The following is a 56,302-nucleotide window of genomic DNA, read 5'->3' as shown; positions in this document are numbered from 1 at the left end:
CGTAGGGGGGATGGAATGGTTTGCCGCCATTCGGGAACAAATTGAGAATCGGTTGCGTTCAAGGCGCGACGAGTCGGCACAGGACGAGGATGTGGAGGATGATATTTGATGCCGGGGTGTTTTGGACTGGAAGGCGGGACGAATTGCTGATTGTTTCGGGGGGCCGGCAGAGGGATTCGAAATGTGCGGAATAGGCGGTATCATTTCCCGAGGGACCGGCAGCGGGAAGGAACTTTCGTTTCAAGTGGACCGGATGCTGGATGTGATGCCTTGGCGTGGACCGGATGCGCGAGGCGTTTTTGAAGCTCCGGGGGTGGCTTTGGGGCATTTGCGTCTGAGCATTCTTGATCTGTCCGATGCTGCCAACCAGCCTATGTCGGATGAGCATGGCAATGTGCTCGTGTTTAATGGAGAAATATATAATTATCGTGAGTTGCGTGAAGAGCTTGCTGAAGTTCATGAGTTTCGCACGCAAAGCGATACGGAGGTCGTGCTCGCCGCTTGGCACCGCTGGGGGACCGAGTGTACAAAGCAGTTTAATGGCGAGTGGGCTTTTGCCTTATACGACGTTAGAAAAAAAGAATTAATTCTGTCTCGGGACAGATTTGGAATCAAGCCGCTCTATTATTGTCTTGACGGCGGAAGGTTGTGTTTCGCATCTGAGGTCCGAGCTTTGCTGGCGAGTGGCGTTCCGCCTCGGGTTAAGGCGGATCGTCTGCTGCAATGCATCAAATTTTATCAGATTGAGCCGCTGGATAGCACGTTGGTGGATGGTGTGCTTCCCCTTGAGCCAGGGACAAATTTGGTTTTTCCTTTGCGCGAAGAGGCGCTCCGCATCGAGTCATATTATACACCTGCCGATATGCTCACCTCGGCTGTCCCAGAAGATCCCAGACAGGCCGCCGAGGAATTCGGGGCGCTCCTGGCCGATTCCGTGGCGTTGCGCCTACATGCCGATGTCCCGGTTCAGTTGATGCTGTCCGGGGGATTGGATTCCAGTACGTTGGTCGCTCTTGCGGCGAACAAGGAGCGGCAACGGGTAAAGACCCTCTCGTATGTCTGTCCGGGAAGTTCCGCTGACGAGTCATTGTTTTCAAGCCAGGTTGCCGCCTATTGGGATACGGATCATGAGCGGATTGAATTCGGCAACAACGATTTCTTCGATATATTCGACCGGGTGATTGAGGCGCAGGATTGTCCTACACATTCGGCGGATCATGTCGCCCGCTACCTTTTGTATCAGCAGGCCGCAACGCGCTCCAAGGTCATTCTTGAGGGGCAGGGTGGGGACGAGGTTTTCGGCGGCTATCGGGTGCAGTACAATGTCTTTCGTGAACATTACGAAGCGCGGCTCGGTGTACGATTGCTTATGGAAATGCCTCCCAAACCACGCAAGTCGAGTATTCCACGAGTTGAGGAGTTCGGGAAAGACTACTGGAAGCGCTATCGGAAGGTACGCCGCGTCACACAGGAGCTTGGGAGCGGGCATCCATATGTTGATCAGCAGTATATGACCTTGCGCAATAGCCTGCCATCACTGCTGCATACAGGCGATCGATTACAGATGCACCATTCTCTTGAAGGCCGATATCCGTTTTTAGACCATCGGGTTGTTGAGTTTGGGATGTCAATGCCTGTTCACCACAAAATGTGGACGCATGATAAATATATTTTGCGCAGAAATGTTGATGCAAGGAATCTGCTTCCACGTGAGGTGATTTGGAGAAGGGATAAGAAAGGATTTTGCACCCAGCTTCAAAAGTGTTTATTGAGTTCTCCAGAAGCAAAAAAACATATGTATGAAGTGTTCCGGGAAGGCGTGCAACAGTATCCGGATTTTTTTTCACTGAGCGGCTTGGAGAAGTTGCTTGAAGAGCAGTATGTTCACGGAGTAAACAATCTCCAGCGGCTCCTTGCCGTGTATTCCATGCTTCGCTATATGGAGAAGAACAAAGTGCAACTTGCTGATTAAGCTTTTTTACCCGGGAGTGATTGGCGTATGAGCAACCAGGGACATGATCCTGTTTAGGGTGGGCTATGAAGTCAGCAATTGTTCTTGGTGTGCATCCGTTTGCGGTTTCGCATTCCAGAACGGGCATACAACATATGGCGATGGGGCTTGCTGAGCGTGGGGTTTCCGTGGATTATCTCTCGGTTCCCGCTTCGCCGTTCGACCTTATCGGTCAGGCACGGCGGCAGCGGCTGATCAGATATTTGCGGCACGCGGGCAACAGTCCCAATATGCGTCCGGCTTCCGGTCTACATGAATTTACTTTTTTTTCCATGATTCCCATTCACTCCTTGTTTGTCCCACACCAATTCATGCTGCACGGCGTGCACGGGTTGGCCCCTCGTTGGCTCCAGAAAAAAGAGTACGGCTTGTGCCTTCATGATGTTGGACCAACCATGGCATATCTCCCTAAAATAAAGTCTGAAAAAACTGTGCTCCGGCTCAATGACGGGCCGAGAGCCTTTGCGACCTTGCCTATATGCCTGGTCAGGGAGTTGGAAAAGCGCATTTCAGAGGGATGGTATGATGAGATTTGGGCCGTTTCGACACCGCTGGTCGAGCATGTGAATGAAAAACTCCATTCTCCATCACGAGTCCGTCTGATTCCGAATGGTGGGCCTGATCAGTCTTCCGGAATCGCTGGGCCGGCAGCCTTGCATGTAAAGCGGGCCGTTTGCCTGGGGAGTTACTCGGACTGGCTGGATCCGACGTTGGTGCTCAAGGCGGCAGCCCTCCTCCCTGATTGGGAGTTTCATTTTGTCGGCGCCGGGTATGAGCGGTTTGCCGATTCGGACAACGTTCGGTTTCTTGCACCCGTCGATTATGCCGACGTACCAAGGCTCTTGCGGAACTATTCCGTGGGGCTGTTGCCGTATAAGGATGATTCACAGCATATGCGGTATGTCCACCGGCCGCTGAAGTTTTATGAGTATTATGCGTGCGGACTGGGCGTGGCCGCAGCGGATGTCGGCGGCCTGCGCGAAGGGCTTGGAGAGATGGCGAGTTATGGACGCAACCCCGAAGAATTTGCCCAGGCCGTGCTGGAAAGCGTTGGACGAGCAGGAGCGGTCAGCGCGGATGAGAGGCGGCGGTTTCTAGAGCAAAACAGTTGGGCTGCACGGATGGATGCGATGTGGAATGCACTGGAGGCGTTAGGATTCCCCACGCACCATCCGTAAAAAGGCTGCCTGGTTATTTTCCGCACAATGCTCGGCCGAGGCTTTTCGGCTGCGATGCTTCATGGCGGCAATGTCGTGAGCCGAAAGCGATTCGACAGCTTGGGCCATTGCCGCCGCAGTATACGCTTCAGCAACAATGCCGCATTGGTGCCGTTCAATGATGTTTCGGATTTCAGGAGAGGGCCAGGAACAGACAGCGAGCCCTGCCTGGAGAAATTCAAAAAATTTATTGGGCAGGGCGAATTGAAGCGTTGGCGTGCTGGGCGGGAACATGCACAGCCCCATGTCGTAACTGTTGAGGGTGGGGACGATGTCCTCATAGGGAACAGGGGCAAGCAAGGCAATATTTTCGGCCATCCGCGCCTGTCTACGAATCTTGGCGTATGAGCCTTCATCCGTCTTCACCAGCATCAGGTCCAGCCGAAAACGGGGGGACAGCATTCGAGCCATGCTGACCATTGCCTCCAGCTGCCTATGGGCGTTGCAAATGCCGTGGTGAACAATGCGGATTTGTTTTGGTTGGACCTCGGAAGGGGGGAGAGGACTTCGGAATGGAGCGTTGGTGATAACCTTCGGCTGCACGGAGAATTCTTTTTGGTAGAGCGCGGCGATCCCTTCACAAACAGTGGACATGCTGTCCACTGCGGGCAGATATTTTCGGGCGATGTATTCCCATAGCGGTTTGAAAAAAAAGTCGAACAGCCAATGCCCGTCAAAATGCCCGGGTTCGTATTCGTGAACGTCAAGTATCAGGCGGGCATGGGATTCAGCGGCAAGTGTGACAGCAAGGGGAAGGCTGGAAAGATCGTTGGCTACGATCGTTTGAAAGATTCGGCCGTGTAGCTTTCGATAGGCATCCTTTATCGGAGTTTGCGACCAGTAATAGGCTTCAAAGCGACCCAATTTCAGCCTGCTCGCCTGGATCGCCTTAAACGCCAAAGAGTTGGGATGGCCTTGCACCACAATGTGTTCGGGATACACGGCGCTTGGCGGACCGAACCCGGCGGCGGCCACATCGTAGTGGTCCTTCAAGAACACGGCCTGCCGAAGAACACGTGGATCCTTGTGCAGGGGAGAAAACGAAAGGAGAAGGACCGTCGGTCTTTCATTGTTTTGTGTAAAGCGGGACCGCTTGCTCATTGCTTGATTTTCCGGGGCTGGAACCATGGTGTTCAGGAGCGGTACGCGGCGTCATAGACCGTTTCAACGGCCTGTGCGCAGCGTTTGATATGAAAGTGCTCGTCAAAGCGGGTGCGGGCCGCGATGCCCATGGCGGTCCGGGCGGCCGGATCATCCAAAAGGCGATCAAGCGCCTTGGCAAGCGCGTCCGGATCACCGGGCGGTACCACATACCCGGTTTTTCCGTTTTCATTGACCCAGCCGGTACCAGAACCCGGGATCGACGTGCTGACCAGTGGTTTTTGGAGGAACATGGCTTCAAGCAATACCACGCCGAAGGCTTCGGAGCGATGGATGGAGGGAAGACAGAAAATGTCTGCCTGGGCCATACGATTCAGCAGCTTGGCATCGGGGAGATAGCCGCAAAGCCTGACGCGGTTTTCCAGTTTGTTCCGTTGGATTTCTCTTTCCAGCCGAGGGCGGCAGGGACCGTTGCCGATGATCTCCACTTTGGCCTGGGGCAGGGAGCGCGCGGCCCGGATCAGATGTTCAAATCCTTTGTATCGTGCCAGGCGTCCGACCGCCAGAATGGTGGATCCCGGTGAGCCGTTGGGACGGTCCGTTTGAATACGTTGTGGGTCCATCCCCAGAGGAACGACATGACACTTGGAACGAAAAGGGCGCAATGTGGGGCTGAATGCGAGGTACGGGGGAGAGGTCGCAATAATCTTGGCCGCCCGGCGCAGCACGGCTTTTTCAAAAAGCGCGTACACCGGATATCCCAGCCCAAGGATAAGTCCTTGGGCACCACGCACATCGGCATGCCAATGGACCACGAGCGGCACATCGTCCGGAAGCATCCGCTGTGAGAATACCATTGGGTTGGGCAGGTGCAGATGCAGCACGTCGGGACGTGTACGCCGAACGATGCGGCGCAGATTTGGCGCAAAGGCTGGAGAAAGTGGAACGAATCCAAAATGTGCTTGAATTTTACTATGGTGGACAGTAACGTTGTTGAGACAGGAGGTTTGGCTTTCAAGGCCGGGCCGGGGGTGCAGGCAGATCACGGAAACATCATGGCCGTCATGCACCTGTTGCTGTGCAAGATCGGCAACGAAACGTTCCATACCGCCGGGAACGGGGGGGTAATATTTACCGACATGCAGTATTTTCATTTGCTTAAAAGGCAATTCCGTAAAAGATGTTTGTGCATGCTGCCTCGCAACGCACTCGTTCTCTTGCTTTTGCTGACGTTTCTGGGGTGTATGGCTGGCTGTGCAGCCGAAATACGTCGACCGGATGCGCTCGACAGCTTTATTCAAAACTATAGCGCTGATGAGCGTATTTTCCAAGAAGACTATTTCGACCTTCTGACCATCCTGAAAGGACGACAGGGGGAGAGGTTGCGCGTGTATATCGAGGGCGACGGTCTGGCCTGGCTTGATCGGTATACCGTTTCACCCGATCCGACCCCCCGAACCCCGACTGCCCTTGAGCTGGCTTCCAGGGATCCGTTTCCGCTCATTCTTTATCTTGCCCGTCCGTGTCAATATGTACGCGACGTGCATCGTCGCAATTGCCTCCCGCAGTTTTGGACGTCGGCCAGGTTCGCAGAGCCTGTTGTCGCGGATCTGAATACGGTCATAGATCAGGTTGCGGCCCGGACCGGCGCGACGAGCGTGGAGCTTGTGGGCTATTCCGGTGGTGGAGGACTGGCGGTGCTGGTTGCGGCCCGGCGTAACGACGTTGCCGGGATATTGACCTTAGCCGGGAATTTGGACCATCAGGCGTGGACGGATCTGCACGGGGTTTCACCGTTGCGGGATTCGCTGAACCCGAAATGCGTTGCCGCGCAAGTGGCGGACGTGCCGCAGGTCCATGTCGTCGGAAGCGAGGACAGCACCGTGCCAGTGTCGGTTCTCCGAAGTTACATGACCCGGGGAGCCTCTGACGTGACGCAGACTGTCGTCTTGGACGGCGTCGAGCACACGACAGGGTGGATTGACGTATACCCCGCCGTTCTAGAAATGTTTGACCAAGCCTTGACCTTTCCTGTGGATGAGGAGTATAAAAATTAAAATTTTTGTATAAAGCCGTGCAACGTAGAAGAATAAGCTTCTAAACCTGTTTTTATAGCGAGATAAATGCTTCTAGAAGGATATTGGCTGAGGACGTTTGCAAACATGAAGGAAGGATGGAAATCATGAAGAAATTTTTATCGGGAGGGGCTGTCATCTTGCTCCTGCTTGCGACTGCGGGCTTTGCCTGTGCCGCAAACGGGGAGCAGGTCGTCAGCAATGATGTCGTTCGGGCGACATCAACCGTCCAGGCCAACACGGTCGTTGCCCGTGTTGCCAACATCGCCGGCGGCTTCGGAGGAGGCGGCTTCGGTGGTGGTGGCGGCGGAGGTGTCGGCTTCGGCGGCAACCAAGGTGCCAGTCTGGCTCCCAAAGACGGGAAGGCTCCTGCCTTCGCCTTTAATGCGGGTATGACCGATGACGGTCTGTCTGCTGGTGAAGAAGGTGCCCGCTTCGGTGTTTGGGGACTCGGTATGTACACGAGCTTCTCCAACGGCGACGAAGAGACCGAGTACGACGCTGATCTCTACACGGCCATGGTCGGTGGTGACTGGCGTGTGACCGACGACCTGCTCGTCGGTGTGGCGCTTGGCTACGAGTACCTCGATCTCGACAAGAAGTACGGTAACGGTGGAAGCCTTGAAACGGATGGTTCCTACACCATTATGCCGTATCTCGGGTACACCATCATTCCCGGGACCGTCATTGATGCCGCGTTCGGATACACCTCCACGGAGTACGAGGACGACAACGGTATTGCCACTGGCGATTACGATTCGGAGCGCTACGTCTCCAGCATCGGCCTGTCGCAGTACTTCTCCTACGATGCGTGGGATTTCAGCGGTCGTGTCGGCTACCTGTATGTCCACGGCGACCAGTCTGATTACGACCGGAACGGCGCCAACGTCGACAACGCTGATTCCTTCCTGGGTCAGCTGTCCGTCGGAGCCAAGGCTGCCTATAACTTTGAAGGCTGGCAGCCGTATGTTGGTGTGAACTATCTGCTGGACACCGTCACTTCTGCCCGTCCCGTCAATAGTGACTATGACGAGTTTGAAGGCATCGTTGGTGTCAACTGCTTCGCTGTTGATCAGTGGAAGTTCGGTGCGGAGTTCGGTACCAGCATCGACCGTAGTCAGTATGAGAGCTATCGCTCCACGCTGACCGTCCGCTACGAGTTCTAGGCTCATAGCTCACACGTTCGATTACAACAGGGAGGGGAAGAGCGCATACTCTTCCCCTCCCTTCTCTTTGGTTGTCAATGCAAGATATCGTCTGCATTATCCCGGCCTGTAATGAAGCGGCCACCATATTCGACGTTGCCTCCCAGTGTGGCAGGTACGGTGACGTGGTCGTGGTTGACGACTGCAGCGAGGACGCTACGGCAGAGCTGGCGAAGCAGGCCGGCGCCGTGGTTCTGCGGCTTCCTTTTCGGATGGGAGCTTGGAATGCAACGCAGGCCGGAATGCATTTTGCCAAGCGATTTTCTTACCGGTATGTTGTGACGTTGGATGCGGACGAACAACACAATCCCGATGATATACCTTCTCTGCTCAATGCTGCGGAAAGACAAAGCAATCATTCCGTGATCATCGGAAACGATGTGTCCCGGGGCAGTGTGGGCCGCAAGATGGCCTGGACTTTTTTTCGTTGGTTGACGGCATTGCCATGCGCTGACTTGACGTCAGGGTATCGGGTTTATGACCAAAGTGCGTTGGATATCGTTTTGTGTAGAAAAGCCACATTGTGCGAATACCAGGACGTCGGCATTCTGATGCTATTGAAGAAAAATGGTGTGGTGTTTCAAGAGGTCGCCATTACCATGCGGCCAAGGAAAAACGGAGGCTCCCGAGTGTTTTCCAGCTGGGGGAAGGTGGCGACATATCTTATGAAAACAGTAGTCGTATCGCTTGTCAGCCATTTGGATGTCGCCGAAACGAGGCTAGATGATTGGAGAGTCTATGACGAGCATTAGGATCATCGGTGCCGTGTTGGCCCTCTGTTTTTGCTACGTTGCTTTTCGCCATCTCCGAAAGGGGAAATTGAGCTACAACTATCTTCTCTGGTGGGGGATTTGTCTTTTCTTTGTTTTGATTTTCGGCATATTTCCCGGCCTTGTGGATTGGCTGGGTTCCCATTTGCAGATCGGGTATCCTCCGATACTGATCATCATCATCGCGGTGCTGTTGTTGATGATCAAGATGCTGACGATGGACATTGAGCGGACGAAACATGAATACCAGCTCCGCATTCTGACGCAGAAAGTAGCTGAGTTGGAAGCGCTCCTGCAGCATGGCCAGAACGATACTTCCGAATGAACGGTTGATGAAGCGCACTCAAGACACCTCGGGGGCGGCTCCGATGGCTTTTTTTGATTCAGCAAGTACGTTTGGCAGGGCTGCCTGGTGGGGGCTTTTGCTGGCCTCCGCTGTGACGATTGTTTGGCATCTGGCCAGCAATGGCCTGGCGCATCTGATGCAGCACGGGGCGTTTTTCCCTGGAAGCTCCATTCCCATTCCCACCCGTCCCGATGCCTTCTATTTTCTGGATGCGGCCCGGGATATTTTTCTGGCCGGGGGGAGCGGGTCTCCGGCCGTGTCGATCCCTGCGGCCTCTCTGCTGCCCCGGCTTACAGCGTTTTTAGCTTCGTTTTTTTCATTGGCCTGGGTGGCCTTGCTGCTCCCTGTTATCTTGTCCCTGTCCATGGTGTTGGCAATTGTCCCATGGGGCTGTGAAATCCGTCGATACGATGTGGCCATGGTTTCCGCATTGCTTGGCCTGTGTGCCCCGTTTTGGATCGAGCGGACGCAGCTGGGGGCGCTGGATACCGACATCTTGATACCTTTTTTTGTCACCGGAGCCATCTATTGTCTGCATGTAGCAGGTCGCGCGCAAAAGCCCCGTAAACAGCTTGCCCTGGTTGTCTTTGTCGGCTTCGCGGTTTTGCTGCATTTTTGGTGGAAGCCAGGCCCATATTTTCTGCTGCCGCCTTGTTTGTTTTGGGGAGGGCAATGGTTGCTCAATGTTGCCAAAGGCAAGAACCGAAAGCGTCTTGCATTGATGGCAACGGGTTTTGCTGTTCTTGTATTGGTTTTTCTTGTTGTTGCCGGGTATGCGACAGCCGCTTTTCGATTTGTGTGGAGCCATGCCTGTTTGGTCCTTGGGATCGGTTCTCAATCGTTGGAGCAGGCCTCCATTATCGAGTTGGCGCCCTTGACGGTTCGGCAGTGGTTTGAACACGCCCTGGGAGCATGGTTTCTGTTCCCATTGCCGTTGGTCGGGATATACGCATGGTGGCGGCGTTTTCGGATGAACTCCTTTTACTTGTTTTATATTGCTGCCCTCGGGCTTTTGGGGCTGCTTTCCGAACGTTTTCTGATCCTTGGTCTCCCGGCGATTGCCGTGCTCACGCTTTATGGTGGGGTGCAGACGTGGCAATGGATCGCGAAGGTGGCGGGTTCCCGTTTGGTGCGATTGGTCACCTATGCCGTGCTCGTCATTTTGCCGATCGTTCCCAATGTGTTGGGAGCGATATCCTACGTTCCGGATCCGTATTTTTCAGCGGCTGACGTTGCAATGTGCGAGCGGATCAATAAAAAATTCCCAGATTCCGCATTCGTATGGACATGGTGGGACTATGGGTACTTTGTTCGGTATCTGACGAAAAACAAAGTGTTTTTCCACGGTGGAAGCCAGGATCCCGACCGTCTTTTTACTGCGGCGTACCCCTTGATGCAGCCGGATCCGCGGTATGCTTCGCAATGGCTGCGTCATTATTCGCAACGGCAGGGACGGCCGTTTCCATCGCCTTATGGAAAAGGTGCAAAGCCGCGCCTTCCGTCCCATCGTGCGCTTTCGGCATTGGTCTCTGGAGCGCATCGGGTTGTGCTGTACCTTCCACGTCGCACGTTTAATGCCAGCGGCTATTTGTATGCCATCGCCTTTGGACTGCCGAAAGAGCAAGTGGTCAATCGACTGGATTTGTTTTCTGCCGCGGGGTTTGATTTTTCCTCTGCGGATGGCTCGGTGGGCATTCCTGCGGAACTGTATGAAAAGGGATACCGTGAATTCGGCAGTGTGTACGACCCTCATGCACAGCCCTTATCCGATGCGGAGCTTGCGTCCCTGCCGGACCCCATATTGGTGCACAGTTCGGTGCAACCTTTTGTGGCTATCACGGATAGGTTCTTCATCAGGACGACCATGTTTCATCTGCTGGGCTTCCGGGGACAATCCCCAGGGTTTCAGAGAGTTTGGTTCGACCCAATGGCGGGCGGTCTGTGGGAGGTTGTTGACGTGCCTGTTGGAGGACATACAACGGAAGTCCAGGACGGATGAACGATACAATGGTCTCCTTTGCAGGAAATGGACCAGCTATCCACCTGATATGCTATCCGATTCTCGCGCTGTTGGGTATGTGGGCGGTGACCTGGAAACAGGCCGAGTGATTCTGGTGAGGCGAACAGTTTTTTTTTCACGAGACCAAAACGATCAGGGCGTGACCCCAATGCCTACCGACGGCATCAACCCATTGGTCCTGCATGACTACTTTGAAACTCCTGACGGGGGAGGGCGTACTGCATTGCTTGCGGCCCGTGCCTTGGGTGCGGATCTATGTCATGGCGCCCGGCGGAGTGATCATCCGTATTGGCCGTCATACGCACCGCCCGGCCAGGAACATGCCCTGGGGCGGACTCTTTCCATCAATCTTGTGCGGCAATGGGAAATACAGCGCCGTTTTTTGCATATTTCCGGCAGATTGCTACAAGGCAGACCGGTCGCGTTGTACAGTGGTTCCTACGCGCCGTTGGCCGTGCTTGCGCACCGAGCCTGTCGCAATATTTGTTATTGCCATACGCCCCCGCGCTTTCTTTATGACCAGCGAAAACAGTTTTTGTCTGCGGTCGTCGCGCCAATGCGTCCGATCTATCAAATGGCCCTGCGGCGTTATCAGAGGCGCTATGAGCGTGCCATGCGTAGCATGGACTTGATTGTTACCAACTCCTGCAACGTACAGGAGCGCATTGGGGAGTATCTGGGGCTGCAAAGCCGGGTGTTGTATCCCCCTTGCGAAGTCGATCAATACCGCTGGGCGGCCTCTAAGGGATACTTCCTCTCGGCGGCACGGCATGATGCATTAAAGCGGGTGGGGGTGATTCTGGACGCCTTTGCCCTTATCCCGGATAAGCAACTCGTCGTAATCTCCGATGGACCGGAATCTCCGGCCCTTGAAGCCCGGGCCGCGAAAATGCCCAATGTCCGATTCCTCGGACGGGTTACGGAATCGACCTATCGCCGGGTATTGGGGGAATGTACGGGCGGTATCTATATCCCCAAGGATGAAGATTTTGGCCTGACGCCCGTTGAATCCATGGCTGCGGGGAAGCCTGTGGTCGGAGTGGCCCAGGGAGGCTTGCTCGAGACCGTTGTTCCGGGGAAAACCGGAATCCTCCTGCCTTCGAACGAGGTCACGGCACAGAGATTGGCCGCGGCAGTGGGTGCCTTGGATTCCTGGGACGCGGAACAGACCAAGGAAGCGTGCCGTGCCGTAGCAGAGAAATTTTCTTTTTCCATGTTTCGGGACGCTCTTTGCCGCATCGCAGGCACGGATGCCAAGCCATAGAATAGACTGCGCACCACATACGTCACAACCAGCCCTTTCCCTGTGCATGCAGCCAGGCCGGAGTGTAGCCATCGCACCCGGTGTGAGTTTGGGGGTGCATGGCACATGCCCCTTGTCGAATCGTGTTTTCTCCTCCGTCAGCTGATCCCCTTTTTCTGATCGCGATGCCGTTGAGCATGTTGCCCGTTTAAGGGAGCACCGTTCTTTTTTGTAGAGCATATTTCAAAAAATGGTCTTTACAGTCGTTCTGTCTACAGCTTTCTCCCTATAACCATCTGAAATTATATCCTCTAAAAAGGTGGAGTAAAAAAATCATATCAGACTTGATATGATAGTCAGTTTGTCGTACAAGCAGACAATAATACAGGATGAAACAAAACTGGAGTGGGTAAGAATTCGACCGGGTATGTTTTGTCCTCCTGGATTCGGTGGGTTGGGATGGTTCTTTTCATAACCAGACGGCGACAGGCTGACGTTTTGAGCGTTTTGCACGAACCGAATTGATCCCTCTGATGGGGCATGAATGTGGAGAGTGGCATGGGTCCAATCAATGTGCATACATCGTGGAGTACAAAGGAAAAAACACACTCCACACTGCACAAATTGATAAACAGTGTTCATGTTGTCCAACCTGATTTTGATCCGTCACGCCTGCTTTCCGCCTATTATCTTGCTACCAACGCAAACAATTTTCCTTTCCATACTCTTTTCCCCGGCAATGGGTTGCAGTGCGCGGGGAAATGCGACAAACCCACACTCCGCGTCGATATAAGGGATCAAACCACCTTGTCTCGTTTTCAGGGTGTTACGAAGCATGCTGCACAAAAAGCTTCGGCATGCCGCGACAGGTCGTGGGGATATGGTGAATGCTGCCGGCGAGGCTGGCTGAGGCCGCGCCGACTTGGCCTAAGGCGTGGCCATGCGCTGCGAATCATTCGATGTTGCCCAAGATTACGGGCCGAGCCTGTGGGCATGCATCCGGTGGAGGCCACGCTACAGGCATAAAATTTTGACGACTATCCGTTCGGCTTCAAGGAGGGAGACCGTAAGGTTTTTGTTTGGAGCCGTCCACGCCGGGCCGTCTCTGTCGCGAAAGGGATGTCACCGGCCAACCTTTAACCAATGCATGCATTCGATCGGGAACAACGTGTAGCTCCAACGCTCGTTGAAGGTGTCCGGGAGGGCGCCGACGATGCGACGGCTGCAACGCTTTTTGTACACCCTAAGACGAAGGAATATTGCAATGGCGAATAAATTTGAGGATTTTGGAAAAAAATACGGAACGATCATCGCGATCGTCGTAGGACTGTGTATCTGGATGCTTCCAACGCCGGAGACCATGTCGCTGACGCAGCATAAGCTGCTGGCTATTTTTTCCGGTGCCGTGGTGGTCTGGGTGACGTTGAGCATGAGTATCGCCACCAGTACGATGATCCTGGTTCCGTTGCTGTATTTGTGGGTGGGGAACCCCGATGGCGCCGTCAACGAGGCCGGACGCCTTATTCATTCGGCAAAATTCGCGATTTCCGGCTTTGGTTCCCCGGCCTTGTGGCTGTTGGTCACCGGTTTCATCATCTCCACGGCCATGACGGAAACAGGCATCGCCAAGCGAGTCGCGCTGGTGATGATGAAGCGGTTCGGAAAAACGCCGTTGGGTGCGATCATCACTCCCATGTTTGCGAACTTGCTCATCTCTCCGCTGACTCCCTCCAACACGGCGCGGACAGCCGCCATGCTGCCCATCGTCGAAGGCGTGGCCCAGGCGTACAAAGTCGAGAAGGGCAAGAGCAACTTTGGCCGGGCGCTGTTTTTGGCCAACACGTATGCCTCGAGCATCACCGCGGGCGGATTCCAGACCGCGACCATCCCGAACCCCATTTCCATCGGACTGATTGCGGCGGCCGTGGGAACCACCACCATCGGCACAACATGGGGATTCTGGACCCTGGCCGCGCTGCCCACCACCATTCTGGTGCTGTTGGGTACGGCATTCATTCTTTGCCGGATGTTCAAGCCGGAAATGAAATCCATCCCCGGCGGCGTGGAATACGTGAACACGGAACTGGAAAAGATGGGTCCGCTGAGCAGGCAGGAAATCAAGGCTCTGATCTATTTTGTCATGGCCCTGGTTCTCTGGTCCACTGACGCGCTGCACCACTTCAGCTCCGCCATGATCGCCTTCCTGGTCAGTGCGTTTATCCTGGCTCCGCGCATCGGCGTGCTCACCTGGAAGCAGACCGAGCGTTCCATCCCTTGGGAACTGTTCGTCTACTTCGGCGGTGTGATTACCCTGTCCAAAGCCCTCATCGCCACGGACGCTTTTGCCTGGGTCATCACCACGGGCATGCAGTCCCTGGGTCTGGACGGCGTGGGAATGTTGCCCCTGATGATCGGTCTGATGGGCTTTACCATCTTCAGCCACATCATCTGGTCCACGACCACGGCCATGGGCGGCGTGATGATTCCCATCTACATCGGCATGGCTTCCGCCTTCAACTTCCCGGTGGTGGCCTTTGTGCTGCCCCAGGCCATCCTGATCGGGTATGCCCTGTTCCTGCCCTTCAACACCATGGGCAACATCATTATGTTTGGTGCCGGATATTACACCGTGACGGAACAGCTGAAATCGTCCTTGCTGATCGGTCTTATGGCCTGGGCGTTGTGGGCAGTGACCGCCGTGGTCTGGTTCCCCATGATCGGCCTGTACTAAGTGAATCAGGAGTCAGAAATGGATAAGCAAGCGTTTCCCCGCATGGTCCGCGTGCGACAGAATTTCGTACGCGACCGTGTTGAGGATGTCCCGGCTACGGTTCAAGCCGAACTGGAGAAATTGGGCCATGCCATCAAACCCGGCATGACCGTGGGCATTACAGCGGGAAGCCGGGGTATACAAAATATCCTGACCATCCTTGAGGTAGCGGTGCGCTTCGTGAAGGGCAAGGGAGCGACCCCGGTCTTGTTGGCGGCCATGGGCAGCCACGGGGGCGGATCCGAGTCCGGTCAAAAGGAAGTGCTGGATAGCCTGGGTATCACCGAAGAGCGCCTCGGCGCCAAGGTCATCACCTGCGCCAAAGGGCGCGAAGTGGGGACCACGGACGGCGGTTGGAAGGTTTTCATGCTGGAATCCGCCTTTGAAGTGGATGCCATCATGCCCATCAACCGTGTGAAAACGCATACCTCCTTCAAGGGAACCGTGGAAAGCGGCCTGGCGAAGAAATTGGTGGTTGGGCTTGGCGGGCCTCCGGGCGCCACACAATTCCACGCCGTGGGCAAGTCCGAGCGGCTTTCCCCCCTGTTGGAAGAGGTGGCCGGGGCCATCATCGCACAGATGCCCGTGATCGGCGGACTGGCCATCATTGAAAATGCGTATGAGGAAACCGCCAGGATCGAGGGAGTTCTGGGAGAAAACATCATCGAGCGTGAGCGCGAGCTGCTGGCCTATTCCAAAACCTTGATGCCCTCATTGCCTGTGGAGCACATCGACGCGCTGGTGGTGGAGGAGATGGGCAAGAACTACAGCGGCACCGGTCTGGACACCAACATTGTGGGCAGACTGCGCATCCAGGGCGGCACGGAACCCGCTAGCCCGGTTATTCGCTACATCTCCGTGCTCGATCTCTCAGAGGAATCCCACGGCAATGCCACGGGCATCGGGCTGGCGGATTTCACCACGCAAAAGCTGGTGGACAAAATCGACCGCAAGGCAACGTATCTGAACTGCCTGACCACGACCTTTGTGGCCCGGGCGTTTCTTCCACTGTTCCTGGACACGGAAGAGGAAACGCTCACGACCATGATGCATTGCGTGCGCAACACGCCGCTGGAAAGCCTGCGCATGGTCTTTGTTCCCAACACCCTGTTCCTGACCGACTGCTATGTCAGCGAAGGGTTGTTGTCGGAACTGGAAGGCAACGAACGATACGAGATTGTCGGCTCCCCGCAGGACGTCACCTTTGATTCCCAAGGGAATCTGGAACTGCGGCTGAGTACGCATTAACGATTGACGGCTTATGGCACATGGGGCCGGCACTGGATGGTGTCGGCCCTTTTATTCCCTTTCGGAGCGGGGCGGGGGGTCCCACGGCAAACCATTCGGGGCAACGACATGAATATTTTATATTATGATTGCTTTTCCGGCCTGAGCGGAGACATGAATCTCGCAGCGATGATCGCCCTGGGCGTTGACCAGGAGTATTTGCGGGAGGAGCTTGCCAAGCTCGACATGCAGGACGAGTTTTCCCTGCGGGTTTCCCCGGGTGAGCGTAAAGGCATTTGCGGCACCCGGGTGGACGTGGAACTCCATAGCCACCAGCATGGACAGGATCAAGAACATCACCACCATCACCACCATCATCATCACCATCACAGAAATTTACACGACATCGAGACCATCATCGGGCAAAGCGGTCTGGATGAAGCTGTACGGGACACGGCCTTGCGGATTTTTCGCCGTGTGGCCGAGGCCGAGGCCAAGGTTCACGGCAAACGCTTGGATGAAGTGCATTTCCATGAAGTCGGTGCCACGGATTCCATTGTTGACATCGTGGGGGCGGCTATTTGTTTTCATGCACTGGACGTGGACGCGGTCTGGTGTTCGCCCGTGGAGTTGGGCGGCGGGTTCGTGCAGTGCGCGCACGGCATGATGCCGGTTCCGGCACCGGCAACCGTGGAGATTTTGCATGGCATGCCCACCACTCGCGGAGCCGTGGACAAAGAGTGCACCACGCCCACGGGCGCGGCCATTCTAGCCGAGCTTGCGGACCGCTTTGTGTCCGGCCCGGCCATGAGCGTGCAGCAAACCGGATACGGTATCGGGCATCGGGACAATGCCATTCCCAACGTGTTGCGGGTGCATCTTGCCACTGTGGAGCAGGATCGTCCCTCCACGACCCAGGTTTCGGCAACGCTGCTGCAGTGCAATATCGACGACATGACCGCGGAAATGCTTGGGGTGGTTCTGGATCAGCTTATGGATGAAGGAGCCATGGACGTGCACTTCACGCCGATCATCATGAAGAAGAGTCGTCCCGCGACCATGGTTTCGGTGCTCTGCCGGGAAGAGGAAACCGAACGATTCCAGAGGCTGTTGTTTCAACACACCACCACGCTGGGCATCAAGTCCGTTCCCGTTCACAAAACCGAGTTGGAGCGCCGGATCGAAACGATTAAAACCCCACTGGGATCGGTGCGCGTAAAGCGTGCCTTGCTTGATGGCCAGGTGTTGCGGTCAAAGCCGGAGCTGGAAGACTGTCGGACGTTGGCAGAAAAACATGGTCTGCCGCTGTTGGACATCTACGCCGGGATCCGAGGTGCGGAATCATGACCGGAAACAGCTACGATATGCTCCTGGACCGGCTGAAAGAGCTTGGCGGGGGGGTGCTGGCGTTCTCCGGGGGAGTGGACAGCGCGTTGTTATTGCATGAGGCGCAACGCGTCATGGGTAACCAGCTCGTGGCGGTCACGGTTTCCACACCGTATGTGCCGGAGCGGGAAGTGCGTGAAGCAAAGGCTTTGGCCCGGGCCGTGGGTGCAGAACATCTGGTGTTGGAGTTGGACTTTCCGGAATCCATGCGCAGCAATCCAGCGGACCATTGCTATCATTGCAAAAAAAGGATGTTCCAACGGCTACGGGAGCAGGCCGCAGAACAGGGCTTGGAACATGTGCTGGATGGGACCAATGTGGACGATTTGAGCGACTACCGCCCGGGACTCAAGGCAGTGCAGGAACTCGGGGTGGTCAGTCCATTGCTTGATGCTGGTCTGGCAAAGGCGGAGATTCGGGCCTTGTCCCGGCAACGTGGGCTTTCCACTTGGGATAAGCCTTCCTCCGGTTGTCTATTGTCGCGCATGCCAGCGCATGTGCGGGTGACGGACGCGGCTTTGCGCCGGGTGGAACGGGCTGAAGCGTTTGTGGTGCAGTGCGGTTTTCCCGTGGTGCGGGTGCGGAACCATGGGGACGTGGCCCGTATTGAAGTGCCGCGGAACAGATTGGCCGACTTGCTGGATGCTGATGTTGATCAACATATTTCCAATACGCTTAAAAAGCTCGGATTCCGGCATGTGACCCTGGACTTGCGAGGGTATTCCATGGGCAGCCTGAATTCGACGGCCAATTGAGGATGCATCGATGAATGCGAATACCGAATTGGAAAGCCTGCTGCAAGCCGTCCAGGACGGGCGCACCAGTGTGGAGCAGGGGGTGGAACAACTGCGCGACCTGCCGTTTCAGGATATCGGGCATACCAAGATCGACCGACATCGGATGTTGCGCAACGGGTTTCCCGAAGTGATCTACGGTTCGGGAAAGACGCCGGAACAATTGACGGATATTTTTGAACACATGAAAGGGCGGGGCAATGTCCTGGCTACCCGTGTCTCTCCGGAAAAGGCGGTGTTCGTGCGGGAGCGGATACCCGGTCTGGAATACAATGCACTTGGCCGGACATTAACCGCAATGGAACAACAGGTCGAACCCCGGGCAAACGAAGTCGGCATCCTTACGGCAGGGACATCCGACCTGGGCGTGGCCGAGGAGGCACGGGTCACCTGCGAGATGCTCGGCCGCAGCGCAACCATTTGTTCCGACCTCGGCGTGGCCGGGCTGCATCGGCTGTTGGGAACCTTGGACCAGATCCGGCAATATTCGGTGCTTATCGTTATTGCGGGCATGGAGGGCGCGCTGTCCAGTGTTGTGGGCGGCCTGGTGGAGCAGCCGCTCATCGCGGTACCCACTTCCGTGGGGTATGGCGCCAATTTTAATGGGTTATCGGCATTGCTCGGCATGCTAACGTCCTGCGCCAGCGGTGTGACCGTTGTGAACATTGATAATGGATTCGGCGCGGCCTGCGCCGCATGCAAGATATTGCGCGCCATCGACAACGCGCATTCATAAGAAATATCCAGTTGGTACGAGAATCAGCCGCAAAAGAAACGGCCCGGTTTGCATTGGAGCAAGCCGGGCCGTTTTGTTGTCAATACAATCTGACCGCCGGAAAAGGGCGCGGGCAGCGAACCGTTCTTAGCGCGGCTCGACGGCCACAAGCATGTCGGTGATTTCTTCCAGGTTGAACCGGAAAGAATGGATCGGCGACTCAAAAAGTTGCGAGGCCTCGGCCGCGGCGCGGGGGATCTCGGTCAACAAGGTTTGGGACAGCGCCCTGTCCAGCCGCACCGTGGGGACGGAGCAACTGATGGTGGCGATGATTTCTCCGGAATCGTCGAAAACCGGAGCCGCAATGCATCGAATACCTTGGAACAATTCTTCAAAGTCCAATCCGATACCCCGTTCGCGGGCAAATTCGATTTCTTTGTAGATCAAGTTGATTTTTTCCGTATCAATATTGGTATCCAGCCGCCGGAGTTCCTTGATGAAGCAGCGCAATTTTTCTTCGGACAAAAATGCGAGAAATACTTTGCCCGAGGCTGAAAGATACGCTGGAAAGGACGTTCCGATGATGGAATCCATACGAAGCGCGTGATTGGAGGCCTTTTGATGGATGACGACCATGTCGATGCCGGAAAGCGTGCTGAGGTTCACGGTTTCGTTGACCTGGTCCCGCAGCTTCTGGATAACCGGCTCCACGAGGGTAACCAGGTTGCTTTGCGAGATGATCTGTTTTCCCAGCTTGTAGAACTTGAGCGTCAAGGCATAGGCGCCGCCCCGGTGGACTTGCCGCACATAGCCGAGATCTTCGTAGGTGCGTAGAATACGCTGCAACGTCCCCTTGGGAATGGAGCAGGCCGCACTGAGCGTCTTCAGCTCCCAACTGGTTTCCGTTGCCATGGTTTCGGCGACGAAAAGAGCTTTTTCCAAGGATCGCATCATATAATACTTATCGTTTTGTGACATGGTTTCCTCAAAATTCCAACAAACTCAAAAAAGGATGTTCGGTTTTGGGGTTGAAGTTCCGTTGAGAAGTTGAATGCCCTTCACCATAAGTAAAGGGCATTCAGCATTTAGCTATTTTCAGGATCGTTGTCCAGCCAATCAGGTTTCTTTAATAAATACATACCCTCCTTTACAATAGAAATACACATTCCGAAAGTGAAGATCATCATGGGGAATCCCGCAAGGGATATCAGCCCCCGCACAGGGGCGATACCTCCTGAAATACAAAGCACATAGGCGATCAAGCCGGTGACAATACCCCAAAGAATCTTCAGTTTCTTGGGCGGTTCTTCACTGGCCTGCACGCCTTTGGTGGAGATGATGGCCAGCGTGGCCACCAGGGAGTCGGTCATGGTGGCAAAAGAGAACACGATGGTCACCACGAAGATGCCCATCAGAATTTTGCTAAACGGGAACTGGGAAAGCAGGATGTAAACCATGGACTCCATGCCGTGGTTGTGAATACCTGCCCAGACGTCCACCAGGCCGCTCCATTGGAAGTATACGGCAGTGCCGCCAAAGGTGGCGATCCAGAAATGGCAGAAGATGGTCGGCGGAATGATGTTCACAAGTATGAATTGCCGTACTGTTCTGCCCTTGCCGATGCGGGCCAGGAAGTGACCGAGCAATGGTGCGAAGATAAAGAAGATTTCCATGTAGGGCACAAGCCATTGCATGGGCCATTTGTCACTGACCTGCATGGTGTTCAGCAGGGTGCTGTTACGGAAGAAGTTGTTCACGAAGTAGCCGAAGGACTCCACGCCGATGCCCAGAATGAACAGGGTGGGACCGGCAAGAAGAACGAGTCCCATGAAGAACAGAAAGGCTCTGGTTGTGCCGGTGGACAGGAGCCGCATGCCTTTTTTCAGGCCGGAGTAGGAGGAGATCACGTAAATGGGGATGATGATTGCGGCGGCTGCGGCCCAGGTTCCAGGCCCGGGGGTGTAACCGAAAATCTGTCCCGTGCCGCTGCCGATCTGCATCAGGCCCGCGCCCATGCTGGTGGCGATGGCGCAGCACAGGGAAAAGAGGCAAATGGCGTGGACCGTGGGAGCCACAACGGGCCGCCAGCTTTTGGGGAACAGCGAATACAGCCCGGCAGCCACGGACATGGGGTACTTGCGGTTGAAGCTCACCAACGCGATGGCCACGGCGCAGATCGTGTAGAAACAGTATTGGGCGATGGTCCAGTGCAGGGTCGTCTGCGCAACCGCGAACACGCCGGCGTCCTTGGAGCCGGGTTCGATGTGCAGGCTCAGGGGCGGCTGCATCATGTGGTAGATGGGTTCGCCCATGGCCCAAAAGAGAATGCCGATGCCGATGCAGCCGCAAAGGGAAAGGGCAAACCATTGCCAGAAGGTGAATTCAGGCTTGGCGTCCCGACCGCCGAGCCGAATGTCGCCGATGGGGGAGAAGGCGACTCCCGCCGTGAACATGACGATGATAATGCCCAGGGAAACTTCGAGCCAACCGAAATTGAAGTGAATCCAGTCCATTGTGGTACAGAGGATGGCGGCCAGACCTTCGTGATACACAAGACCCAAGGTGATTCCCGACACCAATAGTATGAATCCGGGCCAAAAAGTAAAATGGTTTAGTTTTCGTCGATCGTCATTGATCGTGGCCTCTTGCATTGTAACTCCCTCCAGTTTGCCCGAAGAATTGTCTATTTTGCCGCGATCGTTCCTGTCACACACGGACTGTATTCGCAACTCCATAGGCGCAGAGATTCTCTCGGAGCGTTTCCAATATGCTGAAGCACAAGTAAACCAGTAAATAGTATGTCATACCATTTGGTGGTAAGGTGTAAGAGAAAAAAAGCATGCTGTCAATAAGCCGGCCCAGGAGGGAAGAAAGAAATTTTTATTCAGCCAGGACGATGAATTTTGCGGTTTGCATTCTGAGAAAGCCACGGTTCGCAGGGGATTTGAAAATAGAGGGTCAAAATGTCGAAAGGGGTTGACGGGTCGAAATGGTTTGGATATCGTGCAGCATATCAAAACGAAATGCCGCTATTTGGTACAACGAAGTGTTTGGCCGCGCGGTGAAAAAATTTTGTCTGGTTTACTGGTATGCCGTACCACAATGTAAAACATCAAGGTGCGATTGTTCAATTTAACCGCAACGAATCCCATTGAGGTGAATATGGCCCAGGAAACGATGTTCTTGAAAAATACGGAGGCCTTTGCGGAGTGTTTGGCCAGATGTGGCGTGAAGTACCACTTCGCCTACCCCATCACTCCCGCCACGGACGTGATGAAGCGCATGGCCGTGATCCTGCCCAAGTACGGCGGGGAAATGATGCAGATGGAAAGTGAGCTGGCCGTTTCCAGTGCCGTTGCCGGTGCCGCCTGTACCGGGAAGCTGATCGCCACATCCAGCTCCGGCCCGGGACTGACCCTCATGCACGAGGCCATCGGTTTCATGTGTGCCGCGGAACTGCCCTGCATCGTGTTTGACTCCATGCGCGTCGGTCCCGGCGACGGCGACATTCTCGGTGCCCAGAGCGACTATTATGTGGCCACTCGCGGCGGCGCTCATGGTGACTATCATGTCATCGTCCTGGCTCCGTCCTCCGGGCAGGAAATCGCCGACCTCATGCCCAAGGGTGTGAAACTGGCCTACACCTACCGGACCCCGGTCATGTTCGTGCTTGACGGCGTCAGCGCCCAGACCACCGAGTCCACCACGCTGCCCGAGTACCATGACTATTCCGCGGAATTCGATACATCCGAATGGGCCTTTACCGGCACCAAGGATCATCCCAAGCGTGCGCTCATCACGGGAAGCTACTCCCACCAGGACGGCTACGAGATGAACGAGAAGCTGCGCGCCAAGTACGAGACCATCTGTGAAAACGAACAGATGTGGGAGCAGGATGGTGTCGAGGACGCCGAACTGGTGGTCGCGGCATTCGGCATCCATGGCCGCATGTGTCGGGACATGGTCGCGAAGATGCGCGCCCAGGGGAAAAAGGTCGGCTTTATCCGTCCCATCACCCTGTGGCCCTTCCCGGAGCGCGCTTTTGCCGCCCTGCCGGACTCCGTAAAGAACATCCTGGTTGTTGAAATGAACCTCGGCCAGATGGTCGACGACGTGAAACTGGCCGTCAATGGCCGGACTCCTGTTCACTTCTTCGGTAAGACCGGTGGCGATACGCCTATGCACACGCTGGCCGACATGATTGCCGAAGCAAACAGGATCATGGGGGAATAACAAATGGAAAACCTGAGTAAGAAATTCGGCAAGACATTAAACCTGGATAAGCTCACGAGCTACTGCCCGGGCTGCGGCCACGGCATCGTGACCCGACTCGTGGCCGAGGCCATTGAGAATCTGGGCATTATGGAACGCACCATCGCCGTTGTGGGCATCGGCTGCGGCGGATTTTCCCATCATTATATGGATATCGACGCCATCGAAGCCACGCACGGCCGCTCTCCCTCCTTTGCCGAGGGCTACAAGCTGGCCATGCCGGAGAATATCGTCTTCACCTACGCCGGTGACGGCGACACCAGTGCCATCGGTCTCGGCGACCTGCTGCATGCCGCCAACAAGGGCATGCCCATCACCACCATCATGGTCAACAACACGGTGTTCGGCATGACCGGCGGCCAGATGTCCCCCACCACCTTGGAAGGACAGGTGACCACCACCACGGTCAAGGGCCGTGAAGTGCCTCGCCAGGGTTACCCTCTGCTCGTACCCGAGATGATGCGCTCCATGGAAGGCGTAAAGTACCTGGCCCGCGAAACCGTGGCCAACCCCCGGGGCATCCGCCGCGCCAAGAAGAGCATTCAAAAGGCGTTCGAATGCCAGGTCAAGGGCTTGGGCTATGCCTTCGTGGAAGTCATCGTCCCGTGTCCCACCGGGTTCAAAATGAAGGTCAAGGACTCCTACACGCATTGTGCCGAGAATATGGTGGAGTACTTCAAACCGCAGGTTTTCAAAGACGAAACGGAGCAGGGCGATGTTGCATAAGTGCATGTTTTCTGGATCGGGCGGACAGGGGTCCGCGCTTATGGCCAAGATGGTCTGCCTCGGCGCCATCAAGGAAGGTCTGAAGGTCGTCATGACCCAGACTTACGGAATCGAACAGCGCGGCGGCGACTCCACCGCATTCGTCATCGTTTCCGACGAGCCTATCGGCAGCCCCATTGTCGAGAATGACGCCGACGTCGCCGTTGCGCTCAGCCAGTCCATCTACGACAATTGCTTTGAGGGCGTCATCCCCGGCGGCAAGCTCTACACGAACTCTTCCATGATCGAGTCCCCCAAGCAGGCCGAAGGATTCGAGCAGGTTTGCCTGCCGGTTTCCGACACTGCCGTGGAACTGGGTACCGTGCGTTGCGCCAACATGGTCATGCTGGGCGCTGTTCTCGCCGGATCCGGGTTGCTGAAGCTGGAGACAGTGGAAGAGGTGGTGAAAGAGACCATGGGCAAGAAAAAGCCCGAGTTGGTTGAGCTGAACATCAATGCCTTGCGCACCGGCTATGCCGCCGTGGAAAAGGAGTCGGGAAATGAGTGAAAAGCGCCACATCATTGACGCCAAACGTTGCAAGTCCTGCGAGTTGTGCGTGGATAACTGCCCCAAAGGGGTTCTCGCCCTGGGTACGGCCATCAACGCCAGCGGCTACAACTATGTGTATCAGGCCAATCCGGACAAGTGTGTTCTTTGTGACATCTGCGGCATCGTGTGTCCCGACATGGCCATTGGTGTCGTCGTCGATAATTAAGAGTTCTCCATTCCCGGCGTGTGTCGGGAATGGAGCCAATAAGGAGTTTCTCCATGAGTGATCTGGTTCCCCTGTTTCAACCCAAAAGCGTTGCCCTGATCGGCGCTTCTTCCAACTCGAAGAAGTACGGGTACTGGACAGCCAAAAGCCTGATCGAAAACGGATTCGAAGGGGATATTCATCTTATCTCCCGTTCCGGGGGCGAAATTTTCGGACACCCCACCTACCCGGACATCCTTTCCGTTCCCGGTGAGGTCGATCTGGCCATCATCGCCATCGCGCCCAAGTTCATCCTGCCCGTCATGGAGCAGTGCGTGGAAAAGGGCGTCAAAGCCGCCATCGTCGTGTCCACCGGATTCGGTGAAACCGGTCCCGAGGGCAAGGAACTGGAGCGCCAGATGCTCGAAATCGCGCGCAAGGGCAATATGCGCGTGCAGGGTCCGAACTGCATGGGTACATACAGTTCGGCCAAGAGCATGAACGCGAGCATCATTGATCTGGCCCCCGGTCCCATGAGCTTGGTTCTGCAGAGCGGCAACTTCGGCATCGACATCAACTTCAACGCCAAATCCAGGAATCTGGGGTACAGCTGCTGGGCCACCATCGGCAACCAGATGGACATGCGATTCCATGATTTTGTGGAATACATTGAGTCCGACGACAATACCAAAGTCCTGCTTCTTTATATGGAAGGGCTTCGCGTGGAAAGCGAGGAAGACGGACGCAAATTCATCCAGGCCGCTCAGAAAACCGCGGCCCGCGTTCCCATCGCCGCCATCAAGATCGGCCGTAGCGCCGCTGGTGCCCGTGCCGCTGCTTCGCATACCGGTTCCCTGGCCGGCAGTGAAAAGGTCTTTGATGCCGCGCTGAAGCAGGCCGGCGTTATCCGCGTGGACAGCCCTGGTCAGCTGCTGGACGCTGCCGAGGCCTTCTCCAAGTGCAAGCCCGCCAAGGGCAAGCGCATCGCCATCCTTACCGATGGCGGCGGTCACGGCGTTATGGCCACGGACTTTGCCGAGAAGTTCGACCTGGAAGCCCCGGTGCTCTCCGATGCCACGCAGGAAAAACTGCGCGAAGTGCTTATGCCGCACTGCCCCATCAAAAACCCCGTGGACCTGGCTGGTACGCCCGAAGCCGACATGTGGGTCTTTGACCGCTGCCTGGATATCCTGTTGAAGGATCCGGATGTGGATGGCGTGGTCATTGTCGGTCTCTACGGCGGGTACGCCGATTTGTCCGAGGAATTCCGCGTCCTGGAAATGGACGTGGCCAAGAGCATGACCGAAAAAATCGCGGCTGCCGACAAGCCCGTGGTCATGCAGTCCATCTACCAGCCGCAGCACCCCGAGTGCCTGGAATACATCAGCGAAAACGGTGTGCCCGTCTTCGGCGAGGTGGATGCTGCCATCCGCACCATGGGGTTGATCACCCAGTACAGCGACGTGAAAAAGGCGCTGGCGGAAGAGGCCGACGGCGAATTGCCGGAAATGCCCGCCGACCGGAAGGAAAAGGCTGCCGCGATCATCGCGTCGGTCAGGGAATCTGGTCGCTCCAATCTGGTGGAAACCGAGGCCCGCGACATTCTGCGCAGCTATGGTCTGGACCTCACACAGGACTATCTGGCCACCAGCGCGGATGAGGCTGCGGAGTTCTACAACAAGATCGGCGGCAAGGTGGTCATGAAGATCGTGTCGCCCGACATTCTGCACAAAACCGATGCCGGGGGCGTGGCCCTGAGCATTGATTCCCCGGAAAAGGCGCGTGAGGCCTACGAGCGGTTGGTCAAAAACGGTCTCACCTACAACTCCGACGCAGACATCTTCGGCGTGATGATGACGGCCATGCTCCCGGCCGGCGTGGAGTGCATCATTGGTTCAAGCTACGACAGCACGTTCGGTCCCACGGTCATGTTCGGCCTGGGCGGTATCTTCGTGGAAATCTTGAAGGACGTTTCGTTCCGGGTCGCTCCGGTGAACATGCCTTCCTGCCGCAGCATGATCCGTGAAATCAACGGGTTGAAGATGCTCCAGGGCGCTCGAGGAACCAAGCCCTGCGATTTGGAAGCACTGGCGGAAGCCGCGTGCATCATCTCCCAGCTCGTCACTGAACTGCAGGATATCGCGGAGGTCGATCTCAACCCTGTGTTTGCGCAGGAGAAGGGATTGTCCATCGCGGATGCGAGAATCATATTGCACAACTGAGTGCGCTGTTTGAACATTTCAACAGAAGGGTCAAACCATGCAAGACGTTAAATTGTACCCCACGACTACGGGCCAGAGCTGGATCGAGCTATCGCCTTACAAGCACCACGCTTTTAAGGACCATGCTGAAATCCGCGACGAGTACGACTACATCGTTGTCGGTGCCGGTTACGGCGGTCAGGGAGCCGCCCGCCACTTGGCCGAGCTGCATCCGGATGCGAAGATCGGCGTGTTTGAGGCCATTCGCATCGGTGACAACGACAGCGGCAAAAATGCCGGATTCATCATCGACGTGCCTCACGACTTTGGTGACCAGGGCGGATCCTCCTTTGAGGAAAACCAGAAGTACTTCGAACTGAACACCTTTATTATCAATTGGATGGAGCAGACCATCAAAGATAAGGGTATCGAAGAGATCGACTGGGACCACTGCGGTAAGTACCTGGCCTGCGCCGAGACCAAGAGCTTCAAGCTCATGGAGCATGAAATCTCGGATCTCGAAAAGATGGGCGTTTCTTACGAAGTGGTGGAAGGTGAAGACCTGTATCGTCGTACCGGAACACGGTATTACAAGAAGGCACTGTACACCGAAGGCACTGTGCTCATCAACCCGGCCGAAGTCCTGCGCGCGCTGTTCAGCGTCATGCCCGACAACGTGGACGTGTTTGAAGAATGCCCGGTCATGCGCATTGAAGAGAATGCCCCTTCGGGCATCGTGCTTCGCAACGGCAAAAAGGTGAAGGCCAAGATCGTCATCGTGACGGGCGGTCCCTTCATTCAGGAATTCGGCATTGTCAAGAACGTGTTCTGCCCCGTGCTTTCCTACGGCGCGTTCACCCGCCAGTTCACGGATGAGGAAATGAAGCACATGGAAGGCGTCAAGCCCTGGGGTGCTACGGCCGGTCACCCGGCTGGAACCACGGTTCGCTTCACTCGCGACAACCGTATCTTCGTCCGTAACGGCTTCTCTTTTGCCACGGATCTGACGACCTCGCATCAGCGGATCAAGCGCTCCATTCCCAAGCTGCGCAAGGCGTATGAAAATCGCTACCCCGAATTGAAGCACGTGAACTTTGAGTTCATCTACGGCGGCATGATCAACATGACCATGAACAACCGCCCCCTGATGATGCAGAAGTTCCCCACGGTGTTTGCTTCGGCCTGTGGCGAGGGCGCGGGCGTCGCCAAGACCAGCCTCATGGGCTACTACCTGGCCGAATGGGTCAGCGGCATCCAGAGCGAGAATCTTGAGTTCCTGAAGAAGATCGCCACGCCCAACAAGCTGCCGCCCGAGCCGTTCCTGACCATGGGTGCCGAGCTTCGCCTCATGTGGGAAGAGTTCAACGCCAAGACGGAAATTTAACCCCTCACCCCTAGCTGACTCCTGCCAAACGGAAGGGTGCCGGACTTGCCCCCGGCACTCTTCCCAAGGAGCCTTACACCCAAAGGAGACGACAATGGAATTTTTCAACTCCAAGCAATCCGCTGAACCCGTTGGCCCGTATAGTCATTGCGTCAAAGCCGGCAACACGTATTACGTTTGCGGTCAGGTTCCGTTCCACCCCGTTTCCGGCAAGGTTGTCGGTATCACCATCAAGGAACAGGCCTTCCAGACGTTGTACAATTTGAAGGCTGTTCTGGATTCCGCCGGTCTGGATGTCTCCAACATTGCCAAAACTCACGTCTACCTGGACACCATGGACGACTTCGAAGGGTTCAACGAAGTCTATGCCGAGTTTATGGGTGATCATCGTCCGGCACGTTTGTGCCTTGCCGCCAAGGAGCTTGCCCACGGCTGCCTGCTGGAGATGGATGCGATCGCCTATAAGGAATAGTTGTCTATTGCCTTGAAATACAGTTGCTTTTAGAGGGAAACGATTGCCCGAAAGGGGAGGTAGTGATGGCGTCAAAGGCGAAAAATTGTATCAGTTTTGAAGAGGCTCCGTTCTCGCCCATTCATAAAAAAATCGCGGTTGGCACCTTTATGGGCCAGATCTGTGATGGATATGTTCTGGGCATTGTCGGCATTGCGCTGACATATGCTACGGACATCCTGAATCTGGATGGTTTCTGGATGGGCCTTGTGGGAGCGGGAGCGCTCTTCGGCATCCTGCTGGGAAGTCTGATGACGGGCGTCATCATCGACCGCACCGGAAGAAAGTCGGCCTACAAGTTAGTGGCATTGGTCACGCTGGTGTTGTCGGTGATTCAGTTCTTCCTGTCTGATCCGCTGACCCTTGTGATTGTTCGTTTCGCTCTAGGCATGTGCGTGGGCGCGGACTACACCGTTGGTGTGTCGCTCCTTAGCGAGTGGACCCCGGAGCGCATCCGCACCAAGATGATGAGCTGGCTTATGGCCGCCTGGACCTTCGGCTATATCATCTCCTACTTCCTGGGCTTGTTGATCGGCTCCATGGGCGACCTGGGCGACAACGGCTGGCGCTGGATCATCTCCTCCTCGGCCGTGTTTGCATTGATCACCTACGTGATCCGCATCGGCACTCCCGAATCTCCGCGCTGGTTGCTGGCCAAAGACCGCGCCGCCGACGCGCTGGCCTTGGTGCGCGAGCGCATCGGTCAGAACTACGCCCTGCCCACCGATGAAGAAGAAGTGGCTTCCGCTTCCTTCTCCCGGCTGTTCAGTAAGGAACTGTGGCGCAATACGGTCACGTCCTGCACCTTCTTCCTTTGCCAGGTGCTGCCGTTCTTCGCCATCTCCATCTTCCTGCCCGTGGTTGTGGAAGGTCTGCACATGGGCAACTCGCATGCGTCGGGCATGCTCTATAACGGCTTTACCCTGGTCGGCGTGTTCATCGGTATTCTGATTGCCGATAAGATTTCCCGCCGCGCTTTCCTTATGTTCACTTTCTACGGCGCGGGTGCCATCCTGGCCGTCATGACCATCTGGCAGGACATGCCCCCGACCATCGCTCTGGTCCTGCTTGGTGCGTTCTCCACGGTCCTGGCCATCTCCATTGTTGCTGAGTGGCTGTATCCGCCGGAGCTCTTCCCCACCGAACTTCGGGGTTCCGGCGTTGGCCTGACGATTGCCGCGAGCCGTATCGGCGCCGGCATGGGCACTTGGATGCTTCCGGTTATCACTGAGCAGTACGGTGTTACCGTGACCCTCACCTGCTGCATCGCCACCCTCGTTATCGGTGGTGTTGTCTGCCAGCTGCTCGCTCCGGAAACGTCTCCCAAATACGTCAACAGCAAGGCCTCACCCGCCGTCTCGGTTGGACAAGCCAGGGTTTAGACCGCACCCTGCGTAGTAGTCCCCTCAAAGGTGATGTCCTCCGGTACCCCGGGGGGCATCACCCCACTTTTACGGACCGTTTCCTGGTTGGCTTTGGTCGTTGCTTTCAAAAAACGCATACTTTACGTACCGGACGCGCTTTTCGAGCTGAAATATATGTTTCGTTCTTCGCTCCCCAGTGTTGTTGACCCGTCCGCGCTTTGACCCTTCAGGGCCGGTTTGGGGGGGGCGGTGAAATGTGAGGAGGGGAGATGACACGCAACATCTGGATCAACTGTAGTGAAGCGTCCGGCGACATGTACGCTGGAGCCTTGGCCGGGGAGTTGCTTCGTCGGGAACCCGTCCTGCGGGTCGGCGGCATGGGGGGCCATGCCCTTGCCGGTGCCGGGGCGGATGTGCATTTCCCCATGAGCCGTCTGTGCTTCAATGGGTTTCTGGACGTGTTGCGCGGATTGCCCGGAGTGTTTCGTCTGCATCGGGAGATTACGCATTTCTGGAAGCGGAATCGGCCCGATGTGGTGGTCATGGTGGATTGTCCCGACTTCAACCTGCCTTTGGCCAAAGCTGCCCATGCCATGGATATTCCGGTGTTGTATTTTATGGCCCCGCAATTTTGGGCCTGGAAGCAACGGGGCATCGACGTGATGCGCCAATGCGTGGGCAAGGTGCTTTGCGCCCTGCCTTTTGAACAGGATTATTTCCATGAACGGGGCTGCCGCCCCTTGTATGCGGGGCATCCGTTGCTTGACATGCTGCCGCTGGGCGGGTTGGACCGGATGATCCCCGACCCCAGCCGGATCGGCATTATGCCGGGAAGTCGCCGAAAGGAAGTGGCTTTCCTGCTGCCAACGTTTGCTGAGGCCGCAGCCCGTATCCATGCGCGTTTGCCCTGGATGAATTTCACCATAGCCCGGGCACCCGGAATTGATCGGGATTTTCTGCGACGGTGCTGGACCGTGGATGTACCGGTGCGCATCGTGGAACCGGAAGAACGTTTCCAGATGATTCGCAAGTCCAGCATGGTGCTTGCCGCGTCCGGAACCGCCACCCTGGAAACCGGACTGATCGGTACGCCCACCATTGTGGCGTACAAAATAGATCGACCCGCAGCGTATTTGATTCGAAAACTGGCATTTTCAAAATTCGTCAGCCTGACCAACATCCTTTTGCAGCGTGAGCTGTTTCCGGAATATCTCCAGGAACGGGCCAACCCTGCCAATATTTCCAGCCAGGCGCTGAACTGGCTGAACAACCCGGGGATACTGCTGGATGTGCGCTACACTCTGCGTAAGCTTCGGCATGTGGTCGGCCCCGCTGGAGGGATGCGGGTCGCGGCGGAAACCGTCCTGGCGGAACCAAATGGAGGTTTGCTATGAACATCGGATTTATCGGAACCGGGAACATGGGGGCGGCCATCATCGAAGCGCTGTCCGGGATGGAAGGCATTACGCTGTACGGCGTGAACCGCACCCGTTCCAAGCTGGAGGAGTTGGCGGCGCGAACCGGGCTGATCCCTTGTGGTGATGTGCGGGAATTGACCGAAAAATCGGATTTTGTGGTGCTTGCGGTCAAGCCGCAGCAGGTCGGCGAAGTCTGGCCTGCCATGGTTCCGGCGCTTAGCAGCGACAAGTGCATGATTTCCATCGCTGCCGGTCTGACATTGGAAAGCCTGCAGCAGAGCATCGGACACGCCTGCCCGGTTATTCGAGTCATGCCCATAACGCCCGTGCTGGTCAAGGAAGGCGTGACCGCGGTTTGCCTGGACGACAAGACCCTCACCCAAGAGCAAAAGGACGCGGTGCAGCGTATCTTCAGCCCGTCCGGCGACGTGCACATCGTGGCCGAAAACCTGTTTGACGTGTTCACCGCGCTTATTGGATCAGGACCGGCGCTGTTGTTCCATTTGATGGAAACCCTGATCGAATCCGGCGTGGAATTGGGAATCGAGCGGGCCGCGGCCTCGCGTATGGTCAAGAAATTGTTCCGGGGAGCCGGGATCATGGCGGAACAGTCCGAGCAGCACATCAGCCTGCTCAAGGAGATGTCCATTGCTCCGGCCGGGACGACCAACGCGGCTCTGGCCCACTTTGAGCGGACCGCCATCCGCGGCAATATCATGGACGCGATCCGCAAGGCCTACGAGCGCAGCATAGAACTTGGTTGACAGGCAACGCCGGATGCATGAATGAATTACAGGCGGGAGGGTGCGCTGTGGACGGGAAGCCGTCTGACCGGCCGCCACCCGCCGGTTTTTTGTGTATCGCGCAACAGAGTAGGTGAGACCATGTGGAAGGATAAACGGTTTCGACAGGCCAACCGCGAGGCGCTGCTCGCCTTGGCCGCATACGGCATCTATTTTCTCTGGTGGTATGGCTTCGGGTATGGCCTGGGCGACGCCGACCCGGACAACTATACGTATGTTTTCGGTTTCCCCGCATGGTTCTTCTATAGCTGCCTTTTGGGGTATCCGCTGATCACGCTGCTGCTCTGGGTTCTGGTGCGGCTGTTTTTTAAGGACATGCCCTTGGATGCCGACCCTGTGGAGGAATCCGCTTCCGGTGTTGACGGGGGATCCGGGACCGTAAACCCTGGACCCTGCAGTGTGCAATCCAGGGCTGCTGCGCCTTCACCTGCCCAACAGCATGGGAAGGCGGAAAAATGAGCGGATCCATGGAGATCATTCTTCCGGTCATCGTCTATTTACTGTTGTCCTTTGGTATTGCCCTCTGGGGCCGGAGACGGGCTTCCGACGGTTCTTCCCAAGGATTTCTCGAAGAATATTTTCTTGGCGGCCGATCCATGGGCGGATTTGTGCTCGCCATGACCATCATTGCCAGCTACACGAGCGCCAGCAGTTTTGTGGGCGGCCCGGGCGTGGCGTACCGTTTCGGTCTGAGCTGGGTGTTGCTCGCCATGATTCAGGTTCCCACGGCCTTTCTCACGCTGGGCGTGCTGGGGAAACGGTTCGCTATTGTGGCTCGCAAAACCCGATCCGTGACCATCACGGATTATCTGCGCGCCCGATTCCAGAGCGACACCGTGGTCATCCTGTGTTCTGTGGCGCTGGTCGTGTTCTTCATGGCCGCCATGCTGGCCCAGTTCATCGGCGGGGCGCGCCTATTCCAGGCCGTGACCGGGTATCCCTACGCCGTGGGCCTGGTGCTTTTCGGGGTGAGCGTGGTGCTGTATACGGCGGTGGGCGGCTTTCGGGCCGTGGTGCTCACGGATGCCATCCAGGGTGTGATCATGGTGGTGGCCGTTGTGGTGGTCCTTTTGGCGGTTATTGAGGCAGGCGGCGGTGTGAGCCAATGCATTGGCGCGCTCAAGGACATGGATCCCGGGCTGATTACGCCCACAGGACCGGACAATGCGGTTTCCAAACCGTTTACCCTTTCATTTTGGGTGCTCGTGGGCATCGGGGTGCTTGGCCTGCCCCAGACAACGCAGCGGTGCATGGGCTACCGGGATTCACGGGCCATGCATGACGCCATGCTCGTGGGAACCCTGCTTATCGGTTTTATGATCCTTTGCGCGCATTTGGCCGGAGCCATGGGGCGAGCCGTGTTCCCGGAGCTTCCGGCCGGGGATCTGGCCATGCCCACATTGATCGTGGAACTGCTGTCGCCGTTTTGGGCCGGGGTATTCATTGCCGGGCCGCTGGCCGCCATCATGTCCACGGTGGACTCCATGCTGCTGTTGGTTTCCGCGGCCATTATCAAGGATTTGTATATCCAATACCGGCTTAAGGGCGATGCTTCCAAACTGCCGGTCATCACGTTGCGGCGGGCGAGTTTCCTGGTGACGCTGGTCGTCGGCCTGCTGGTTTTTCTGGCGGCCATGGAGCCGCCGGATCTGCTGGTCTGGATCAATCTGTTCGCTTTTGGCGGTCTGGAGGCGGCGTTCCTGTGTCCCATTGTGCTGGGATTGTATTGGGAACGGGGGACATCCTTTGGCGCGGTATGCTCCGTGATCTGTGGTGTGGGCATTTTCGTGGCCCTGGTGCTGCTTAAGCCGGATATGGGCGGCATTCATGCCATTGTTCCCACGGCCTTGGTTTCCGCGGCAACATTCGTGCTTGGGTCGTATCTGGGACCACGCGGTCCCATGGAACCAAGGGCAGCACGGGCTTCGGCAAAAAACTGAGCGGCGCAACCCGCAGGGCCAGACCGACCACGGAGGGAAATCCCTCGCGCTGATCCCTTCCTTGGCGGATCACTCCCTGTTGATGCCATAGCCGAATATCTCTTCTCCTCACTCTTGGGTTCCCATGATCGCCATGTGAAGGGCGGTTGGAGCCGGACGGATATCTCGTTGATGCGGGATATCCGTCTCTTTTTTGCGTGACAGTGAAGACGATTTTCATTATCAGTGACGGGCGGACGCACACGAGCGGGGACTCTTTTTGAAGCCAACAGTGCGTCCGGCCACTTTTTTTTGAGATTTGCTGTCAATCTCAGAGGTTGCCCAACACGTCACGAAAACTGCATAGCTGGATCACCGTGAAAAAACACATTCGCATCAAGCATTCCATTCCCGGCAGAGTTCGATTCTCCATCCGCAGTCTGCACAAAAACCAAAGCCTCGCGCATGTCCTGGACGCCGAACTGGGGCGCCAGGCCACCGTGGAAAGCGTGCGCGCCAACGTCTTGTGCGGCAGTTTGGTGGTGCGTTTTGCCCCGGACAAGATGAAACCGGCAGAGCTGCTGGCCTTGCTGGAAGCCATTCTTGGGGTGGGGGGGCATTGCCCATCCTGTGGGGTCAAAACACCGGCGTGCGCTTCGGAATTATGCGAGTGCCGGGCGTGTTCCAGTACCAGGGCCGGATGCAATCCCGTGAAAACGGCCCTGCGCCGTTTTGTGGCCGTGAGTTCGGTCATGGGCGTGGTTTTTGTGCGCACCACGATTTTGGGACTAACGGTGGCCGAGACCGCGCTCAGTCCGCTGGGGTTGGTGGCCATAGGGCTTTCTGTCCCCCTGTTCCGTAAGGCATACGAGCAGTTGCGGTGCAAACGCTTTACCCTTGAGGCGTTCCTCGGTGCCAGTTGTGTGGCAGCAGTGGCCGCCGGTGAAGCGCTCACCGCGTTTGAAGTGCTCTGGATTAATTCCGGAGCCGAACTGGTCAAAGCCTGGATTACGGAACGCTCCCGCAAGTCCATTGGGGAAATACTGCGCGATACCTCGCACCATACGTTCATTCTCGTGGACGGCGTGGAAGTGGAGCGCGAGGTAAGCGATTTGCGAGAGGGCGACGTGGTGGTCCTGCATACCAGTGAAAAGGTCTGCGTGGACGGAGAAATTGTGGATGGAGAGGCGCTTATGGACGAAGCGCCCATTACCGGCCGATCCGACCACGTGGCCAAGGGGGTGGGCGATGCGGTACTGGCCGGAACATTTGTCCGGCAGGGCGTGATTTATGTGAAGGCCCGGGAGGTGGGCGACCGCACATATTTGGCCCGGGTTCTCAAAATGGTGGAAGACTCACTGGAAAACCGTGCTCCCATTGAGGGCGTGGCGGACAGGTTGGCCACGAACCTGATTCGCGTGGGGTTCGTTACCACGGCGGGCACCTGGCTGCTCACGGGCAGCTTGTACCGTGCATTCACGGTGCTGTTGGTCATGGCCTGCCCTTGCGCCACGGTGCTGGCGGCCTCCACTGCGGTTTCCGCAGCCATCAGCGCGGCGGCCCGGCGCAATATTCTCATCAAGGGAGGACGCTATCTGGAAGAGGTGGGCAAGACCGACACTGTTTGCTTCGATAAGACCGGTACGCTGACCACCAATGAACCGATTTTGGCCCGCATCGTGACCCTGAAGGGCATCAGCGAAGCGCAGCTCCTGCAAATGGCGGTTTCCGTGGAAATGCATAACCACCATCCCCTTGCCCAGGCCATCAAGAACGCCGCGGATGAGCGAAAGCTGAAGGCCAAGGCGCATACGGTCTGTGAATATTTCCTGGGTATGGGCATGCGTGCCGAAGTGGACGGACGCGAGATCCTCGTGGGCAATCGGAAACTTATGGAACGGCATGGGGCGGAGATGAACGGCTCCGTGACCCAGGCCGCTCCGTTGCGGCGTCAAGGCCGGACCGTGCTGTTCGTGGCCGAGGAGAAAACCGTGCGCGGATTGCTCGCTTTTGACAATCAGACCCGGCCGCAAAGTCGGGAGGTGGTTCGCAGGCTTCGGCGCGGCGGCGCGGACGATGTGGTGCTCATCACTGGCGACGAACCCAATACTGCCAATAATCTGGCGAAGAATTTGGGAATCGCCAACGTCCATGCCTCGGTTATGCCGGAAAACAAGGCCGACATCGTCAAGGCGTTGCAGAAAGAGGGAGCAGCCGTGCTCATGGTTGGTGACGGCGTGAACGACGCTTTGGCGCTGGCCCAGGCTGACGTGGGCGTGGCCATGGGCGCGGGCGGCAGTGAGGTGGCCATCGAGGCCGCGGACATCGCACTCGTGAACGATGACCTCGCAGGCCTGGTGTACGTGCAGTCGTTGAGCCAGCAGACGCTTCGTGTGGTGCACCAGAATTTTTGGATCGCCACGGGATCCAACCTCGCGGGGGTGGTGTTCGGGGCCATGGGGATGTTGACGCCGATCATGGCCGGGATGATTCATATCGGCCACTCGTTGGGGGTGCTGGCGAACTCGGCCCGTCTGTTGCGGTATGCGCCTCCGGCCCTGGAATCGGCTACAAAAACAGAGGAACGGTAGAAATATGGATTTCGGATTGCTGATGGAACTTCGGGACCATCTAACCATCAAACATCATGTCCCTGGACGCATTCGGCTTCAGTTTTCCGTGGCTCTGCTTGCCGATCCCCGCGCCCGGCGGCTCAAAGGTGAGGCAGGGGAAACGCCCCCACCGTTCATCAAAAAAACAAGTTTCAATTTATTTCAGCGAATGGCCGTCATCGAATACGATCCAGAGGTCGTTGTGCCGGAAAAACTGCACGAAGCTCTGACCACAAGGGACGCGCAGCGTTTTGCGGAATTGGCCTCGGAATTCGAGACGATTATTACCGAAGAAGCATAGCAAGGAGTACAAGGCGTGGACGAGAAAATGCAAGCCCAGCCGGGCATGGAAGGCGCGTATGGAGATCCGTCCGGAGCTGGTTCCGCCGGTGCGGGACAGCAGCAGGGACAGAACATGGCGCAGCCGCAGGCCGGAGCGTTGTACCAATACGTGCCGGGCGCGGGATTTGTGCAGGTGCAGGCCGCACCCCAGGCGGGGCAGGCCATGGGAGCGCCCCAGGGCATGACGGAAACCATGGGAGCGGCCCAGGGAGCCATGAGCACCGCTGCCCCCGGAGCCGACGCTGCCATGTCGGGCATGTACGGCCAGGGAATGCCGGAAGGGACGCAGCCTAAATTCGACCAGAACAAAATCGGCCAGATGTACGGTGTGGTGAACGATTTCATGAACGGCGAAGCCGATCCCGCAAAGATTGCCCCCCTGTTGCAAAACACAGGAGAAGATTTTTGGAAGGGAGCTGTTGTGGGAGCCGTTGGCGCGTTCATCCTGGGCAATGAGTCCGTGCGCAATGCCATTGCCGGTGTGTTCGGCTCGGTGCTCGGCGGCAAGGAAAAGGATCCTGAAGGCCCGCAGGTGACCGTGGGCGAAGAGGCCGAAGCCTAAAGCAAGGAACGGATGGTATGACGAAAAAGACGAGCAGTAACGGAACGCCTGGAGCCTCGACCTTGGGCGCGGTGGTGTTCGGCGCCCTGGTGGGCGGAACAGCGGCCGCGGCCAAAGGGCTTCGTGCCGTAAAGAACGGAGAGTCTTCCCGCGAGGAGGCCTTGCGGAACATTGCCAGGGAAACCGGCACCACGGCTCTTGCCGCGGGGACCGCCGTGGCGATTATGGGTCGGACCGGCCTTGGTCCGGTGCTGACCACAGCAGGCATGGCCGTGGTCGCAACCGGAACCAAGTACGCCATGGATTCCCTGTTGCTTTCCGCGTCGGTTTCGGCCGCGCCGGAGCATGCACCACTGACGTATCCCGATGAGTCCGCGGATTCGGAACCCGCCAAACCCAAGGCCGTGAAGTCGAAAACCGCTAAACCGAAAAAGACAGCACCCAAATCTGCCAAAACAGAGTCCGCCGAAACCAAGGCCGCCGCCGACGGCGCGTCCGAATCCTAAGGAGTACGCCATGAGTGAATATGTGAACCAGCCCCAGCCCGGAGCTTCGTCCGACGAGGGCGCCTATTCCCGGCAGCCCCAGCAACCGACCTACTATTTCAAGGATAACAACCAGTACGGTACAGCCTATGCCGTAACCAGCCCCCAGGCTCCGGCTCAGGCCGGAACCGGCATTCCGGCTGCCGCGGACACGGGAATCACCTCCTGGGTCAACTTCAGCAGCGGCGATTACCTCAAGGGCGTGGCCGTGGGCGCGGGCGTGGTGCTTGTGGCCACCAATCCGACCGTGCAAAAGGCCGTGGTCTCCGGTGCCGTCAAGCTGTGGGCCGCTTTGCAGGGTGGTGTGGAAGAGCTGAAGGAGCAGGTCCAGGACGCCAAGGCCGAACTGAGCCAAGAGGATTAGGCCATGTCTGATTCCAAGACATCCTCACCGTCCTCCCTCCTGCCCGAGGTCTCGTCCAAAACCAAAAAAAGCATGGCCAAGGCGGGAATGGCGGTTTCACTCGGTACCCTGGTGGCCACCGGATTGATGGAAACCAGCAAGACGCCGACCCTGAAGCGGGTTCATCTCTGGTCCGGATTCGCCCTGGTGGGCTTCTCCTATTGGCATTACTCCCTGTACAAAAAGTCCTAGCCCGCATCGGAGAACGACATGGCCGCGAAAGCGGAAAACCGGAAACACGGCTTCACCATCGCGCATGAGGTGGAGAAGCGAATCAGATTGCGCAGTCGCCGCCTATTCGATCCATCCCTGGATTTGCGATATCTGGAGGCATTGGCTGAATCGTTGCCCGGGGTACAGCGCGCCCGGACCAACAAATGGGGATCCAGCATCGTCATTGAATATGATGGAAATCCCGCTAACCGGGCGCGGATTTTGAATCTGCTCGAAAACATCCCAAAGGACGCCTACATGCCCGGCGGAACCGGGCAGGGAGCCATCTCCCTGCCCACGGTGGGAACGCAGGGTGCGGTGGCCGGGCTTACCCCGTTCATGCCGGCGGAAGCCGCAGCCCCCACCAGCTGGCTTTTAGGCATGCCCACCATGCTCGAAGGCCTGCACACCCTGTTGTACGACGGGGTCAAGGTGGAGGTTCTCGACGCTTCGGCCGTGGCGTTTTCCCTGTTGCGGCGCGATTACTTCACGGCCAATGCCATCGTTGCCATGCTGGGACTCGGCTCCTACATGGAAAATTGGACCGAGAAAAAATCCGACGAATTGCTCAAGAGTCTGCTGCGTCCCCAGGTGGAAAAAGTCTCTGTGGAACGCGATGCCCGGGAGGTTCGTGTAGACTTCACCGATCTGGCGGTAGGCGATTTGGTCATTTGCGGCAGCGGTGAGCTGGTGCCGGTGGACGGTGTGGTGGTGGACGGAGACGCGGCCTTGAATCAAAGTTCCATTACCGGCGAATCCCTGCCGGTGCATGTGAGCGAAGGCGATTCCGTTCTTTCCGGGGCCGTGGTGGAAGACGGGCGCATCAAGATCGCGGCGCAAAACGTGGGCCGCGAAACCAGCATGGCCCGGATCGGAAGGTTTTTGGAAAACTCTCTACGGACCCGTTCCACGTCGCAAAAAAAGAGTGATGAGCTGGCCGACAAGCTGGTCCCGGTGACTTTTGCCCTGGGGTTGGGCCTCTTTGCCCTGACCCGGGACGTGACCCGGGCCGCCTCGGTACTCACCGTGGACTATTCCTGCGCCATCAAGCTGGCCTCCCCCGTGGCCGTAAAAACCGCCATGCATGCGGCCGGGCATTGCGGTGTGCTGCTCAAAGGCGCGCAGGCGCTGGATAACCTGGCACGCATCGACACCATCGTTTTCGACAAGACCGGCACCCTGACCCGTGGCAACCTCAAGGTCACGGACGTGCTCCCCTTGGGCGGCGGGTCGGACGCGGAATTGCTCGCTCTGGCCGCCGGGGCCGAGGAGCATTATTCCCATCCCGTGGCCCGGGCTGTGGTGGCCGAGGCCGAGGCCCGGGCATTGCCTCTGCCGCCTATGAGTCAGGTGGACTTCATCGTGGCCCATGGTGTTTCCGCCTATGTGGAGGGGGAACAGGTTCTGGTGGGCAGCCGCCATTTCCTGGAAGATGACGAAGGGGTGGATTGTTCCGGTGTGGAAGCCTTGGGGCGGGAACTGCGCAGTGGAGGCAAGTCCCTGCTGTACGTGGCCCGATCCGGTAAGCTCGCGGGGGTCATCGCCCTGCGGGACGAATTGCGACCCGAAGCTGGGCAGGCCTTGTCCATGCTCAAGGAGCGCGGTATTCGGAAGATCGTCATGCTGACGGGCGACCATAAGGACACCGCGCAATCCATTGCCGCGGACCTCGGATGCGTGGACGAAATCCATTGGGAATTGAAGCCCGAGGACAAGGCCGATTTGTTGCGGGAATTGCAGGATGCTGGTCACTTTCTGGCCTTTGCCGGGGATGGGGTGAATGATGCGCCCGCCCTGGTTTCGGCGGATGTGGGCATCTGCATGCCCGGTGGCGCGGACCTGGCACGGGAGGCGGCCCAGGTGGTGTTGTTGGAGGATGACTTACGGCTGTTGGCCATGGCCCGGGACTTGGCCGCGAACACGCAGCATGTTTTGACGCGGTCGTTTCAAGCCGCGGTGGGCATCAACTCCGCCATCTTATTGGCCGCATCCACCGGCAAACTGTCACCCGTTGTCTCCGCGTTTCTGCACAACGCCAGCACTCTTGGCATTCTGGGGTACGCAGGCATGGCCGGTCGGGGAGCGAAGGCCACGAAGACACGAAGCAATGCCGCGAACCGTTCTCAGGAGAAATGATTCATGTATTCCAGTCTGACACACGCGCCCACGGGCGTTTCCCTGACCATTTCGAACATCGCGGACCAGGATTTGGAATCCCGTATGGGGCGTATGGGGCTTTTCGTGGGCGGCCGGATTACCCGGCTCGACGAAGACGTGGCCATGCAGACGGTTCGCGTCAAGGGACCGAAGGGGGAAGTCGTTCTCGGCGGCGGCATGGGCGGCAAGGTGGTGGCGCATCTGGATGATGGGCGCATGATTCCGTTGACGGAAATGCAGCCGGGTGAAACCGGACACGTGGAGTGTGTTGCCGCCGGAGGACCGCTCCGCGAAGGTATGGCCGCTCTGGGCTTACAGGATGACGACCCCATTGAGCTGATTCGTATTTTACCGCCTATGGAATTCATCACCGTGGTTGCGGGGCGGGGGCGCATTCGTCTGGCCGAGGGCATGGCCGCCAAAATCTTGGGCCGCATGGGGAACATGCATTGCCAGTTCGCCAACGCCCAGGCCGGAACCGACTTCGTGGTGGAGCGCATTATCGGCGGAAAGCGTGCGCAGCGGGCCATTGTTTCGCTGGACATCCACCCCGGCGTGACCATGCGTTTGGAGGCTGTGAAAAAGGCGTCGAGTTATCTGATGACCAACCGCAATCGTTGCGTGGTCAGCAGTAATGAAGGCCTGCGTCTGTTTCTGCGCTACGACCAGTCGGACTTGGTGGTGGTTTCCTATGACGAGGAGTCGGGGGACGCGGCATGAGCCGTCTTCCGTCTGCCGCTCGTGCTCGGGTCGTGCATGAAACGCCTCGACGTTTGCGGTTTCGTTGGAATGGGTTGCTTGCGCCGGATCTGAACCCTGAATATCTGCGGGCGTGGTTCGGGAATTTTCCCGGGGTTCGGGAGGTGCGCGTCAATGCTCCCGGTCGGACCCTTGTGGTGGAGTACGACGGGCTTCGCGCGCATAGGCAGGCCATCTGCAATGGATTTTCCCATGTGCCGGATCAAGCTTTCGACCAGACCGCTTCCACCGTTCCCAACGCGCGGGGCATTGATGCCCTCTTTCACACCGGTCTTGCCGGAATGGTGCCGTTTTTCCCCCCGGCGCTGCAGGCGACCGTTGCCGGGATCATGGGCATTTCGCCCATGTTGCGGGGGATTGATACGTTGCTGAACCAGGGACTCAAGGCCCGTGTGCTGGATATGACCACCGTGGGGGCGAGCCTGCTCCGGTCGGACTATGTGACCGCATCCTCCATTGCGGCCATGGTGGTGGTCGGGGATTATCTGCGTGGTATGAGCGATGACCGGTCCAACACGCTGCTCAAGAGTTTGATCGCCGCACCAGTGGAAAACGTGCGTGTGGAACGTGGCGGCGAGGAACAGGACGTCGGCTTTGACGATGTGCGCGTGGGTGATGTGGTTCTTTGTTCAGGAGGGGAATTGGTCCCGGTGGACGGGCAGGTTGTCCGTGGCGAGGCCATGGTGGATCTGAGTGGGATAACCGGTGAATCGGCTCCCGGATTGTTGCGGGCCGGGGATGAGGCGCTTTCCGGCAGCGTGGTGGTGGAGGGGAGTCTCGGTATTGTGGCCCGTACTACCGGACGGGACACGAGCATGGTCCGTATTGCCGAGTTCATGACTCGGGCCGTTACGGAACGTTCCGATGCGGAGAACAAAAGTACTCGACTGGCGGACGCGCTCGCCCCCTTGACCCTTGGACTCGGGGCAGCCATCTATGCGGCTACCGGAGATATGGAGCGCGCCCTGTCCGTACTCACGGTGGATTTTGCCTGTGCCGTTAAATTTCCTGCTCCGGTTGTGATCAAGACATCCATGTATTCCGCGGCGCGGCAGGGGGTGATCTTTAAGAGCGGCAACGCTCTGGAAGCATTGGCCGAAGTGGACGCCATCGTTTTTGATAAGACCGGCACCGTCACCCGGGGAGAACTCTCTGTCACGGATATTCTGCTGGCGGAAAGCGAATCCGAGGATGCGTTGTTACGCCTTGCCGCTGCCGTTGAGGATCGCTTCGGCCATCCAATTGGGCGGGGAATCGTCCGAGAGGCGGCGCGGCGCGGCCTGACCCCGCCGAAGGCCACGGACCTGGATTTGAACGTGGCGCATGGTGTCGGCGGCATGGTGGACGGAGAGCAGGTGCGCGTGGGCAGCCGTCATTTTATTCAGGATGATTGCGGGGTTGATTGTTCCGTTCTTGCTGAGGCCACTGCCGCTCTCCGGTCCCAGGGCAAGAGCCTGGTCTATGTTTCCCGCGGCACAACATTGCAGGGAGTGGCCGCACTCAAGGACTCTGTTCGTGAAGAGGCCGGGGCGGTCATGACCGCGCTCCGGGCGTGCGGCGTTCGCAAAATGGTCATGCTCACGGGGGATCATGCCGCCACGACGCGAAGGCTGCGCGAACGACTGCCTGCATTGGATGAAGTCCGGGCGGAACTGACCCCTGACCAAAAGGCCGCTGCTGTTCGTTCGCTCCAAGACCAGGGGTGGCGTGTGGCCGTGGTCGGGGATGGCGTGAACGACGCTCCGGCGTTCACTGCGGCAGACGTGGGCGTTTGTATGTCCAGAAGTACGGGCCTTGCACGGGAATCCGCCCACATCGTGCTGGATCGTGACTCCCTGAACGGTTTGGTCACGGCCCGGTTGTATGCGCAGCGTGTGGAGCGCATACTGCAGTATTGTTTCAATGCCGGAGTGGGCGTCAACCTGGGGTTGCTGGGAGCCGCTGGTGCCGGATTGCTGCGGCCTGTGGTGGCGGCCGGTGTTCATAATGCCAACACCTTCGCCATCCTTGGTCTGGCGGCCTGGGCTTCGTCCCGGGAAATCACATCCTGAAATTCCAGAGCGCCTGATGCCCGCTCCCGCAGGGCGTGGTCTGGTGGATGGAAAAAAGGGAGGCGCTCACCCAATTGGGTGAGCATCCTCCCGTAATGGCGTTTCGCGAGAGCCTGGCTACTTGGCAGGTGCGGCTTTGGCTTCCACCTGCTTTTCAGCCTTGGCGTCCTTGGCCATTTCCTTGACCTCGTTGGTGGCTTTCTGGAAAGTCCCTACAGCCCAATCCTTAGTCTTCATTCCGGCTTTGATTGCGGATTTCGTGGCTTTGCGGACGCATTTGGAGCGCGTGGCGGCATAGCCGATCACTCCACCGACAACGGTCCCGGCCGCGAAAACAGCGACTTTTCCATAACTCATACGATCCTCCTTGCCTCGATCCAGCCTCGGCAGGCTTTGAGAGGGTGTGTCATAACGTGTTCAAAAGGTGCCGATTGACGCGTGTGGTCCAATGGTTTGTTGTTACATGACGTGGAACCGTCAGGCCTGGATGCTTTTGGGCGCGGCACGGAATCCGAATTTCTTGTTCCAGAGATATTTTGTTCCGGTAGCCACGCCGACAATGCCGACCAACCCCACCAGGCCGGTGAGACCCAAGGCTCCCGTGACGGCGATGCCCGCAGCCGTGGACAGGCCGGTGCCTGCCGCTTCCTTGCTGACATCCGCCAGGGCTTGCCCGCGGGTCATTTCGCCATTGCTTACGCGGTGTATGTCCTTGGCCGCGGCAAGAGTGCCGCCTACGACCGCGCCAGCGGTCCCGGATGCGGCCACTGCCGCCGGAAGAAGCGCTCGATGTGCGATGGGCATTTTGCTCCTCCTTTCCTCGCGTTGTAGGTTAGTTCAAAAATGTAGTGAGATCAAAATGAACCGTCGCTGCCAATTCCTGGGCCGTGGATTTGAATTCCACCGCGTTTTCGCAGGTAAACAGGCGGTGCAACAGCTCCGGCATGATTACGTCCCGGTCATATTGCAAGACCATGGAACGCGTCAGCGCATGAAATGTTGTTTTACCGATGCCCGGCATGTCGCACCCTTTGGGCGGAGCAAAACCGTTTTCCTTTACGTAACGGATGACCCTGGGGTTGGCGATCACGCCCAGGCCGAAACGGAGCGTCAACTTGCCGGGGACGTGATCTGTTACGCGAATGTGTTCCCGCAGGCCGAGCATGAGGTCGAGATCCATCAGGCGGTCCCCCAGCGGCTTTGTTGTTGCAGCAAGTGGAGAACATCCATGGCGGAAAGCATGGATTGGTTGAAGCGGACAACAATGGTGGCGCATTTGGTGTTGGCGCGAATCCATTGAATCCCTTCGATATCTTTTGCGTATTGTTCCAGGGCGTGTGCCGCGGCAGCATTGTTGCGGACAAAGGGCGCTCTGATGCGGACGCGTTCGGGCAGGCTGTGCTGGATTTGCAGGGACATGGGCGATCCTCCGGTCAACGGGTTATTCCGAAACATCCTTTGCAGTGATCCAAGATGTATACCCGGCTGTTGTTGACGTAAAACCGCGAGTTTGAGTACCATTTTCAAAAATATTGCACTGCCCCTCCAGCGTGTGGACAGTGCTCCCCCGGCAGGGGCGGGCTGGCGTGAGACCTGCCGGAAAATCGTTTCCCGCGTGTCTGTTGTTCGGTAACGCCCGCCCCAATCCGGGGAGATTCCGCAGCGGTATTTAGCCCAGCGCCTCGTAATCCTGGTCGGAAACCGGCTCAAGCCATACATTTTTTGCGCCTTCTCCAGGCACCTCAATGGCCAGATGCGAGAACCAACAGTCTTTTGCCGCACCATGCCAGTGCTTCACCCCGGCAGGGATGTGAACAACGTCGCCGGGTTGAAGCGCACGGGCCGGCTTATCCCACTCCTGATACCAACCGCGACCGGACGTACACAGCAGGATCTGCCCTCCGCCCTTGTCCGCCTGGTGAATGTGCCAGTTGTTGCGGCATGTTGGCTCAAAGGTGACGTTGGCTACCACGACACCTTCGGTGTTGAGGATCTTCAGGTAGCTTTGGCCCACGAAGTATTGCGCATATGCCGTGTTTTCGTCCCCACGCTCAAAGACGTCGGTCGTACAGTTCTCGGACATGATGATCTCCTTTTGTAATTCTTGCAGAATACCGTGCCGGTCGGCGGGCGCCGTTAGGCGTTTGCGCCCGCGACGTAAGCCTGTTGAACGGTTTTTGATCCCCTGACGCCGCCTTCGTCCCATACACCGGTGACAGCTATGACGCCTTTTTCACGGATGTCGCTCAGACACCCCGTGAAGACGCGGAAGCTTTCCACGGTGCTGTTCACTGGAAGTCTGCCACCGGCTGCTGAAATGATGAAATATACGTCTTTGTTGCGGATCATGCTGTAGATGGGACAGATTCTGTCGATGAAGGTCTTCATCTGTCCGTTGTAGGTTCGAAAATAAACGGGACTGGCCAGAACCAGGACATCGGCAGCGAGTATTTTGGCATGCAGTTCGGCCATGTCGTCCTTTTGTACGCAGGATCCTCCTCCACGGATGCAGGAACAGCATCCCGTACAATAGTTGATGTGCTTTTCAGCCAAGCGAATTTTTTCAGTCGCGTGGCCCGCCTTTTCCGCTCCCTGCATGAAGGCATCGCAGAGGATGTCGGAGTTGCCCTGTTGTCGGGGGCTGGATGAAATGAGAAGGATGTTTTTGCTCATGCGTTGTTGCCGTTGCTGTTTTTTGCGTGCCGCTCGAAAACGGATATGGGTACCGGTTCCGAGCGGGCACGTCGTGTTGCGAAAGAATTTCTGGCCGCATCAGTCGCGTTCGGCCAGAACCCCGGCCAAGACGTCATCGGCGGCTTGGGCTTCCTGTGTACCAACGCGATCTCTGAGCACCTTGATAACGTCGTGCAGCTGCCCCTCGGACAGACCGGTGTTCATGGCCGCGTGTATGTGGAACGAAAGCGGGCCTTCGGCACGGCCAAGGCTTGCCAGGCAGGCGATGGTCGCCAGTTCTCGTTCCTGGTGCGTCAAGATGTCGCGGGCGAAGATGTCCGCAAACAAATGCTCCTTAAGGAATGTGTCGATGATTGGCGAAAATTCCTGATAAGGCGCTTTGGTCGAGGGGATTTCTTTCAGCCCGGCCAAGTCGGCACGGACCCGTTCTCCATAGGCGTCCCGATCCAGGTCAACGGGAATTGGGGAGGCATCCCGACCGATCTCGTCATGAATGCCCTGCGCCTTGCGTTCGTCCAATACGCCCATGAAGGCCCATATCCCTCCGAGACTGCGGGGAAAGCCCGCATATGCATACATCTGGACGAGAACTTCCTTGATTTCGTTGACGGTCAGCCCCGCGTCCAGCCCTTGGTGCAGGGCGGACTTGAGGCGTGCAATGTCGCCGATTGTGGTAAAGGCGGAAATGGTGACGATGGACTGCTGACGGGCGTCGAGGAGGGGTTCGTTTCCCATTGCTCGTGACTCCATTATGGTTGTGAGGCCGATGACAAGCACCACAGCGGTCAAAAGGGAAAAGTGTTTGTGCATACGTTTTATCTCCTCTTTTATCGTGTTGTGGGCTGTGCGTCGATGGCCGCCGGGTTTTCCAGTTTGATTACGACGGTAATGTCTGCGGGAAGGGAGTCCATGACGGACAGCGGCGAACGCAGAATCCCAAGGTTGACGATCCCATCGAATTCTCCAGACAGTTCTTCATCTTTGAAAAGGATGGTGAAGTAGTTGCCGTGGATTGCAAAGGCTATGTCGCCGTTCAGCCATCCGCTGCGCACATCCTGCTGGTCATAGGGCAACGGACCATCCATCACGCCGCAGTAATCATGCTCGTATCGATGCATTCGAACCGAGTAGGGCAGTTTTTCTATGAGCGCTCGTGAGGAGGCATTGTCATTGAGCAGCGCCGGAATTTCGGTTTTGCCGACTACCAGATTGATCCTGGTTCCATTTTTGAGAGTACGGGATGCATGCTGCATAGTTAGATACTCCTGATGCCGCGGGGCGGGCTGAAACGAAATCACGGACGAAGCTTCCGAAATGTGGTGTGTCGTGTCGCGGCGACACGCAATACGCCGATTGATTTGGAAAGGATGGGTTCCCAAGCGTACAGTAGCGGGTGTCGCGATTTAAAGGGCGAATCCTCCGTGTCGGGAGGATCCGCCTTGTCGTCGTTCATGCGGTTTTACGGCATCTGCTCGGCTCGTGCGGATTATTGCAGTGCCTTGGCAAAGAAGCTGTTCAGCTTGTCAAAGGGGATCATGTCCGTGCGGTCGTAGAGGTCGATGTGTCTGGCTCCGGGGACGACATACAGCTCTTTTGGTTCGGCGGCCAGCTCGTAAGCGTCTTCCGTGAAGTACCGGGAGTGGGCCTTTTCACCCATGATGAACAGGATCGGTCGGGGAGAGATTGTGTCCACATAGTTCATCAACGGGAAGTTCATGAACGCCATGTTGCTTGTGGCGGTGAAGGGACCGTGCGACCTTGGATGGTGGCCGCGCTCCATGGCATAGTATTCCCAGAATTCACTGCTGATGGGATCCAGTCCTTCAGGAATGGATGTGGTCGGCTCGTCCGGGAATCCTTCGGGCAACATCGGACTGCCGTTTTCAAAGTCCTCCCAACGCTGTTTCCCAAGTTCGTCGAGCATTTTGTTTCGTTCCTCGGCGGACATGGAGTCTTCCCAGCCGTTTCGGATCACGCGGCTCATGTCATACATGCTTGCGGTGGCAACGGCCTTGATGCGGTGGTCGACCTGGGCCGCTTTGAGAGCGAAGCCGCCGCTGCCGCAGATACCGATGGCACCGATTTTGTCCCTGTCCACGAAGGGGCGCGTACCAAGGAAATCGACACCCGCACTGAAATCTTCGACAAAGATTTCGGGCGAGGACACATGCCGGGGTTGCCCGCCGCTTTCACCATTGAAGGATTCGTCGAACGCGATGGTCACATAGCCGCGTTCCGCCATTGTTTGCGCATATATTCCCGCGCCCTGTTCCTTGACGCCGCCATACGGCGTGCCAATGACGAGCGCCGGATAGTGTTGGGATTCATCCATGTCCTTCGGCATATACATATCGGCGGACAGGATGATGCCGTATCGGTTGGGGTAGGAGACTTTTTTGTGGGTCACCTTGTCACTGCGCTTGAATGTCTTGTCCCAGGTCACATCGTCCTCCGCGTAAGCTATGTTAGCTGCCAGCATTAATGTCAGGATGGACAGCATGATTTGTAGAGGTTTGTTCATAAAAGCATTGGTCTTCATCGGTTACCTCCTTGGCAGGATTTCCTTGGCCTTGGGAGTCACAGAGCAGACCGGAACACGCCGAGCATATCTTCAACGCTCATGGGCGGGCGTCCCGGCAGGTTGCCGTTCTCGTCGCGTACGATTTTCAGGGTGTCCCTGGCATAGGTTTCAAAGAGTTCGCCATCAATACCGAGTTCCGAAAACCGGGTGGGGCAGCCGATGGAGCGTAGAAATGCCTCGAAGCGGTCAATGCCCTCCAAGGCGCAGTCAAGGTCATCGGCGGATTTGGCAGGGAGGCCGAACACACGTTCCGCGAATTGGACGAATTTGCCCGTGTTGGTCTTGGCAGCAAAGCGCATCCATGCTGGGTTGATGATGGAAAGTCCTGCGGCGTGGGTGACGTCGTGGTAAGCGGAAACAGTGTGTTCCATCATGTGTACCGGGTAGGCTCCGTTGGTACCCGCCTGGACCCAGCCGTTGAGCGCCACGATGGCGGACCATTGCACCTGGGCGCGGGCCTCGATATCCGACCCGTCCGCAATGGCCTTCGGCCCCCACTGCATGGCCGTGAGGATGACCCCCTCGGCAAATCGGTCCTGAACAGGCGTCGTGTCGATGCCGTTGAAATACGCCTCGGTCACATGGGTGATGAGGTCGCAGACACCGTAGGCGGTTTGGTCCTTGGGCACGGTCACGGTCAGTTCCGGGTCCACCACGGCGACTTTGGGGTAGAGCAGCGGAATTTGGATGAAGGATTTGACCTTGGCATCCTCGTTGGTGATGACGGCGCCGCAATTGGTTTCGGAACCTGTAGCGGCGAGGGTGGGGACGGTGATGACCGGTAAAGCCTGTTTTGGAACATAGACTTTGTCCTGGCCGTGGTTGATCATGTCCCAGGGGTCACCGTCATACAGGGCGGCCGCAGAGATGACTTTGGAAGCGTCCATGACGCTGCCGCCGCCCAGAGCAATGATGATATCGCATTTTTCTTTTCGGACGGTTGCGGCACCGCGAGCAACCGAAGTGATCCGCGGATTTGGCTCAATACCCTCGCATTCCGCCACGGTAATGCCGGCTGCCTTCAGGCTTGACACAGCCCTATCGAAGACGCCGTTTCGTTTGACACTACCGCCTCCTGTGACGAGCAGGGCGCGTGTGCCGAATTCCCGGGCGGCTTCACCCAACCGGGATAGATTGCCTGCGCCAAAGATAATACGCGTCGGATTTTGGAATTCAAAATTCATTTTGATCTCCTTGTGTTCGATCGTCGATGACGAATAAGTAAGGCGATTTTGACGTGTCGTGAACACACATTTCTCTTTGAGTCTTGCCTATTTCTCTATGTCTGCCGTTTTGGTATTGAATAAAAACAACAGATGGTGTTTCTACTGTTACGAAAGAAACGGAGGGGCTTCAATGAATGCTCTTGTAGACTTGCTTAGTGATATGGCCACGTTGGACGGCGGCGCTGTGGAGTCATGCTTAAAGGGCGTGCGTTTTTTTAAAGACAGCAAACCCGTCCGCCGTAGGCCGATGTTGTACAATCCTGGAATTTGCATCGTCGCATCCGGGTATAAAATCGGCCATTTGGGCGGCAGGTCATTTCGCTACGATGCCGACAACTATTTGGTGACCTCCGTTGCCATGCCATTTGAATCGGAGACGCATCCCGGCGAGGATGAGCCGCTTCTCGGGATGTTCATAGACATCGACATGACGCAACTCGTCGATTTGATCAGCCAGATGGAGCTGCAAACGGAAGTGGCCAAGGTGACGGCGAACGATTTTCCACTCGGGGTAGGGCCGTCCGTCATGAATGCGGATATGAAGGATGCGGCGGTGAAATTGCTAAAAGCGTTGCGCTCCGAGCGGGAAGCAAAAATTTTGGCTCCTGGGTTTGTAAGAGAGATATACTATCGTGCGCTTTGCGGCGGGCAGGCGCAGGTGCTTTATTCGTTGGTCAAGGGCAGCGGCTCGTTTGCCCAGGTTGCCCGGGTCATCAATATGATGGAGGGTGAGTATTCCAAAAAACTGGATGTGGAACAATTGGCGGAAGCCGCCAACATGAGTGTCTCAGCCTTTCATAAGGCGTTCAAGGAGGTTACCGCGGATTCTCCATTGCAATATTTGAAGAAGATCCGGCTTGCCAGGGCCAAGGATCTCATGGTGCAACAAAATATGAAGGCCTATCTTGCCGCGGATCAGGTTGGCTACGAAAGCCCTTCGCAGTTTAGCCGTGAGTTCAAACGCTATTTTGGCAGGAGTCCGGCCGAGATCATGCGAGAAACGCGATCAGCCTAGCAGATAGTTGGATTCTTGAGGCCAAAAAACACAAAAGATCAATTAACACACTAAAAAATCAAGATATGTTCGCCACCAAGCCACTTCGAGACTGAGAGTGCATTGTGTGCAGAAAGCGCGGGATATAGCCATGCTTGCATGATGTCGTAGGGAAAGCGACCTAACTTCAGTACCTGGGGAGGGAGGTGAATTGTCTACCTGATATATGCCGCTCAGTGGCCCAACAGAGTGGACCTTTTTATTCACCGCCCCTGTTTTTCTCTTACACGTTTAACGGCGGCCTCAAGCTGATCCCGCCTTGCGGACGGGGGCCGGCAGGCCTTTAAAACGTAATAGGCGGTCTGCAGAACCTGGGTGATACGGGGGCTTTTGGGCAGAGTATGAATATCCAGATATTTATCCAACGTCTGGGTCCGCCGCCATCCATTGTGGTCGCGATAGACCCGCCAAATTTTGGACTCCTCTGCCAGGTCCGCCTTTGTCCGGCCGGTGGATTCCACCCAGCAATGAATGGTCTGGTTCATCAGATCAACAATACGTTCCGGCAGCGATGCGGGATTGATTTTTTGAACAATCCGGCTTTGGGCAGGGTCTGAATCAACAAAGACATCCTTGATCAAGGCAGTGGCGTCGTTGATGTCCGCAGCGTTGAGTTTGCTGAAAATTTCCATGCGGCACTGGTCTGTCGTTTTTTCACTGACGCCCAACCCGGCGGCAATCTGCCCGGTGTCCTGCCCATTGGCTATCCGCTTCAACACGTCGATTTCCTGCTCGGACAATATTTTTTCGAGAAGGTTTTTCTTGACTTGTTCCACCGTCAATATGGCTTCCCCGGAGACAGCGTCGACACACGAGATAGTGCCAAGGGTTTCCATATTCTGGTCCGGGGAGAGCTCAAAGAGCATCATGCTGAGCCAGATGTCGCCCGTATCCGTCAATTCGAGAGTAATGTTCTGGTAGTGGACGCGGATCATTTTATTCTGGTCGTTTCGCATCCGGTATTCCGCGATTATCTTGTAATTCTTGCGCTGATCAACCGGGAGGCCGGACACGCAATCCCAGACAAAGGCGGACCCGTTCATCATGATCATGGCATCGACGGGAATCAGCCGGTTCAGGGGATAGGCCAGTTTTTCCCGGTAGACGTTTTCGGGATCGAATCCGAAATACGTAAAAAATTTGTCGGAAAGATAGAGAAAGTCGTTTTTTACATAATCCCAGACGATGACAATCAAATTTCCCGTTGATTCCATCTGTTCCCAAAAGGGCCGTAAGGCGTCCGCTCTTGAATAATCGGGAGCTGACGTAAAAGAAGGGTTCCCGCGCCTGTCCAGCACCAACTCCCTGATTGCCTTTTCTACCGCCTTAGACATGCAATCCTCTCTAAAAAGCTTTCTTTGTAAGAAATGCCCAAGATAACCGGCCGTAAGGTGTAATAAACCCCAGGGCAGTCCCCTGAGTCAAGGCAATGCGCCCTAGATTCGTTTTCCCACCGTGAATGATGTTGCCTTTCCTGATGGCATGATGGTCGGAACGGACCAATACATGGCCTCAGTGTCGCTGACTTTGCCCGGCTGCCTTTGGCTGGTGGGCAGGTTGGAATCAAATGGGATTTTCCTTTTTGAACAGTTGCTTTCAACGTAAAAATATATAATTACAAGTACTTGCTGTTCTTTTTCACGGTTTTTAACAGTGTTTTTTTCTTGAATTTTCCTCTTTTTTGTTGAATATCGTCAGTGGGTAAGGGCTGCTCTTCCCTTTGATGCCGGGGAATTTTACAGCGGTGATTCTTTTGGCGGGGAATTATTCATGTTCATGCGGAAACGGAAGTTGGCCTTTTTCATTTGTGCGGGGTTGTCCCTGATTCTCTTGTTGGCGGCACATGCCCGGGCGGATGATGGTGCAGATAACGCTACCGACTGGTATTTCGGTGCCGGGATCTCCCTGTATGTCGTGGACGTGCCCGACTACGCGCCGGTGTGGGATGTTGAGGTGTCAGGTCTCGGCCCCCTCACTATTTCGGAATCCAGCCGCATAACACTCGCGGGCGGTCCCATTGCGGCCCCACTCTTTGAGGCCACATTGGGTAAGGAACTTGACGACCAGTGGTTTGTGGAGACCAGGTTCGAATACGCGTATGTCAAGAACAGATCTTCCCATTCCAACTGGGGCAGCGATCCCGCTTTGACCCACGGCACTGTATTCTTTCCATTAGATGGAGTCGACTCGAATACCCGGGGATTGTGGAGCACCGCCCAAATGGAACTTGAATTCGAGTTCCAGCAATACGGTGCGGCCCTGGTTGCAGGCAAAACCTTTAGCGGGGACGATTGGCACATCCGTCCTTTTGCCGGATTGTGGTTTCAGGAGAGGGACACGACCTATAGAATGGATTTTGGTGATGGAGGCTTCAATGTCCCAACATATTTTGTTGACGATATCGAAACCATGTACAGGGGGCTGCTGGTCGGAGTCGGGTTGACATTGCCAATGAATGGTTGGGCCATCGAGCTGGAAACCACGCACGGCGTGGCTTCCGCCCACACGCAGTATAGTGGATTCTGGGATACTATTACCTCCTTGCCAGGCACATCAAGCGACTTGAGCCTCGATAAGTACGAGTGGGCCTACCGGGGAACGCTCCAGGCGTCGGTATCCATCCCCGTGAGCAACGGCTGGGAATTCGGCCTGACCGGCGGGCTACGATACCTGTCCTATGTTCCCCGGCTCATGTCCAGCGGCCAAGCTAACGATGCAAAACTTGCCGGTCCCGCCCACCTGGTCGGCGAGTCGTCGTTTTCCGGCAAGCTGGGCCTGGAGATCGTCTATTCCTTTTGATCAGTCATACGAAAAAGGGGACACCTTACTAATTTTCAATCCATTTTTAATAGACATAGTTATCTGTCACCTTTCTTCTTTCTGCCGCGCTTTTTGGGTTTAAGCGGCCTGCCCAATAGAACTTCAAGTTTCTCAACAAAAGTCTCGCCCCCAAGTGGCTTTCCAGATTCCTCGGAAGCCTTGAACACATCATAATCCGTTTCATCTTCTGGCTCAGCCAGATACATTTTCCAATTGCCGACCATGGAGAGCATCGGCCCAGCCTTCACTAAAATATCGTCTTTAATCAGTGATCTCAAACGCATGGTCAACAAAGTGGTTGGCCAGACGGTTGACCAATCATAGTAAAAGGATCATCCAGCCTATCAAGCTAAACGGTCGTTTTACTAAAGAAATATAATGGTGGAGCTGGAGGGAATCGACCCCACGACCTTTTGAATGCCATGCACGAGGACTTGTTTGTAAGATCCAGAATTATTGAATTTATTTTTCCCAAGTCAACAGAAAATCGGGGATGTTGGAGGCGTGTTAAAGACATTTGGTTGACCGGATGGTTGACCAAAATTTGATGCTGGTTTGAGCTATATTCGTTCTTCCCAACGTTTCGGATGGCGACTCATGTGCATGACGGCGACCACCAGTAAGTACTCGCTTCTCACTTGATAAATCACACTGTATGGAAATCTTGAAACCCGTATCCGCCGAGTCCGAGGAGAAATTGGAACCCATGCCTCGGGGTGCTTCTCCATACGGGAAAGGGTGCGCTTTATTTCTGCCGCAAAGTCATAGCCCAATCCCGGACTTTGTTCATTGTACCAGGCAACAGCCTCCGTGAATTCCTGCTCGGCGCAGGCAAGAAACTGGACATTCACTTTTGCTGCTCAATACGGCTGAACACCTCGTCGGCAGAAGACGCTTTCAGTTTGCCTTGATCGTGTGCGTCAATTCTGCGTTCTGCTTCATTGGCCCATAACTTGTCGATCTCAGCACGTTGCGAATCAAAACTGGCAAGAAGCGACTCAATGAGTTCGGCACGCTGCACCGGAGCAAGCTCCAAGGCTTCGTTGATTACGGCGTTTATATCAGGCATGACATGCCTCCTTCTACAGAGAATAAAAAATAATTCCTATCATGGTCAAGTCGTTCAGTCCCCATCAAGTTTAGTACAAAATTATTTCAAAACTCCACTTTTGCCCCTTTTCCAAGATTGTAAGCATTGACAAAGGGTCTGCAAATTCTCAGCCCCGTCAACCCGCCCTTGGACCAAGGCTTGATGTGATCAGTGTGCACTATACAGTTTAAATCTGTTGCTGGGCTTCTTCCACAGATTGCACACTTGAAATTATCTCTTTTCAAGATATCATATCGAAAATCCGATTGAATATCGCTTGACTTGGCCTGAGTCCTTATGCGTCTCCTTCTTGACTTCTCGTCTTTGGCGACCTTAACACCCTCTTCCTCTTGAACTGGGTCCAAATCCGGACATGCTCGGAATAGTTCGCTTTCGTGACTGCCCCCGTTTTGGGTGTAGACCCGGTGATGTTGGAGGCGTGTTAAAGATATTTGGTTGACCGAATGGTTGACCAAAATTTGATGCTTTCCGCTGTTCAAATAAGACTCTTTGACTCACGCTGGACATTCTCGCAACAGTGACATACGATATGTCATACAGGAGGAACAAATATGCCCTCAATGGTAAGCACACGATTTGATACCGCCACTCTGGAACGGTTGGATGAGGCAGTCCATGCGTTAGGCCAAACCCGGTCCGGCTTGATTAAAAATGCAGTGAATCATTACTTGGAATACCTGACTTGGTATTCTGCCGAAGTCCAAAAAGGGCTTGATGACGTTGAAGCTGGTCGAGTCTTTTCCCATGAGGAAGTCGCCGACAAACTGAAAGGACTCGGCGTTGAACTCGATTAATTGGACCGAGTCCGCTTATGCAGATCTGACAGACCTAATAGATTACTTCCGAGAACAGGGAGAACCGGATATCGGCAAGATGCTGGTTGCCAAAATCCACAAGGCGACTGGCACGCTCCGCACATTTTCCCACGCAGGTCGAGCAGGACTGCTGAAAGGCACTAGA

Annotated in this window: 57 protein-coding genes (2 of these 57 only partly in view); 39 read left to right on the top strand and 18 right to left on the bottom strand. The window is 56.3% G+C overall.

All coding sequences use genetic code 11. The features are described 5' to 3' along the window. The 3 genes from B5D49_RS00790 to B5D49_RS00780 form a co-directional block, all read left to right on the top strand. Nucleotides 1-109: the 3' end of a hypothetical protein gene (locus tag B5D49_RS00790; RefSeq protein ID WP_078715750.1), read on the top strand. 1,661 nt of this gene lie to the left of the window's left edge; only the last 109 of its 1,770 coding nucleotides appear in the window; the start codon falls outside the window, past its left edge; the stop codon is at nucleotides 107-109. A 72-nt stretch (nucleotides 110-181) separates the two neighbouring features. Next, on the top strand, nucleotides 182-1,972 hold the full coding sequence (gene asnB, locus B5D49_RS00785) for an asparagine synthase (glutamine-hydrolyzing) (protein ID WP_078715749.1): 1,791 nt from the start codon (nucleotides 182-184) through the stop codon (nucleotides 1,970-1,972). A gap of 65 nt (nucleotides 1,973-2,037) precedes the next feature. Beyond that, nucleotides 2,038-3,189 carry a glycosyltransferase family protein gene (locus B5D49_RS00780; RefSeq protein ID WP_078715748.1) on the top strand — a complete coding sequence of 384 codons (1,152 nt, stop codon included), beginning with the start codon at nucleotides 2,038-2,040 and terminating at the stop codon, nucleotides 3,187-3,189. Here the strand turns inward: B5D49_RS00780 and B5D49_RS00775 are convergent. Continuing rightward, nucleotides 3,163-4,221, bottom strand: coding sequence for a glycosyltransferase family protein (locus B5D49_RS00775; protein ID WP_159447086.1), 1,059 nt, complete (start codon nucleotides 4,219-4,221; stop codon nucleotides 3,163-3,165). The genes B5D49_RS00780 and B5D49_RS00775 overlap by 27 nt on opposite strands. A 140-nt stretch (nucleotides 4,222-4,361) precedes the next feature. Beyond that, nucleotides 4,362-5,435 (bottom strand): glycosyltransferase, encoded by a 1,074-nt coding sequence (locus tag B5D49_RS00770; protein WP_159447085.1) that lies wholly within the window; start codon nucleotides 5,433-5,435, stop codon nucleotides 4,362-4,364. On the opposite strand from B5D49_RS00770, the gene B5D49_RS00765 reads away from it, so the two are divergent. The 11 genes from B5D49_RS00765 (at nucleotide 5,385) to larB (ending at nucleotide 18,901) form a co-directional block, all read left to right on the top strand. Continuing rightward, entirely contained in the window at nucleotides 5,385-6,386 is a 1,002-nt protein-coding gene (locus tag B5D49_RS00765) for an alpha/beta hydrolase (protein ID WP_159447084.1), read from the top strand. The two genes, B5D49_RS00770 and B5D49_RS00765, sit on opposite strands and share 51 nt — an antisense overlap. A gap of 125 nt (nucleotides 6,387-6,511) precedes the next feature. Then, complete coding sequence (locus tag B5D49_RS00760; protein ID WP_144019036.1) at nucleotides 6,512-7,570, top strand: autotransporter outer membrane beta-barrel domain-containing protein; 1,059 nt, start codon at nucleotides 6,512-6,514, stop codon at nucleotides 7,568-7,570. A gap of 77 nt (nucleotides 7,571-7,647) precedes the next feature. Then, nucleotides 7,648-8,361: a glycosyltransferase family 2 protein gene (locus tag B5D49_RS00755; RefSeq protein WP_144019035.1), complete on the top strand. Its 714-nt coding sequence runs from the start codon at nucleotides 7,648-7,650 to the stop codon at nucleotides 8,359-8,361. After that, entirely contained in the window at nucleotides 8,348-8,704 is a 357-nt protein-coding gene (locus tag B5D49_RS00750) for a DUF2304 domain-containing protein (RefSeq protein WP_159447083.1), read from the top strand. Before B5D49_RS00755 ends, B5D49_RS00750 begins: the two co-directional genes overlap by 14 nt. A 439-nt stretch (nucleotides 8,705-9,143) precedes the next feature. Beyond that, nucleotides 9,144-10,724: a hypothetical protein gene (locus B5D49_RS14815; RefSeq protein ID WP_159447082.1), complete on the top strand. Its 1,581-nt coding sequence runs from the start codon at nucleotides 9,144-9,146 to the stop codon at nucleotides 10,722-10,724. A 634-nt stretch (nucleotides 10,725-11,358) separates the two neighbouring features. Beyond that, nucleotides 11,359-12,009, top strand: coding sequence for a glycosyltransferase (locus B5D49_RS14810; protein WP_159447081.1), 651 nt, complete (start codon nucleotides 11,359-11,361; stop codon nucleotides 12,007-12,009). A 1,243-nt stretch (nucleotides 12,010-13,252) separates the two neighbouring features. After that, nucleotides 13,253-14,719: a DASS family sodium-coupled anion symporter gene (locus B5D49_RS00735; RefSeq protein WP_078715739.1), complete on the top strand. Its 1,467-nt coding sequence runs from the start codon at nucleotides 13,253-13,255 to the stop codon at nucleotides 14,717-14,719. Between the two features lie 18 nt (nucleotides 14,720-14,737). Further along, nucleotides 14,738-16,006 (top strand): nickel pincer cofactor-dependent isomerase, group 22, encoded by a 1,269-nt coding sequence (locus B5D49_RS00730; protein WP_078715738.1) that lies wholly within the window; start codon nucleotides 14,738-14,740, stop codon nucleotides 16,004-16,006. Between the two features lie 108 nt (nucleotides 16,007-16,114). Then, nucleotides 16,115-17,332 (top strand): nickel pincer cofactor biosynthesis protein LarC, encoded by a 1,218-nt coding sequence (gene larC, locus B5D49_RS00725; protein WP_078716022.1) that lies wholly within the window; start codon nucleotides 16,115-16,117, stop codon nucleotides 17,330-17,332. Beyond that, nucleotides 17,329-18,126 carry an ATP-dependent sacrificial sulfur transferase LarE gene (larE, locus tag B5D49_RS00720; RefSeq protein WP_078715737.1) on the top strand — a complete coding sequence of 266 codons (798 nt, stop codon included), beginning with the start codon at nucleotides 17,329-17,331 and terminating at the stop codon, nucleotides 18,124-18,126. The genes larC and larE overlap by 4 nt, the downstream gene beginning before the upstream one ends. A 10-nt stretch (nucleotides 18,127-18,136) precedes the next feature. Further along, nucleotides 18,137-18,901 carry a nickel pincer cofactor biosynthesis protein LarB gene (gene larB / locus B5D49_RS00715; protein WP_078715736.1) on the top strand — a complete coding sequence of 255 codons (765 nt, stop codon included), beginning with the start codon at nucleotides 18,137-18,139 and terminating at the stop codon, nucleotides 18,899-18,901. Between the two features lie 126 nt (nucleotides 18,902-19,027). Here larB and B5D49_RS00710 read toward each other — a convergent pair whose 3' ends face one another. Together B5D49_RS00710 and B5D49_RS00705 are read right to left on the bottom strand one after the other, a co-directional pair. Then, nucleotides 19,028-19,858 (bottom strand): IclR family transcriptional regulator, encoded by an 831-nt coding sequence (locus tag B5D49_RS00710; protein WP_078715735.1) that lies wholly within the window; start codon nucleotides 19,856-19,858, stop codon nucleotides 19,028-19,030. A 107-nt stretch (nucleotides 19,859-19,965) separates the two neighbouring features. After that, nucleotides 19,966-21,531 carry a BCCT family transporter gene (locus tag B5D49_RS00705; RefSeq protein ID WP_159447080.1) on the bottom strand — a complete coding sequence of 522 codons (1,566 nt, stop codon included), beginning with the start codon at nucleotides 21,529-21,531 and terminating at the stop codon, nucleotides 19,966-19,968. Nucleotides 21,532-22,057: 526 nt separating this feature from the next. Between B5D49_RS00705 and B5D49_RS00700 the strand changes: the two genes are divergently transcribed. The 21 genes from B5D49_RS00700 (at nucleotide 22,058) to B5D49_RS00600 (ending at nucleotide 43,856) form a co-directional block, all read left to right on the top strand. Continuing rightward, complete coding sequence (locus B5D49_RS00700; RefSeq protein ID WP_234990599.1) at nucleotides 22,058-23,113, top strand: pyruvate ferredoxin oxidoreductase; 1,056 nt, start codon at nucleotides 22,058-22,060, stop codon at nucleotides 23,111-23,113. A gap of 3 nt (nucleotides 23,114-23,116) precedes the next feature. Further along, nucleotides 23,117-23,878 (top strand): thiamine pyrophosphate-dependent enzyme, encoded by a 762-nt coding sequence (locus B5D49_RS00695; protein WP_078715732.1) that lies wholly within the window; start codon nucleotides 23,117-23,119, stop codon nucleotides 23,876-23,878. After that, a complete protein-coding gene (locus B5D49_RS00690) occupies nucleotides 23,868-24,425 on the top strand; it encodes a 2-oxoacid:acceptor oxidoreductase family protein (RefSeq protein WP_078715731.1) in 558 nt (185 codons plus the stop codon). The genes B5D49_RS00695 and B5D49_RS00690 overlap by 11 nt, the downstream gene beginning before the upstream one ends. Beyond that, a complete protein-coding gene (locus B5D49_RS00685) occupies nucleotides 24,418-24,633 on the top strand; it encodes a 4Fe-4S binding protein (protein ID WP_078715730.1) in 216 nt (71 codons plus the stop codon). Before B5D49_RS00690 ends, B5D49_RS00685 begins: the two co-directional genes overlap by 8 nt. A gap of 53 nt (nucleotides 24,634-24,686) precedes the next feature. Next, nucleotides 24,687-26,834 carry an acetate--CoA ligase family protein gene (locus B5D49_RS00680; protein WP_078715729.1) on the top strand — a complete coding sequence of 716 codons (2,148 nt, stop codon included), beginning with the start codon at nucleotides 24,687-24,689 and terminating at the stop codon, nucleotides 26,832-26,834. Between the two features lie 37 nt (nucleotides 26,835-26,871). Next, a complete protein-coding gene (locus B5D49_RS00675; RefSeq protein ID WP_078715728.1) occupies nucleotides 26,872-28,197 on the top strand; it encodes an NAD(P)/FAD-dependent oxidoreductase in 1,326 nt (441 codons plus the stop codon). Between the two features lie 94 nt (nucleotides 28,198-28,291). Continuing rightward, complete coding sequence (locus tag B5D49_RS00670; protein WP_078715727.1) at nucleotides 28,292-28,669, top strand: RidA family protein; 378 nt, start codon at nucleotides 28,292-28,294, stop codon at nucleotides 28,667-28,669. Nucleotides 28,670-28,734: 65 nt separating this feature from the next. Further along, nucleotides 28,735-30,090, top strand: coding sequence for an MFS transporter (locus B5D49_RS00665; RefSeq protein WP_078715726.1), 1,356 nt, complete (start codon nucleotides 28,735-28,737; stop codon nucleotides 30,088-30,090). A gap of 251 nt (nucleotides 30,091-30,341) precedes the next feature. Then, nucleotides 30,342-31,466, top strand: a complete 1,125-nt coding sequence (lpxB, locus tag B5D49_RS00660) for a lipid-A-disaccharide synthase (RefSeq protein ID WP_078715725.1) — start codon at nucleotides 30,342-30,344, stop codon at nucleotides 31,464-31,466. Further along, nucleotides 31,463-32,254: a pyrroline-5-carboxylate reductase gene (gene proC, locus B5D49_RS00655; protein WP_078715724.1), complete on the top strand. Its 792-nt coding sequence runs from the start codon at nucleotides 31,463-31,465 to the stop codon at nucleotides 32,252-32,254. Before lpxB ends, proC begins: the two co-directional genes overlap by 4 nt. A gap of 120 nt (nucleotides 32,255-32,374) precedes the next feature. Continuing rightward, complete coding sequence (locus B5D49_RS00650; protein WP_078715723.1) at nucleotides 32,375-32,752, top strand: YhdT family protein; 378 nt, start codon at nucleotides 32,375-32,377, stop codon at nucleotides 32,750-32,752. Continuing rightward, the gene (panF, locus tag B5D49_RS00645) at nucleotides 32,749-34,233 is read left to right on the top strand and encodes a sodium/pantothenate symporter (protein WP_078715722.1); all 1,485 of its coding nucleotides are present in this window, start codon (nucleotides 32,749-32,751) and stop codon (nucleotides 34,231-34,233) included. Before B5D49_RS00650 ends, panF begins: the two co-directional genes overlap by 4 nt. A gap of 356 nt (nucleotides 34,234-34,589) precedes the next feature. Then, a complete protein-coding gene (locus B5D49_RS00640) occupies nucleotides 34,590-36,803 on the top strand; it encodes a heavy metal translocating P-type ATPase (protein WP_078715721.1) in 2,214 nt (737 codons plus the stop codon). Between the two features lie 4 nt (nucleotides 36,804-36,807). Further along, the gene (locus B5D49_RS00635; protein WP_078715720.1) at nucleotides 36,808-37,125 is read left to right on the top strand and encodes a hypothetical protein; all 318 of its coding nucleotides are present in this window, start codon (nucleotides 36,808-36,810) and stop codon (nucleotides 37,123-37,125) included. 15 nt (nucleotides 37,126-37,140) lie between these two features. Continuing rightward, nucleotides 37,141-37,728: a hypothetical protein gene (locus B5D49_RS00630; protein ID WP_078715719.1), complete on the top strand. Its 588-nt coding sequence runs from the start codon at nucleotides 37,141-37,143 to the stop codon at nucleotides 37,726-37,728. A gap of 17 nt (nucleotides 37,729-37,745) precedes the next feature. After that, nucleotides 37,746-38,234 (top strand): magnetosome protein MamC, encoded by a 489-nt coding sequence (locus B5D49_RS00625; RefSeq protein ID WP_078715718.1) that lies wholly within the window; start codon nucleotides 37,746-37,748, stop codon nucleotides 38,232-38,234. 10 nt (nucleotides 38,235-38,244) lie between these two features. Next, nucleotides 38,245-38,637, top strand: a complete 393-nt coding sequence (locus tag B5D49_RS14920; RefSeq protein ID WP_200806750.1) for a YtxH domain-containing protein — start codon at nucleotides 38,245-38,247, stop codon at nucleotides 38,635-38,637. A gap of 3 nt (nucleotides 38,638-38,640) precedes the next feature. Next, entirely contained in the window at nucleotides 38,641-38,868 is a 228-nt protein-coding gene (locus tag B5D49_RS00615; RefSeq protein ID WP_078715717.1) for a hypothetical protein, read from the top strand. 18 nt (nucleotides 38,869-38,886) lie between these two features. Further along, a complete protein-coding gene (locus B5D49_RS00610; RefSeq protein ID WP_078715716.1) occupies nucleotides 38,887-41,025 on the top strand; it encodes a heavy metal translocating P-type ATPase in 2,139 nt (712 codons plus the stop codon). Nucleotides 41,026-41,028: 3 nt separating this feature from the next. After that, nucleotides 41,029-41,766, top strand: coding sequence for a FeoA family protein (locus tag B5D49_RS00605; protein ID WP_078715715.1), 738 nt, complete (start codon nucleotides 41,029-41,031; stop codon nucleotides 41,764-41,766). Beyond that, on the top strand, nucleotides 41,763-43,856 hold the full coding sequence (locus B5D49_RS00600) for a heavy metal translocating P-type ATPase (RefSeq protein ID WP_078715714.1): 2,094 nt from the start codon (nucleotides 41,763-41,765) through the stop codon (nucleotides 43,854-43,856). The genes B5D49_RS00605 and B5D49_RS00600 overlap by 4 nt, the downstream gene beginning before the upstream one ends. A 117-nt stretch (nucleotides 43,857-43,973) precedes the next feature. Here B5D49_RS00600 and B5D49_RS00595 read toward each other — a convergent pair whose 3' ends face one another. The 10 genes from B5D49_RS00595 to B5D49_RS00550 form a co-directional block, all read right to left on the bottom strand. After that, on the bottom strand, nucleotides 43,974-44,213 hold the full coding sequence (locus B5D49_RS00595; protein ID WP_078715713.1) for a hypothetical protein: 240 nt from the start codon (nucleotides 44,211-44,213) through the stop codon (nucleotides 43,974-43,976). Between the two features lie 120 nt (nucleotides 44,214-44,333). Further along, nucleotides 44,334-44,660: a magnetosome protein MamC gene (locus B5D49_RS00590; protein WP_078715712.1), complete on the bottom strand. Its 327-nt coding sequence runs from the start codon at nucleotides 44,658-44,660 to the stop codon at nucleotides 44,334-44,336. A gap of 28 nt (nucleotides 44,661-44,688) precedes the next feature. Continuing rightward, entirely contained in the window at nucleotides 44,689-45,036 is a 348-nt protein-coding gene (locus B5D49_RS00585; RefSeq protein ID WP_078715711.1) for a hypothetical protein, read from the bottom strand. Continuing rightward, nucleotides 45,036-45,275, bottom strand: a complete 240-nt coding sequence (locus B5D49_RS00580) for an HMA2 domain-containing protein (protein ID WP_078715710.1) — start codon at nucleotides 45,273-45,275, stop codon at nucleotides 45,036-45,038. The genes B5D49_RS00585 and B5D49_RS00580 overlap by 1 nt, the downstream gene beginning before the upstream one ends. 250 nt (nucleotides 45,276-45,525) lie before the next feature. Then, entirely contained in the window at nucleotides 45,526-45,939 is a 414-nt protein-coding gene (locus B5D49_RS00575; RefSeq protein ID WP_078715709.1) for a cupin domain-containing protein, read from the bottom strand. A 53-nt stretch (nucleotides 45,940-45,992) separates the two neighbouring features. After that, nucleotides 45,993-46,529, bottom strand: coding sequence for a flavodoxin family protein (locus tag B5D49_RS00570; RefSeq protein ID WP_078715708.1), 537 nt, complete (start codon nucleotides 46,527-46,529; stop codon nucleotides 45,993-45,995). A gap of 99 nt (nucleotides 46,530-46,628) precedes the next feature. Further along, nucleotides 46,629-47,285 carry a carboxymuconolactone decarboxylase family protein gene (locus tag B5D49_RS00565; protein ID WP_234990577.1) on the bottom strand — a complete coding sequence of 219 codons (657 nt, stop codon included), beginning with the start codon at nucleotides 47,283-47,285 and terminating at the stop codon, nucleotides 46,629-46,631. Nucleotides 47,286-47,377: 92 nt separating this feature from the next. After that, complete coding sequence (locus B5D49_RS00560) at nucleotides 47,378-47,803, bottom strand: cyclophilin-like fold protein (RefSeq protein ID WP_078715706.1); 426 nt, start codon at nucleotides 47,801-47,803, stop codon at nucleotides 47,378-47,380. A 233-nt stretch (nucleotides 47,804-48,036) separates the two neighbouring features. Further along, nucleotides 48,037-49,089 carry an alpha/beta hydrolase gene (locus B5D49_RS00555; RefSeq protein ID WP_078715705.1) on the bottom strand — a complete coding sequence of 351 codons (1,053 nt, stop codon included), beginning with the start codon at nucleotides 49,087-49,089 and terminating at the stop codon, nucleotides 48,037-48,039. Between the two features lie 38 nt (nucleotides 49,090-49,127). Continuing rightward, complete coding sequence (locus B5D49_RS00550) at nucleotides 49,128-50,315, bottom strand: iron-containing alcohol dehydrogenase (protein ID WP_078715704.1); 1,188 nt, start codon at nucleotides 50,313-50,315, stop codon at nucleotides 49,128-49,130. Between the two features lie 172 nt (nucleotides 50,316-50,487). Between B5D49_RS00550 and B5D49_RS00545 the strand changes: the two genes are divergently transcribed. Then, nucleotides 50,488-51,372 carry an AraC family transcriptional regulator gene (locus B5D49_RS00545; protein WP_078715703.1) on the top strand — a complete coding sequence of 295 codons (885 nt, stop codon included), beginning with the start codon at nucleotides 50,488-50,490 and terminating at the stop codon, nucleotides 51,370-51,372. Between the two features lie 242 nt (nucleotides 51,373-51,614). Here the strand turns inward: B5D49_RS00545 and B5D49_RS00540 are convergent, their stop codons facing one another. Further along, complete coding sequence (locus B5D49_RS00540; protein ID WP_159447079.1) at nucleotides 51,615-52,625, bottom strand: helix-turn-helix domain-containing protein; 1,011 nt, start codon at nucleotides 52,623-52,625, stop codon at nucleotides 51,615-51,617. A 556-nt stretch (nucleotides 52,626-53,181) separates the two neighbouring features. Between B5D49_RS00540 and B5D49_RS00535 the strand changes: the two genes are divergently transcribed. Next, on the top strand, nucleotides 53,182-54,210 hold the full coding sequence (locus tag B5D49_RS00535) for a hypothetical protein (RefSeq protein ID WP_078715701.1): 1,029 nt from the start codon (nucleotides 53,182-53,184) through the stop codon (nucleotides 54,208-54,210). A 59-nt stretch (nucleotides 54,211-54,269) separates the two neighbouring features. On the opposite strand, the gene B5D49_RS00530 is transcribed toward B5D49_RS00535, so the two are convergent. The 3 genes from B5D49_RS00530 to B5D49_RS00520 form a co-directional block, all read right to left on the bottom strand. Next, nucleotides 54,270-54,509: a hypothetical protein gene (locus tag B5D49_RS00530; RefSeq protein ID WP_144019034.1), complete on the bottom strand. Its 240-nt coding sequence runs from the start codon at nucleotides 54,507-54,509 to the stop codon at nucleotides 54,270-54,272. A 282-nt stretch (nucleotides 54,510-54,791) separates the two neighbouring features. After that, nucleotides 54,792-55,082, bottom strand: coding sequence for a type II toxin-antitoxin system RelE/ParE family toxin (locus tag B5D49_RS00525; RefSeq protein WP_078715699.1), 291 nt, complete (start codon nucleotides 55,080-55,082; stop codon nucleotides 54,792-54,794). Next, complete coding sequence (locus B5D49_RS00520) at nucleotides 55,079-55,300, bottom strand: addiction module protein (protein WP_078715698.1); 222 nt, start codon at nucleotides 55,298-55,300, stop codon at nucleotides 55,079-55,081. Before B5D49_RS00520 ends, B5D49_RS00525 begins: the two co-directional genes overlap by 4 nt. Before the next feature lie 593 nt (nucleotides 55,301-55,893). Between B5D49_RS00520 and B5D49_RS00515 the strand changes: the two genes are divergently transcribed. Next, a complete protein-coding gene (locus B5D49_RS00515) occupies nucleotides 55,894-56,136 on the top strand; it encodes a CopG family ribbon-helix-helix protein (RefSeq protein ID WP_078715697.1) in 243 nt (80 codons plus the stop codon). Continuing rightward, nucleotides 56,123-56,302 carry the 5' portion of a type II toxin-antitoxin system RelE/ParE family toxin gene (locus B5D49_RS00510; protein ID WP_078715696.1) on the top strand. 120 nt of this gene lie beyond the right edge of the window, so the window shows 180 of its 300 coding nt (coding positions 1-180); the start codon lies at nucleotides 56,123-56,125; its stop codon lies beyond the right edge, outside the window. The genes B5D49_RS00515 and B5D49_RS00510 overlap by 14 nt, the downstream gene beginning before the upstream one ends.

Source organism: Paucidesulfovibrio gracilis DSM 16080 (genome assembly GCF_900167125.1).
Taxonomy (GTDB): Bacteria; Desulfobacterota; Desulfovibrionia; order Desulfovibrionales; family Desulfovibrionaceae; genus Paucidesulfovibrio; species Paucidesulfovibrio gracilis.
This window is presented reverse-complemented; position numbering and strand designations above follow the sequence as displayed.

Excerpts from the sequence above, each read along its gene's own strand:
- asnB (WP_078715749.1), top strand. The coding sequence starts at position 182 with ATGTGCGGAATAGGCGGTATCATTTCCCGAGGGACCGGCAGCGGGAAG.
- B5D49_RS00780 (WP_078715748.1), top strand. The coding sequence starts at position 2,038 with ATGAAGTCAGCAATTGTTCTTGGTGTGCATCCGTTTGCGGTTTCGCAT.
- B5D49_RS00765 (WP_159447084.1), top strand. The coding sequence starts at position 5,385 with ATGGCCGTCATGCACCTGTTGCTGTGCAAGATCGGCAACGAAACGTTC.
- B5D49_RS00770 (WP_159447085.1), bottom strand. The coding sequence starts at position 5,435 with ATGGAACGTTTCGTTGCCGATCTTGCACAGCAACAGGTGCATGACGGC.
- B5D49_RS00760 (WP_144019036.1), top strand. The coding sequence starts at position 6,512 with ATGAAGAAATTTTTATCGGGAGGGGCTGTCATCTTGCTCCTGCTTGCG.
- B5D49_RS00755 (WP_144019035.1), top strand. The coding sequence starts at position 7,648 with ATGCAAGATATCGTCTGCATTATCCCGGCCTGTAATGAAGCGGCCACC.
- B5D49_RS00750 (WP_159447083.1), top strand. The coding sequence starts at position 8,348 with ATGACGAGCATTAGGATCATCGGTGCCGTGTTGGCCCTCTGTTTTTGC.
- B5D49_RS14815 (WP_159447082.1), top strand. The coding sequence starts at position 9,144 with ATGGTTTCCGCATTGCTTGGCCTGTGTGCCCCGTTTTGGATCGAGCGG.
- B5D49_RS14810 (WP_159447081.1), top strand. The coding sequence starts at position 11,359 with ATGCGTAGCATGGACTTGATTGTTACCAACTCCTGCAACGTACAGGAG.
- B5D49_RS00735 (WP_078715739.1), top strand. The coding sequence starts at position 13,253 with ATGGCGAATAAATTTGAGGATTTTGGAAAAAAATACGGAACGATCATC.
- B5D49_RS00730 (WP_078715738.1), top strand. The coding sequence starts at position 14,738 with ATGGATAAGCAAGCGTTTCCCCGCATGGTCCGCGTGCGACAGAATTTC.
- larC (WP_078716022.1), top strand. The coding sequence starts at position 16,115 with ATGAATATTTTATATTATGATTGCTTTTCCGGCCTGAGCGGAGACATG.
- larE (WP_078715737.1), top strand. The coding sequence starts at position 17,329 with ATGACCGGAAACAGCTACGATATGCTCCTGGACCGGCTGAAAGAGCTT.
- larB (WP_078715736.1), top strand. The coding sequence starts at position 18,137 with ATGAATGCGAATACCGAATTGGAAAGCCTGCTGCAAGCCGTCCAGGAC.
- B5D49_RS00710 (WP_078715735.1), bottom strand. The coding sequence starts at position 19,858 with ATGTCACAAAACGATAAGTATTATATGATGCGATCCTTGGAAAAAGCT.
- B5D49_RS00705 (WP_159447080.1), bottom strand. The coding sequence starts at position 21,531 with ATGCAAGAGGCCACGATCAATGACGATCGACGAAAACTAAACCATTTT.
- B5D49_RS00700 (WP_234990599.1), top strand. The coding sequence starts at position 22,058 with ATGTTCTTGAAAAATACGGAGGCCTTTGCGGAGTGTTTGGCCAGATGT.
- B5D49_RS00695 (WP_078715732.1), top strand. The coding sequence starts at position 23,117 with ATGGAAAACCTGAGTAAGAAATTCGGCAAGACATTAAACCTGGATAAG.
- B5D49_RS00690 (WP_078715731.1), top strand. The coding sequence starts at position 23,868 with ATGTTGCATAAGTGCATGTTTTCTGGATCGGGCGGACAGGGGTCCGCG.
- B5D49_RS00685 (WP_078715730.1), top strand. The coding sequence starts at position 24,418 with ATGAGTGAAAAGCGCCACATCATTGACGCCAAACGTTGCAAGTCCTGC.
- B5D49_RS00680 (WP_078715729.1), top strand. The coding sequence starts at position 24,687 with ATGAGTGATCTGGTTCCCCTGTTTCAACCCAAAAGCGTTGCCCTGATC.
- B5D49_RS00675 (WP_078715728.1), top strand. The coding sequence starts at position 26,872 with ATGCAAGACGTTAAATTGTACCCCACGACTACGGGCCAGAGCTGGATC.
- B5D49_RS00670 (WP_078715727.1), top strand. The coding sequence starts at position 28,292 with ATGGAATTTTTCAACTCCAAGCAATCCGCTGAACCCGTTGGCCCGTAT.
- B5D49_RS00665 (WP_078715726.1), top strand. The coding sequence starts at position 28,735 with ATGGCGTCAAAGGCGAAAAATTGTATCAGTTTTGAAGAGGCTCCGTTC.
- lpxB (WP_078715725.1), top strand. The coding sequence starts at position 30,342 with ATGACACGCAACATCTGGATCAACTGTAGTGAAGCGTCCGGCGACATG.
- proC (WP_078715724.1), top strand. The coding sequence starts at position 31,463 with ATGAACATCGGATTTATCGGAACCGGGAACATGGGGGCGGCCATCATC.
- B5D49_RS00650 (WP_078715723.1), top strand. The coding sequence starts at position 32,375 with ATGTGGAAGGATAAACGGTTTCGACAGGCCAACCGCGAGGCGCTGCTC.
- panF (WP_078715722.1), top strand. The coding sequence starts at position 32,749 with ATGAGCGGATCCATGGAGATCATTCTTCCGGTCATCGTCTATTTACTG.
- B5D49_RS00635 (WP_078715720.1), top strand. The coding sequence starts at position 36,808 with ATGGATTTCGGATTGCTGATGGAACTTCGGGACCATCTAACCATCAAA.
- B5D49_RS00625 (WP_078715718.1), top strand. The coding sequence starts at position 37,746 with ATGACGAAAAAGACGAGCAGTAACGGAACGCCTGGAGCCTCGACCTTG.
- B5D49_RS14920 (WP_200806750.1), top strand. The coding sequence starts at position 38,245 with ATGAGTGAATATGTGAACCAGCCCCAGCCCGGAGCTTCGTCCGACGAG.
- B5D49_RS00615 (WP_078715717.1), top strand. The coding sequence starts at position 38,641 with ATGTCTGATTCCAAGACATCCTCACCGTCCTCCCTCCTGCCCGAGGTC.
- B5D49_RS00610 (WP_078715716.1), top strand. The coding sequence starts at position 38,887 with ATGGCCGCGAAAGCGGAAAACCGGAAACACGGCTTCACCATCGCGCAT.
- B5D49_RS00605 (WP_078715715.1), top strand. The coding sequence starts at position 41,029 with ATGTATTCCAGTCTGACACACGCGCCCACGGGCGTTTCCCTGACCATT.
- B5D49_RS00600 (WP_078715714.1), top strand. The coding sequence starts at position 41,763 with ATGAGCCGTCTTCCGTCTGCCGCTCGTGCTCGGGTCGTGCATGAAACG.
- B5D49_RS00595 (WP_078715713.1), bottom strand. The coding sequence starts at position 44,213 with ATGAGTTATGGAAAAGTCGCTGTTTTCGCGGCCGGGACCGTTGTCGGT.
- B5D49_RS00590 (WP_078715712.1), bottom strand. The coding sequence starts at position 44,660 with ATGCCCATCGCACATCGAGCGCTTCTTCCGGCGGCAGTGGCCGCATCC.
- B5D49_RS00585 (WP_078715711.1), bottom strand. The coding sequence starts at position 45,036 with ATGGATCTCGACCTCATGCTCGGCCTGCGGGAACACATTCGCGTAACA.
- B5D49_RS00580 (WP_078715710.1), bottom strand. The coding sequence starts at position 45,275 with ATGTCCCTGCAAATCCAGCACAGCCTGCCCGAACGCGTCCGCATCAGA.
- B5D49_RS00575 (WP_078715709.1), bottom strand. The coding sequence starts at position 45,939 with ATGTCCGAGAACTGTACGACCGACGTCTTTGAGCGTGGGGACGAAAAC.
- B5D49_RS00570 (WP_078715708.1), bottom strand. The coding sequence starts at position 46,529 with ATGAGCAAAAACATCCTTCTCATTTCATCCAGCCCCCGACAACAGGGC.
- B5D49_RS00565 (WP_234990577.1), bottom strand. The coding sequence starts at position 47,285 with ATGGGAAACGAACCCCTCCTCGACGCCCGTCAGCAGTCCATCGTCACC.
- B5D49_RS00560 (WP_078715706.1), bottom strand. The coding sequence starts at position 47,803 with ATGCAGCATGCATCCCGTACTCTCAAAAATGGAACCAGGATCAATCTG.
- B5D49_RS00555 (WP_078715705.1), bottom strand. The coding sequence starts at position 49,089 with ATGAAGACCAATGCTTTTATGAACAAACCTCTACAAATCATGCTGTCC.
- B5D49_RS00550 (WP_078715704.1), bottom strand. The coding sequence starts at position 50,315 with ATGAATTTTGAATTCCAAAATCCGACGCGTATTATCTTTGGCGCAGGC.
- B5D49_RS00545 (WP_078715703.1), top strand. The coding sequence starts at position 50,488 with ATGAATGCTCTTGTAGACTTGCTTAGTGATATGGCCACGTTGGACGGC.
- B5D49_RS00540 (WP_159447079.1), bottom strand. The coding sequence starts at position 52,625 with ATGGAATCAACGGGAAATTTGATTGTCATCGTCTGGGATTATGTAAAA.
- B5D49_RS00535 (WP_078715701.1), top strand. The coding sequence starts at position 53,182 with ATGTTCATGCGGAAACGGAAGTTGGCCTTTTTCATTTGTGCGGGGTTG.
- B5D49_RS00520 (WP_078715698.1), bottom strand. The coding sequence starts at position 55,300 with ATGCCTGATATAAACGCCGTAATCAACGAAGCCTTGGAGCTTGCTCCG.
- B5D49_RS00515 (WP_078715697.1), top strand. The coding sequence starts at position 55,894 with ATGCCCTCAATGGTAAGCACACGATTTGATACCGCCACTCTGGAACGG.